Raw genomic sequence first — 56153 nt, 5'->3', positions numbered from 1 at the left:
GGTGGAGGAAGCGCACGATGAAGGCGAGCGCGACGACGCCGATCGGCAGCGTCGCGAAGAACAGCCACCGCCAGCCCCACGCGTCGGTGATCGAGCCACCCACGAGCGGCCCGGCGATCGAGGTGAGCCCGAAGACGGCACCCATGTAGCCCTGGTACTTGCCGCGCTGGCGCGGCGGGATGATGTCGCCGATCACGGTCTGCGACAGCGTCATCAGGGCGCCCATGCCGAGGCCCTGGACCGCGCGGGCACCGACGAGCCACCAGAAGTCCTGGGCGAGCCCGGAGAGCAGCGATCCGACCATGAAGACCGCCAGGCCGCCGAGGTAGAAGCCGCGGCGACCGTACAGGTCGGAGAGCTTGCCGACGATCGGGACGACGACGGCGGAGACGAGCATGGCGGCCGTGGCCAGCCAGCTGTAGTGCTCCATGCCGCCGAGCTCGGCGACGATGATGGGCATCGCCGGCGAGACGATGGTCTGGCTGATCGACGCGACGAGCATGCCCAGCATGAGGCCGATGAAGACCTTCCGCGTGGCCGGGTCGAGCTTCGTCGTCAGTGGTGCTGTCGTGCGGTGGGGCATCGCGTCGGCGCGCGTGTCGGGCATGGATCTCCTCGGGGTGAGCCGCCACGGTACGCGCGTTTTTGCGGTTGCTGCAACTTCGCAACTGATGCAGTTTTGCAGAAGATGCACCACGAGTACCCTGGTGGGCATGGAGACCGCCGTGGCGCCGCCCGAGCCCACCCTGCGCGAGCGCAAGAAGCGCAGCACGCGCCGGGCGCTGCGGCTGGCAGCCCTCACGCTCGTCGCGGAGCGTGGCCTCGACCACGTCACGACGGACGACATCGCCGCGGCGGTCGACGTCTCCCCCCGCACCTTCTTCAACTACTTCGCGGGCAAGGAGGACGCCCTCGTCGGCAACGACCCGGAGCTCGGCGAGCAGCTCGCGGCCCAGCTCCTGGCACGCCCGGCCGACGAGGAGCCGCTCGAGTCGCTGCGGGCGGTGCTCTGCGACTACGCCCTCACGGTGTCGATCGACGAGCGCTTCTGGTCGCTGCGGCTGCGGGTGCTGGAGGCGCACCCGCACCTGCGCGCGGCGCTGGCCGGGGCCTCGGCCGACCTCGACCGCACGCTCACCGCGGCGGTCAGGGCCAGGCTCGGCGCCAGCGAGAACGACCTCTACCCCGCGCTCCTCGTCGCCGTCACCTCGAGCGCGGTGCGCACCGCCCTGTGGCACTCGCGCACCATGGGCAGGCCCTTCCCCGACGTCGTCGAGGAGGTCCTCGACACGCTCGCGGCGGGCCTCCCGGCGCCCCGGGGCTGAGCCGCCCGGACCTACCCCTCGCGGACCTCGCCCGAGCCCTCGACGTCGGCGCTGACCTGGGCGCCGCCGGTGTACGTCAGGTCGCCGCTGCCCCGGATCGTCGCGCTGAGCGCGTCGGAGACGTCGACCTCGGCGTCTCCCGACCCCTCCAGCACCACCACGGCGTCCTCGCTCTCGAGCGAGGACCCGTCGAAGCCGCCGGAGCCGCGGATGGTGGTGACCTGGCGCAGCGCGACGCCGCTCAGCTCGACGTTCCCCGAACCCTCGATCTCGACCTCCAGCGCCTCCACGTCGACGTCGTGGACGGTGACGTCCCCGGAACCCCGCACCTCGACGGTCAGGCTCTCGGCCGTGGCGGCGCCCGCCTCGACGTCGCCGGACCCGAGCACGCGGATCGCGTCGAGCGCGCTCAGCACGAGCTGGTAGTCGATGTCACCCGTCACGTTCACGCCGTCGTTCGAGCCCAGGACCAGGACGCCGTCGCGGACCTCGCTCGTGAGCCGGTCCATGACCCGGTCCCCGGCGGTCACGGTGAGGGACGTCTCCTCGCCGAGCTCGATCACGAGGTCGCCCGAGGTCTCGAGCGAGACGGCCGTCACCTCCGCGAGCCCGTCGACGTCCCTGTCCTCGGTCGTCCGGTCGCCGCCGAAGCCGATCCCGCACGCCCCCAGGAGCAGGCCTGCCGTGATGACGCCGGTCGTGATGCTGAAGGTCCTGCACGCTGTCATGTCGTCCTCTGTCTGTCGGCCCGGCCCGCCGTCGGGGCCCGGTCGCCCGTCCCGGGCAGGTCGAGCCTGGCAGCGCGGCACCACCCGCGGCATCGGGTTCTCCCCCCACTGACCCCTGAGATGACCCTGAGCCGGCTCGCCGGGCGGGTGCGCGGACCCCGTGTGAACCTGGACGGCACACGCCGACGGAGGGAGCCCCATGCGCGCGATGGTGTACCGCGGTCCGTACAAGCTGCGGGTCGAGGAGAAGGACATCCCCCGGATCGAGCACCCGAACGACGCCATCGTCCGCGTGACGCTGGCGGCGATCTGCGGCTCGGACCTGCACCTGTACCACGGCCTCATGCCGGACACCCGGGTGGGCCACACCTTCGGCCACGAGTTCGTCGGGGTCGTCGACCAGGTCGGCCCGTCCGTGCAGAACCTCAGGGTCGGCGACCGCGTCATGGTGCCGTTCAACATCTACTGCGGCTCGTGCTTCTTCTGCGCGCGCGGCCTGTTCTCCAACTGCCACAACGTCAACCCGAACGCGACGGCCGTCGGCGGCATCTACGGCTACTCGCACACCACGGGCGGCTACGACGGCGGGCAGGCCGAGTACGTCCGCGTGCCCTTCGCCGACGTCGGGCCGGCCGTGATCCCCGACTGGATGGCCGACGAGGACGCCGTGCTCATGACGGACGCCCTCGCCACGGGGTACTTCGGCGCCCAGCTGGGCGACATCCACGAGGGCGACGTCGTCACGGTGTTCGGCGCCGGTCCCGTCGGGCTCTACGCGGCGAAGTCCGCGTGGCTCATGGGCGCCGGGCGCGTCATCGTCGTCGACCACCTCGACTACCGCCTGGAGAAGGCCCGCACGTTCGCGCACGCCGAGACGTACAACTTCGCGGAGTACGACGACATCGTCGTCGAGATGAAGCGGGCCACCGACCACCTCGGCGCCGACGTCTGCATCGACGCGGTGGGGGCCGAGGCCGACGGGAACCTGATCCAGCACGTCACCGGCGCGAAGCTCAAGCTCCAGGGCGGCTCCCCCGTCGCCCTCAACTGGGCGATCGACTCCGTCCGCAAGGGCGGGACCGTCTCGGTCATGGGCGCCTACGGACCCATCTTCAGCGCCGTGAAGTTCGGCGACGCCGTCAACAAGGGCCTCACGCTGCGCATGAACCAGTGCCCCGTGAAGCGCCAGTGGCCGCGGCTGTTCGAGCACGTGCGCAACGGCTACCTGACCCCGAGCGACATCGTCACCCACCGGTTCCCGCTCGAGGAGATCGGCGAGGCCTACCACCTGTTCTCCGCCAAGCTCGACGGCTGCATCAAGCCGCTCATCGTCCCCACCGCCGCCTGACCCCACCGGCCGACCCGAAGGAGCGCACCATGGCCTACACCGCCGCCAAGCCGCCGCTGCCCGAGACGCCCGAGCAGCTGCGCGCCCGCATCCCGGGCTGGGGCGCGGACCTCGACCCCCGCGACCGGCCCTCGGTCCCCCGGGAGGTGCCGGGCATCGAGACCGGGGCCCACTGGGAGTTCCCCGAGCGCCAGCCTGGCGCCGAGGGACGCGAGCGCTCGATCGAGCACGCGTTCGTGACGCCCGTCTTCGGGACGGTCCAGCCGCTCAAGGGGCTCTCGGGCGTGATCCGGCGCAGGGCGTACGCGCAGTACAGCGAGGCCCGCGCCGCCCACTGGCTGCTGCTCATCGCGGCCGACCGGGTCGACGCCGTCGAGAGCCACCTCACCTCGCTGGTCCGGCTACGCCCGGACAACCCGATCACCGAGACGGGGATGAAGGCCGAGCTCGCGCACGGGAAGGACCGGTTCACGGATCGCACGCGCGTCGACACGGTGCACCACGCCCTCGACCCGGTGATCGTCGCCGGGCCGTGGATCATCGCGGCCGGCCTGGCGTTGATGGGCGTGAAGGCGCTGCAGCGGCGCATCGGCTGACGTCGGTCGCCGCGCGGTCCGCCGGCACCTCGCGCATGCTGGGACGACACCCGAGGTGGCGTGCGACCCACGCCTCCCCCGCCGACGAGGGAGATGCCATGACGACGAAGGTCGAGAAGACTGTCCTGGTCAACGTGCCGCTGAGCGTCGCGTACAACCAGTGGACGCAGTTCGAGGACTTCCCGCACTTCATGAGCGGCGTCAAGAAGGTCACCCAGACCTCCGACGACACGCTGCACTGGGTGGTCGAGATCGCCGGCGTCAAGCGCCAGTGGGACGCTCGCATCCTCGAGCAGGTGCCGGACCGCAAGATCGCGTGGGCCGCGACCGAGGGCGTGACCAACGCCGGCGCGGTGACCTTCGAGGACGTCGGTGGCGGGCAGACGCAGATCCACCTGTCGCTCGAGTACGAGCCCACGGGTCTGGTCGAGAAGGTCGGCGACAAGCTGCACGTGGTGGAGAACCGCGCCGAGCACGACCTCGAGCGCTTCAAGACGTTCATCGAGGCGGAGGGCTACGCGACCGGCGCGTGGCGCGGCTCGGTGAACGAGGGCGCGACGATCGGGTCGCCGGGCGTCGAGGCGGCCGTGCCGTCCGAGGGCGACTCCGGCAAGGCCGGCCTCTCCGGCAAGGCCGTGGCGGCGGGCATCGGCCTCGCGGCCGGTGCCGCGGCGGCCGCCGTCGCGAGCGCGACCCCGCGCAGCGAGCGCGATGCGGAGGTCGAGGTCGAGGTCGAGGCCGTGGAGGTCGACGTCGTCGTACCGGTCGAGCCCGTGACCACCGCGGCCCCGGCGGCCCCGGCGGCCACCGACCCGCTGGCGACCGACCCGCTGGTGAGCCTGACCGACGAGCACCCGGCCCAGGGCGACACCCGCCTCTGACACGTCGCGACGTCCCGAGGGGAGCGGCCACCCGGCCGCTCCCCTCGGTCGTGCCGGGGCCGAGCGCGGTGCGATGCTCGGGGGATGACCGGCCCGGACCTGGACGCGCTCGCGGCGACGCTGCGCGCGGCGGGCTGCGTCTTCGCGGAGGAGGAGGCAGCCCTCCTCGCGGACGCCGCCACCGACGGCGGGGCGCTCGCCGACCTCGTCGCGCGACGCGTCGCCGGCGAGCCGCTGGAGCAGGTGCTCGGGTGGGTGGCGTTCGCGGGGCTCCGGATCGCGGTCGAGCCGGGCGTCTTCGTCCCGCGGCGGCGCAGCGAGCTGGTCGTGCGCGAGGCGCTGCGCCTGCTGGGCGAGGGCGAGGCCCGGGACGGCGCCCGCCGGCCCGTCGTGGTCGACCTGTGCTGCGGGGCCGGGGCGCTCGGTGCCGCGGTGGCGGCGTCCGCCGAGGTCGAGCTCCACGCCGCCGACGTCGACCCGGCCGCCGTGCGCTGCGCGCGCCGGAACCTGCCCGCCCGCACCGTGCACGCGGGCGACCTGTGGGACGCGCTGCCCCGCGACCTGCGCGGCCGCGTCGACGTCGTCGTCGCGAACGCCCCGTACGTCCCCACCGCCGCCATCGCGCTCATGCCTCCCGAGGCCCGCGACCACGAGCCGGCGACCGCGCTCGACGGCGGACCCGACGGGACGGACGTCCACGCACGCCTCGCTGCGCAGGCCGCCGAGTGGCTCGCGCCGGGCGGGTACCTCGTCGTCGAGACCGGCCGGACCCAGGCCGCCCGCACCGTCGCCCTCCTGGCGGCCGGCGCCCTGTCGACGCGGGTCGTGACGGACGAGGACCTCGACGCGACGGTCGTCGTCGGGCGGCGCCGGGTCTGAGGCGGCCGCGCGACCCGGCCCGGGTGCGCCTAGGGTCGGGTCTCGGACAGCGACCGTCGGGAGCCGCCGGTGGACACCCTCGTCATCCTCGTCGTCATCGCGCTCGTCTCGATCCTCATGGTCGGGATCGCCGAGCGCCTGGACGTCGCCTGGCCGGCCCTGATGGTCGTGATCGCGGCCGGCACCGGGCTGGTCCCCGCGTGGCGGGACGTGCACGTCGAGCCGGACCTCATCCTGCCGCTGTTCCTGCCGCCGCTGCTCTTCGCGACCGCCCAGCGCACGTCCTGGGGACTGTTCCGGCGCCGGTGGCGCACCCTGGTGGGGCTCGCCCTGCTGCTGACCACGGCCAGCATCGCGGTGGTCGCGGGAACGGTCTGGGCGCTCGTGCCCGGCCTCACGTTCGCCGTGGCGGTCGCGATCGGCGCGGCCGTGTCCCCGCCCGACCCGGTCGCGGTGGAGGCGGTCGCGGCGCCGCTCGGCATCCCGCGCCGCCTGGTCGCGGTCCTGCAGAGCGAGGGCCTGTTCAACGACGCCGTCGCCCTGGTCGTCTTCCAGACCGCTGTCGCCGCGGCGGTGCAGCAACAGCCCTTCGGGCCCGGGGTGCTCCTGCGCTTCGGCTACGGCCTCGTCGCGGCGACCGCCCTCGGGATGGCGCTCGGTGCCGCCGCGGTCTGGCTGCGCGGACGGCTCGGCGCGGTGGCGGCGCGCAACGCCGTCACCCTCGTGCTCCCGTTCGCCGTCTACCTGGCTGCCGAGGAGCTCCAGGCGTCGGGCGTGGTCGCCGTGGTCGTCGCGGCCCTGCACATCGGCAGCCGCCAGGAGCCCGAGCAGGTCGAGGACCGCCTCAGCGGCGCCGCGCTCTGGGACGTCATCGAGCTGCTGGTGACCGGGCTCGCGTTCGGGCTCATCGGCATCGAGCTCGGCTGGGCCGTGCGCGAGGCCGGGGACCAGCTGCCCGCGATGCTCGGCACGGGCGTCGTCGTCGGGCTCGCGCTCCTGGGGCTGCGCCTCGCGTGGCTCTGCGGGTGGACAGGGGTCGTCCGCGCCACCGGTGACCCCACGGCCGCACCGCGCACCCTGCGCGAGGCGGTCGTCCTGACGTGGTGCGGGATGCGCGGCCTCGCGACGCTGGCCCTCGCGCTGGCGATCCCCACGACCCTCGAGGACGGTGGGCCGCTGCCCGGCCGGACCGAGATGGTCGTCGTGGCGTCCACCGTCATCGCCATGACGCTCCTGCTGCCCGCCTTCACGCTGCCGCTCGTGGTGCGCGGGCTCGGCGTGGACCGCGAGGCGGAGCGCGAGCAGGCCGCCGAGGACCGCGTCGCGGCCCGGGCGCGCGACGCCGTGGTGGCGCACCTGCGCGCCCTGCCCGGGCTCCCGGAGCTCCCGGAGGACCGCGCGGCACAGGTGCGGGCCGCCCTGGCCGAGCTCGAGGCGATGCTCGGCGGCCCTGCCACGGCCGAGCGTCGCGAGCGCGTGCTCGAGCTCCGGCGCCGCCGGGAGCTGCAGCGGTGGCTCCAGGACGAGGCGCTCGCGGCCGCCCGCCGCGAGGTGGTGGCCGCGCGCGGCGAGCGCGGCATCGACCCGGCGGCCGCCGACCGCGTGCTGCGCCGCCTCGACCTGGTGAGCAGGGGGGCGGCGACGTCGCGCACCTGGTGGCGGCGCCGCGACGAGGACGTCAGGACGTCACGTCCGCCGTCGTGAACCTGCTCCACGCGAGGGAGCCGAAGATCGCCACCCACACGGCCTGCACCGCCATGCCCTGCCCCAGCACGCCCCAGTCGACCTGGACGCGCAGGAACTCGGCGAAGTCCAGCCAGTGGTGGGTGAGCAGCCCCGGGTGGATGGCCGCGAGCTGCGGCAGCGTGTCCAGGACGGCCGAGACGATCGCGACGACGACGGTCGCGGCCATCGCGCCGACCGGCACCTCCGTCAGCGTCGACAGGAACAGGCCGACGGCGACGAGCCCCGTCAGCGAGAGCGCCACGTAGAGCGCGACACCGGTGATGCGCGCGATCCCGTCGGCCACCGGCACCGTCGTGCCCGAGAGCAGCGTGACGTCGGTGACGCCGAACAGCGCGGCGCCGACCACGAACGCCACCAGCGCGATCGCGAGCACCGCGGCCGTGACGAAGGCGAGGGTCGCGAGCGCCTTGACGCCGAGCAGGCGCGCGCGCGAGACGGGCACCGCGAGCAGGTAGCGCAGCGTGCCGGCCTGCGCCTCGCCGGCGATCGCGTCGCCGGACGCGATGCCCGCGGTCAGGGGCAGCAGGAAGGGCAGGCACATGAACAGCGCCGCCACGACCAGGAAGAGGCCGTTGCCCGTCACCCGGTCGAGGAAGCCGGGGCCCTGGCCGCCGATCGCGGAGTCGCGCGTGACGTACAGGACGAGCCCGAGGAGCAGCGGCACGAGCGAGAGGCCGACGAGCAGGGCGATGTTGCGGCGCCGCCCGAAGACGAGCCGCAGCTCGCTGCGGAGCAGCCGGCCGAAGGCGCCGCGCACCGGGCGTCCGGGCGCGCCCGCGCCCGCGACCACGGGCGCCGGGCCCACCGACGCCTCGACCACCGGCACCTCAGCGGGCGACATCGAAGCCCTCCCCGGTCAGCGTGACGAACAGCTGCTCGAGGCTGGCCCGCCGTACCTCGAGCCCGATCAGCGGCACGTCGGCGGCCACGAGCGCCGCGGCGACCCGCTCGGGCGCGACGCCGAGCGCCGCGTCGAGCACGGCCTCGCGCCGCTGCCCGGCGTCGAGCCCTGTGTCCCGCACGACGTCGGTCGTCCCGAGGCCGGCGAGCACCGCCGCCGCGCGCTCGGCCGCGGCCGACGTCGTCGTCACCACGACCCGGGCGGGCCGCGCGTCCGTCAGCGCGCTGCGCTCGCCCTGGGCGAGCAGGCGCCCGCGGCTCATGATCCCGATGTGCGAGCAGACCTGCTCGATCTCGGCGAGCAGGTGCGAGGAGACCAGCACCGTCGTGCCCGCGTCGGCGAGCTCGCGCACGAGGTGGCGGACCTCGCGCGTGCCCTGCGGGTCCAGCCCGTTCGTCGGCTCGTCGAGCACGAGCAGGTCACGCGGCCGCAGCAGCGCCGCCGCGAGACCGAGGCGCTGCTTCATGCCGAGCGAGTACTGGCGGTACGGCTTGCGCGCGGCGGCCGAGAGCCCCACCCGCTCGAGCGCCGCGCCCACCCGCGCCCGCGACGTGCGCGGGTCGGCCGTCGCGTCGCTCGCGTCCAGGCGCGCGAGGTTGGCCGCGCCACCCAGGTAGGGCTGGAACGCGGGCCCCTCGACGAGCACCCCCACGCGCGGCAGGACCGCCGCGGCGCCGTCCGGCATCGGCGCGCCCAGCAACCAGGCCCGGCCGCCCGTCGGCCGCACCAGGCCGAGCAGCATCCGGATGGTCGTCGTCTTGCCCGACCCGTTGGGCCCGAGGAAGCCGTAGACCGAGCCCCGCGGGACCTCCAGGTCGATGCCGTCGACCGCGACCTGACCCGAGCGGAAGCGCTTGGTCAGGCCGACGGTGCGCACGGCGTGGTCCACGTCCGCCAGCATGACGGACCCGGTCGCCGGCGCGGTGGCCGGCGCGAGCGTGGTCGCCATCAGGCGAGGGCGCGCAGGGTGTCGGCCGGGACCGCGCCGACGAGCACGCGGCCGTCGTGGGTGACGAGCACGCTCAGCAGCGCCGAGGACAGCAGCCGCCCCTCGGGCACCTCGGTCGTGAGCTGGTCGTAGAGCGCCTGGGGGTCGAGCTCGAAGCCGCCGCCCGAGCCGTCGCCGGGCTCGAACTCCTGGAGCAGCTCCTGCGCCTCCGGCGAGCCGATCGTGCGCTCCCCCTCGGGCAGCGTCGCGAGCGCGGCGGGGTCGCCCGCCACGAGCGACGCGACGTCGACGCCGGCGACCTCGGCCACGCTCGCCCAGCCGCTGCCGTGCACGGTCACGTCCGGGTGCTCCGTCGCCACGTCCGCGTGCTCCGGCGCGTCGGCACCGGGCAGGGCCGCCTCGTCCGGCACCGGCAGCGGCACGACGACGTCGCGCTGCTGGGCCCCCGCGGGCGGCGAGAACGCGAGCACGGCGTCGTCCGGCGCGCCGAGGTCGAGGTCGGTGAAGCCGACCTCGAGGGCCGGGGCCGCGTCGTCCTGGGTGCTCCACGCCTGCACGCGCAGCGGCGTGGACGTCTCGGCGTCCACGCCGACGACCACGCGGGCGACGAGCGTGTCCTGCGTGCGCGGCGTCACGACCAGCTGGTAGGCGCCGCGGCCGGCGATCGTCGTGGTGCCGTCGACCGACACCGTCGAGGACTCCTCGGCGTACGCGAGCACCTGGGCCGCCGCCTCCTGCGGCGTCGGGAGGTCGCCGGCGACCTCGGGCGACGGTCCCGCCTCGACCTGCTGCGCCAGGGCCTCGTAGCGGGCTGCGTCCGCCTCGCTGAGGCCGTAGTGCACGACCTCGTCGTCCTCGCTCGAGTAGGTCCACGCCTCGGGTCCGTCACGGACGACCGAGTACTCCGACGTCGCACCGAGCAGGGCGACGCGCGAGCGGTCGTCGCCGTCGGTCCACACCCGCAGCGTCGAGCTGCCGCCCAGCAGCGCGATCGGGTCCGCGCCGCCCGCCTCGGCGAACGGGATCTCCGGCAGCCCCAGGCGCGCGGTGTAGACCACGGTGCCGGACAGCGCCTGCGGCTCGGCCGAGGCGACCGCTGCCAGGAGCTCCTCGGCGGTGACCTCGGGCAGGCCCTCCTCGCCCGCGGACGCGAGCAGGGGCGGCGCGGCGAAGGCGAGGGCGGCGCCGGCGGCGACCACGGCCGGGACGGCCCAGCGGCGCCGGGCGCTGCGGGGGGTGTCGGCGACGTCGGGTGCGGGAACGGTCGGCTGGCTCATGTGACCATCGTGCGCCCCGCGGCCTGAGAGGACGCTGAGAGCGCCGGCCCCGGGCCCCGGGGCCGGTGGCATGCTGCCCCCATGCGCGTGCTGGTGGTCGACGACGAGGTCGCGCTCACGCGTGCCGTGCGCCGCGGCCTCGAGGCGGAGGGCTTCGCGGTCGACGTCGCGCACGACGGCGACGCCGGGCTGGAGCTCGCGTCCGGCACCGAGTACGACGCGATCGTCCTGGACGTCATGCTGCCGCGGCGCAACGGCTACGACGTCGTGACGGCGCTGCGCGGGCTCGGCGTCTGGACACCCGTCCTCATGCTGTCGGCCAAGGACGGCGAGCACGACGTCGCCGACGGCCTGGACGTCGGCGCCGACGACTACCTCACCAAGCCGTTCTCCTTCGTCGTGCTGGTCGCTCGGCTGCGCGCCCTCGTGCGCCGCCCGGCCGGCGCCCGTCCCGCGGTGCTGACGGCGGGCCGCCTGGAGCTCGACCCCGCCGCCCGCACGGTGACGCTCGCGGGCCGGCCGGTCGCGCTCACCACCAGGGAGCTGGCCCTGCTCGAGTACCTGATGCGCCACGCCGACCGCGTCGTCGGCAAGGTCGAGCTGCGCGACCACGTCTGGGACGGCTCGGGCGAGGACCTCAACGTCGTCGAGGTCTACGTGGGCTACCTGCGGCGCAAGCTCGGCCGGTCGGCGGTGACGACCGTGCGGGGCGCGGGCTACCGGGTCGCCGGGTGAGCCCCGGCCCTCCCGGGGTGGGCGCGCCCGCCCCCCGCGGGCAGCGGCGCGGCCTGTCGCTGCGGCTGCGCCTGACGCTGCTGACGTCCGGCCTGCTGTGCGTGACCCTCGTCGTCGGCGCCGTCCTGCTGACGACCGTGCTGTCGCGCGAGCGCGTCGCCGAGCTCGACGCGGCGGTCCGCGCGCGCGCCGCGACGCTCCTGGTCCTCGTCGCCGACGACCGCCTGCCCGACCCCCTGCCGGTCGCCGAGCCGGGCGAGATCGCGCAGGTCCTCGACGCCGAGGGGCGCGTGGTGGCCACGTCGTCCACCGCCAGCCGAACGCTGCCGGTCCTGCCGCGCGACGAGCTGGACCGCCTGCGCGCCGCGTCGGCTCGCTCCGGCGCGGAGGGCGACGCGGAGGGCGACGCCGCCGAGGACGTCGGCGCCGGCGTGCGCGTCGTGGTGACCGATGCGAGCGCGTACGACGCGGCCGCGCGCGTCGCCGTCGTGCCCGCCGAGCTGGGCGGCGCGCCCGTGAGCGTGGTGGTCAGCGTGCCGCTGGCCGAGGTGCAGGGCCTCCTGCGCGCGCTCGCCGTCGCGCTGGGCGGGGTCGTCCCGCTCCTCACGCTGCTGCTCGGGGGCGTCATCTGGGTGGTGCTGGGCCGGGTCCTGGCACCGGTCGAGGCGCTGCGCCGCGCCGCCGAGCAGGTCGCGCGCACCGGCGGCCCCGGGTCCCTGCCGGTCGTGCGGGCGGACGACGAGATCGGTGCGCTCGCGCGGACGCTCAACGACATGCTCGACCGGCTGGAGGGCGCCGCCGCGCGCCAGCGGACGTTCGTCGCCGACGCGGCGCACGAGCTCAGGTCGCCGATCGCCGCGCTGCGCGCGGCCGTCGACGTCGCGCGCGAGCACCCGGGGTCCTACGCTCCGGGCGAGCTCGCCGACGAGCTCGCGGGAGAGGTCCTGCGGCTGCAGCACCTGGTCGACGACCTCCTGCTCCTCGCCCGGGTCGGCTCGACGAGCCCCGCCCGGGGCGTCGTCGACCTGCGCGGCGCGGTGGCGGACGGCCTCGCGGTGGCCCGCGCGGCGGCGCGGGACGCGGACCGGGTCGAGGTGGTCGTCGAGGGCGAGGGCCGGGCCCTCGGCGACGGGCCAGCCGTCGCGCGCGTGGTGCGCAACCTCCTCGACAACGCGCTGCGCCACGCGGCGTCGCAGGTGACGGTCACCGTCGCGGCCGGCGAGGTCGTGGTCGACGACGACGGGCCGGGCGTGCCGCAGGAGGCGCGCGAGCGGGTGTTCGAGCGCTTCGTGCGCCTCGCGGCCGCGCGCGAGCGGGACGCGGGTGGCAGCGGGCTCGGGCTGCCGATCGCGCGCGAGGTCGCGCGCGACCACGGCGGGGACGTCGTCCTGGGCGAGGCCGCGGCAGGCGGCCTGCGGGCCGTGCTCACGCTCCCGGCGCCCTGACCGGCCGCCGGGCTCAGGGCGTGGGCGCCGACTCGGTCGAGATCCGCAACGCGGCCACGAGCTCCGCGTACATGTCGTCGGAGGCCAGGAGCTCGGCGTGGGTGCCGGTCGCGCGCACCCGACCGTGGTCCATGAGGACGATGCGGTCGGCGTCGACGACGGTGGAGAGCCGGTGGGCGATCGTCACGACCGCGCCGTGGGCCGCCACGCGCGCGATGACGTCCTGGATCGCTGCCTCGGTCAGCCCGTCGAGCTGGGCGGTCGCCTCGTCGAGCAGCAGCACCTCGGGCTCACGCACGACGGCCCGTGCGAGGGCGACGCGCTGGCGCTCGCCCCCCGACAGGCTGGTGGCGGTCAGCGGGGTGTCGAGGCCCTGCGGCAGGGCGCGGACCGTCGCGTCCAGGCGCACCGCCTCGAGGGCCGCCCAGAGCTCCGCCTCGCTCGCCCCCGGGTGACGGAACAGCACGTTGTCCCGCACGGTGCCCGAGACGAGCGGGGTCTCCTGCTCCACGTAGCCCAGGCGCTCGCGGACGGTGTCGATGCTGAGCTCGTCGAACGGCACGCCGTCGAGGAGCAGCGTGCCCTCGTCGGGCTCGACGAACCGGAGCACGAGCGAGAACGTCGACGTCTTGCCCGCCCCGGACGGGCCGACCAGCGCGACGTGGCCCCGCCGCGGGACGACGAGGTCGAGCCCGTCGACCGCGGGCGCTCGGGCGCCCTCGTACGTCAGGCGCACGCCGCGCAGCTCGAGGACCGGGGCGTCCGGCGCCGTGTCGGCGCGCACGTACGCGAGCGTGCGCCCAGCGTGGACGTCCTCGACCGGGACGTCCTGCGTCTCCCGGATCCGCGCCGCCGCCGCCACCCCGGACTGGAGCTGCGTGAAGGTCTGCGTGAGCGTCGTGATCGGGTCGACGATGTTGAACGCGTAGAGCAGGAAGGCGACGAGGGTCGAGACCGCGAGCGCCCCCTGGTCGACCCGCCAGGCGCCGATCCCGAGGATCGCGATGATCGCGAGCTGGATTCCGCCGCCCGCGATCGTCCACGCACCCGCCGAGACCCACACCGCGCGGATGCTGTGCCGGGCCGACTCCCGCGCGCGGGCCACCACCGCGTCCACCTGTCGCTCCTCGGCGCGGCTCGCCTTCACGGTCCGCAGCGCGCGCAGGCTCCCCTCGAGCGAGGACCCGAGCTCGCCGACCGCGCGCTGCGCCTCGCGCTGCGCCTCGCCGATGCGCGGCAGCAGGACGGCCATGAGCAGCCCGACCACGACGATCGCCACGAGCGTCGTCAGCAGCAGCTGGAGGTCGAGCACGGCCATGAGCACGACCGTGCCGACGAGCGAGACGGTGCCGTTGACCAGCTGCACGGCGCTGGAGGAGGCCGCCTCGCGCAGCAGGAGCGTGTCCGACGTGACGCGCGTGACGAGCTCACCCGGGGACCGTCGCTGCACGTCCCCGAGCCGTCCGCGCAGGAACCGCTGCACGAGCGACGTCCGCGCGTCCAGCACGATGTGCTCCGCGAGCCGTCCCAGGAGCACCCACTGCGCGACTCCCGTGAGCATGCCCAGCAGCACGAGCCCGATGAGGAGGGCGACAGGGCCGGTCACCGACCCCGACGTGCCCACCGTGTCCAGGACGCGTTTGACCGCGAGCGGCATCGCGAGCGCGGCCGCGGTGGCCCCCAGGCCGAGCACGATGCCGACCGCGACCACGGCGCGGTGCGGCCGCACGAAGTCCCACAGCAGCCGCAGGTTCTCCCAGCGCAACGGGACGCGTGCCGCCTCCTGCGTCGCCGCGTCCCCGCTGGCGACCGTGCCCGCCTCCCGCGTGCCCGGCTCCCGCGTGCCCGCCTCCGGCGTGTCCGGCTCGCCCATGTGCCCTCCGTGGTCAGTGCGCCACCGACGGCACCGGGCCGACGGCGTCGTCCTGGTCAACGGGCGCGCCGCCCTCCTCGTTCCCGCTCGCGGGCGGGCCCGCGGGCGTGCGGAGGGCGAAGGCCGCGGGCACGGCCAGCAGCGTCAGGACGCCACCGACGAGGAACGCGGCGTGCACGCCGCCCGCGGTGGCGGCCACGACGTCCGCCCCCCGGGCCGCCAGGACCGCCCCGTGCGCGGTCATGACGGTGACGAACAGGGCCGTGCCGGCCGCGCCGGCGACCTGCTGGACCGTGCCCACCACGGCGCTACCGTGCGCGTAGAGCCGGGGCCGCAGCGACCCGAGGGACGCGGTGGACAGCGGCGTGAACATGAAGGCCAGGCCGCCGCTCAGCAGGACGTGCGCCGCGGTGAGCCGCCACGGTGCGCTCCCCTCGCCGAGCGTGGCGAACCCCCACGCCGCCGCGCTCACCACGAGGGTCCCGGGCACGAGGAGCCGCCGCGCCCCGACCCTGTCGTACAGCCGCCCGACGAGCGGCGCGAGAAGGCCCATGAGCAGCCCGCCGGGGAGCAGGAGCAGGCCCGTCTGCAGGGCCTGCAGGCCGAGGACGTCCTGCGCGTAGATGGGCAGCAGGATGATCGTGCCGAAGAGCGACATCATGCTGATCGCCATGAGCCCGACGGCGACCGAGAACGTGCCGGAGCGGAACGTGCGCAGGTCGAGCAGCGCGGCGTCGCTGCGCTGGAGCCAGACCTGGCGGGCCACGAACAGCGACAGCGCCGCGGCGCCCACGACGACGGGCGCCCAGGCGGCCAGGAGGGCTCCGCTGTCGCCCGCGGCCTCGCCGAACCGGCTCAGGCCGTAGACGATCCCGCCGAAGCCGACGGCGGACAGCAGCACGGAGGCGAGGTCGACGCGCGCCTGGCGCGGCTCGGTGAGGTTCTGCAGCAGCGCGGCCCCGAGCGCCAGCGCACCAAGGGCGATCGGCAGCACCAGCCCGAACAGCCATCGCCAGTCCAGGACCGTCAGGACGAGCCCGGAGATCGTCGGGCCGAGCGCGGGCGCGACCGAGATGACCACGCTGATGTTGCCCATCGTCCGGCCGCGCGAGGCCGAGGGCGTCACGGTCATCACCGTGGTCATGAGCAGCGGCAGCATGATCGCCGTCCCGCTCGCCTGGACGACGCGCCCCAGGAGGAGGACGCCGAAGCCGGGCGCCAGGGCGCACACCAGGGTGCCCAGGCTGAACAGGCCCATCGCGGCGAGGAACGCCTGGCGCGTCGTCACGCGCTGGATCACGAAGCCGGTGACGGGGATGACCACGGCCATCGTCAGCAGGAAGGCGGCGGTGACCCACTGGGCGGTGCCCGCCGTGATGTCGAGGTCCCGCATGAGGTGCGGCAGCGCGACGCCCATGATCGTCTCGTTGAGGATCACGACGAAGGTCGAGACGAGCAGCAGCACGACGGCGCGGCGGTCGCGCGCGCTCATGACGGTCGGCGCGTCGGTCATGGCTGCCTCCCGGTCGGCTGGGCGGTCCCGTCCGGCCAGTGTTGCTCCGGGCTCCGACACGGGTCGAGCGGTTTGCCCGGTTTCGCCGTCCGCCCTGAGCGGACGCGCCGCGGCCGTCCGGTCCTCGCTCGCGCCGCCCCTGCCCTCGCGCGTCCGCCACGGGTCGGCGATCATGGCTGCCAGGAACAGCCCACGATTTCGGGGGGATCATGGTCAGGCTCGTGACGGCCGCACGCTCGATCACCGGACCGCACCGCGCGGACAACCAGGACTCCGTCGGGTGTGGCCCGTGCTTCGCGTTCGTCGCCGACGGGGTCGGGGGCCACGCGGGCGGGGACGTCGCCTCGTGGACGGTCACGCACCGGCTCATGGCGATGCTGGCGACGACGGACCTCGCCCGGCTCGAGCTCGAGGACCTGCGCGAGATGGTCGCGCAGGCCAACGCCGACCTCGCGCTGCGAGCCGACCGCGAGCCGCGGCTGAACGGCATGGCCACGACCTTCACCGGGCTCTTCTGCGCCCACGACGAGGTGAGCGTGGCCCACATCGGCGACTCGCGGGCCTACCTCGTGCGCGACGGCGAAGGCCGTCGCGTGACGCGCGACGACTCGCTGGTGCAGGCGCTCGTGGACCAGGGCCTGGTGGACGCCCGCGACGCCCAGCACCACCCCAACCGCAACGTGATCCTGCGCTCGCTCTCCGGCGACGTCGAGGACACCGCCGGCCTGTCCCTCATGCACGTCGAGGCCCGGCCGGGCGACCGCTGGCTCCTGACGAGCGACGGCCTGACGGACTACGTCGCCGAGGCCCAGCTGCTGCGTCGGCTCGCGGACGCCGACGGTCCCGAGGAGGCGAGCGACGCCCTGGTCGAGGCCGCCGTGGCGGCGGACGCGCACGACAACGTCAGCGTCGCCGTCTGCGACGTCAGCGACGGCACACCCGGACCCGAGGACCGGCCCCGCTACCTCGGCGCGGCGGCCGACCCCGCGCAGGGGTTCCAGGGCGCCCTGGGCTGAGCGCCCGGCGCGCCGGCGACCGTCACGCCAGCCTCACGCCCGCGGCGCGGCGGCGGCGAGGCGGTCGAGCAGCTCCGCCTGCGCCGCGACGACGACGTCGCGCGCCTGCGCGAGCGGCCACCACCGCACCCGGTCGAGCTCGGGGACGGTGACCCGCCGGCCCGAGCGCGGTGGCCACTCGAGCTCGACGGTGCTCCGAGCGGGGCCCAGCCGCTCGGGGTCGAGGTCGGCGAACCGCGCCCACGCGCGCACGGTCTTGCCCGCGCGCTGCGTGACGGTGCCCAGGTCGACGTCCTCCAGCGGCGAGGTGGGCGGCGGCACGCCGAGCTCCTCCGTGAACTCGCGCAGCGCCGTGGCCCGCGGGTCCTCGCCGTCGAGCGGCTCGCCCTTCGGCACGGTCCACGCACCGGCCTCCTTGCGCGCCCAGAAGGGACCGCCCATGTGGCCGAGCAGGACCTCGAGGCCGTCGGCGCCGTGGCGGTAGAGCAGCAGCCCCGCGCTGCTCCGGCCGGCCGTCACGCGCTCAGGCGCCCGGACGGGATCCGTCCGACCCGTCGACCGGGCGGTCCTGCGCCACGTGGTCGCCGTGCGACGCGGGCGTCGGGTCGGTCGCGCCCGTCGTGCCCGGGGTCGGCGCGGCCGTGGTGGCCGTGCCCGTCGTGGGGCGTCGCCCGTCACCGGGCACGTCGGGGTCGAGCGCGTCCGCTCGGCGCAGCCGCTCGTCGACCTCGGCGCGGGCGCTCGAGACCTGCTCGGAGCGCTGGTGCGCCTCGGCCTGCAGGCGAGCCGCCTCGGCCGCGCGCACGTCCGCGTCGGCCTGCGCCATGCGCGCCTCGGCGTCGACCTTGGCGGCGGCGGCCTCGCGCTGCTGCACCTCGATGCGGTCGGCCTCGGCCTTGCGTCGCAGCTCGTGGGCCTCCACCCGCTTGGCCTCCTGCGCCTTGCCGCGGCGGCCGCGCAGGGCGAGGAAGAGCACGAGCAGGAGTGCGACCACCACCACCGCGACGATGACCCAGGTCCGTGTGCTGTCGTCCATGTCGTCTCCTCGATCCGCACCACTGGTCCTCGGCGGCCGGGCGGCGCCCGACCCGCCTCGTGCAGCCCCGATCCCACTCCCCCGGCGTCAGCCCCGCAACCGGAGGCGGCCTCTCGCCGCGGACCGACCGGCGCGCGCGCGGGTCGTCAGGAGCCGAGCCTCACCGCCGCGAGCGCGACGTCGTCGCCCGGCTGCTCCGGCAGGACGCGGTCCAGGACCGCGTCGCACACCGCCTCGAGGTCGTCCGCCGCCGTCTCGCGCAGCACGGTGACGAGCCGCGCGAGACCGACGCCGTAGCGCTCGCCGCGACGTTCGACGAGGCCGTCGGTGAACAGCAGGAGCGTGGAGCCGGGCGGCAGCACGGCGACGTGCTGGCTCCGCGTGCGCAGGGGGTCGACGCCCAGCAGCAGGTCGGGCCGCACGCCGTCCGCGGCCCCGAGCTCGCGCACCTCGCCGCCGGGCAGGACCACCAGCGGCGTGGGGTGCCCGGCGCTGGACCAGCGGAGCACGACGCCGTCGGGCGTCGCGCCGTGGTCCTCGACCTCGGCGACTAGCGCCGTGGCCATGAGGTCGAGCTCGAGCGTCCGGAAGGCGGTGTCGAGCCGGCTCAGCAGGTCCGCCGGACCGCCGCCCGTGGTCGCCGCGATGCCGCGCAGGAGCGAGCGCGCCTGGCCCATCGCGGCCGCCGCCTCGATGTCGTGCCCGACGACGTCGCCGATGACCAGGCCGAGGACGCCGGGACGGACCCGGAACGCGTCGTACCAGTCGCCGCCCACCCGGGCGGCGCGCGCGGCGGGCTGGTACCGCACGGCGATCTGCAGCCCGTCGACCTGCGGCGGCTCGGTCAGCAACGAGCGCTGGAGCCCTTCGGCGACGCGGCGTTGCTGGGCGTACAGGCGCGCGCTGTCCAGCGCCAGGCCGGCGCGGGCGGCGACGTCGGTGGCGGTCCGCAGGTCCTCCTCGAGCGAGGACGCGTCACCGGCGCGGCGCCCCGTCACGTCGTAGAGGCTCAGGAGCCCCAGGACCCGGCCCTTGGCCACGAGCGGCAGCACCACGACGTCGGTGGGGGCGAGGCGCGCGAGCGCCTCCCGCGCCTCGGCCGAGCCGAGGAGCGCCGTGATCTTCTCGGTGGCGTCACCGCGGACGACCACCGGATGCGCGCTCTCGAGCGCGCGCGCCACGGGCGACGACGCGTCGATGGTGCCGAGCCGCAGGGCGGCGTACCGCTCGACGGAGGCGCGCTGCTCCGGGTCCTCGTGCCACGAGCCGACGTCGCGCAGGCGCCGCCAGGCGGGCCCGCTGGCCTCGCGGTCCACGAGCGTGACGATGCACCACTGCGCGAGCGTGGGCACCACGACGCGGGCCAGCCGCCCCACCGCCTCCACGGGGTCGAGCGTGCTGGCCAGCTCCGAGGCGACGTCGGCGAGGAGCGCGCTGCGCGCCATCGCCTGCCGCAGGCGCTCCTCCGTCTCGCGGCGCGCCGTGATGTCGTGGAAGTACACCGACAGCCCGTCGGGGTCGGGCCACGCGCGCACGTCGTACCAGCGGTCGAGCGGCGCCGGGTAGAACTCCTCGAACGACGTCGGCACGCCCGACGCCATCGCGCCGCGGTACCGCTCCTCGAACGCGGAGCCGACGGCGTGCGGGAAGAGCTCCCACAGGACGCCCCCGAGGAGCCGGTCACGCGGCGCGCCGAGCACGCGCTCGGCCTCGGCGTTGACGTAGGTGAAGCGGAAGCCCCGGTCGAGCGAGAAGAAGGCCGTCGACATCGACTCCAGGACGCGGCCCACGCGCGCCTCGCCCTGGCGCCTGCCGGTGCTGTCGTACGCGGCGCCGATGACGCGCGCGGCGGCTCCTGACGGGCCGGCGAGCGCCCGGCCGCGCGCCTGGACCCACCGCAGGTCGCCGTTCGGGCGCACCACGCGGTACTCGGCCGCGTACTCACCACACCGCTCGACCGCCTCGGCGAGCGCTCCCGTCACGCGCGCGAGGTCGTCCGGGTGCACGCGACGGTGGAAGCCCTCGATCGTGCCGTCGAAGCCCCCGTCCCCGACGCCGAACACCTCGCGGAGCTGCGCGTCCCACGCGAGCTCGCCCGTCGCGAGGTCCCAGTCGAACGTGCCGATCCCGGCGGCGACGACGGCGAGGTCCGAGCGGATCCGGGTCGCGGCGAGGTCGACGAGCGCCGCGTCCACCGTGGCGTCGGCCGCCTCGTCGTCGTTCACCAGCACCCAGGCCTCCGGACGGCTCGCGCGAGCCCGTCGCGGACCCCGAGGTCATCGTGCCACCCGCGGGCGGGGTCCACGCGGGCGACGGCCGGGGTCACAGGTGCCGCTCGGCCGGGCCCGTGTACGCGCTGAGCGGGCGGATGAGCGAGTTGGCGGCGCGCTGCTCACCCACGTGCGCCGTCCACCCCAGGACGCGGCTGGCCACGAACAGGGGCGTGAACGTCGCGGTGTCGAAGCCCATGAGGTGGTAGGCGGGGCCGGACGGGTAGTCCAGGTTCGGCAGGATCGCCTTGCGGCTCGCCATCGCCTGCTCGAGCGCGTCGTAGAGCGCCGCGACGTCGGGCCGGTCGGTGTGCGCGACGAGGCGGTCCAGCGCGGCCTTCATGGTCGGCACCCGCGAGTCGCCGTTCTTGTACACGCGGTGCCCGAAGCCCATGATCTTGCGCTTCCCGGCGAGCGCCTCGTCCAGCCACGCCTGCGCCCGGCTCGCGTCGCCGATCTCGCTCAGCATGGCCATGACGGCCTCGTTCGCGCCGCCGTGCAGCGGGCCCTTGAGCGCCCCGATCGCGCCGACCACCGCGGAGTGCACGTCGGCGAGGGTCGAGGTGATGACGCGCGCGGTGAACGTCGAGGCGTTGAACGAGTGCTCGGCGTAGAGCACCAGCGAGACCCGGAAGGCGTCGAGCACGACGTCGTCGGGCACGTCGCCGAAGGTCATGTGCAGGAAGTTCGCGGCGTAGCCCAGGTCCTCGCGCGGCTCGACGAGGTCCTGGCCGCGGCGGCGGCGCTGGTCGTAGGCGATGACCGCGGGCAGGCCCGCGAAGAGCGCCACGGAGGACTCCAGCAGCGCGTCCGGGTCCCCCACGTCCTCGACCGGCGCGTACGCGCCCATGACGCTCACGGCGGTGCGCAGCACGTCCATGGGGTGCGCGCTCGCCGGGAGCGCGTCGACGACCTCGCGCACGTGCGGCGCCAGGGCCCGGTTCTCGCGCTCGACGTCCTCCAGGCGGGCGAGCTCGTCCGGCGTCGGCAGCTCGCCGTGCCACAGGAGCCAGGCCACCTGCTCCACCGAGCACGCGGCGGCGAGCTCGGTGACCGGGTAGCCCCGGTACAGCAGCGAGCTGCTCGCGGGGTCGACCGCCGAGACCTGCGTCGTGTCGGCGACGACGCCCGCGAGGCCCCGGTGCACCTGGGGTGCAGGGGGCGCGTCGGGCGCGGGCGTGCCGGGCCGGGCCCCGTCGTGCGGCCGGCCGTTGCGTGGCTGGGTCATGATCGCTCCCTTGCGGTCATGGGCCCGCGGGTCTCACCCCGCGTGGCCGGTCGAGGTGAAGACGGTCTCGTCGAACCGGCCGTAGCCGGCGTAGTCGAGCAGCTCGTACAGGCGGGTCCGGGTCTGCATCTGCGGGACGACCGGCTCGAGCGTGCCCTGCGCCGCGAGCGTGTCGAGGCCTCGCTCCGCGGCGCCCATCGCCAGGCGCAGCAGGGACACGGGGTAGATGACGATGCGGACGCCGGCGTCGGCGAGCTCGCGCGTGGCCAGCAGCGGCGAGCGACCGAACTCGGTCATGTTGGCCAGGACGGGCACGTCGACGGCGCGGCACACGGCCTCGAGCTCGCGCGCGTCGGCCATGGCCTCGGGGAAGACCGCGTCGGCGCCCGCGTCGACGAGCCGCTTGACCCGGTCGACGGCGGCCCCCAGTCCCTCGACGGCGCGGACGTCGGTGCGGGCCATCACCAGGAGGTCGGGGTCGCGGCGCGCGTCCACGGCGGCGCGGATGCGGCGCTCGGCGGTGGGCAGGTCGACGACCTGCTTGCCGTCGAGGTGCCCGCAGCGCTTGGGGTTGACCTGGTCCTCGATGTGCAGGCCGGCGACGCCCGCGTCCTCGAGCGTCTGCACCGTCCGCGCGACGTTCATCGGCTCGCCGAAGCCCGTGTCCGCGTCGACCAGCGCCGGCAGGTCGGTCATCCGCGCGATCTGCGCGCTGCGGCCCGCGACCTCGCTGAGCGTGGTGAGGCCGATGTCCGGCAGCCCGAGGTCCGCCGCGATGACGGCGCCCGAGATGTAGACGCCCTCCATGCCCTTGTCCTGGATCAGGCGCGCGGACAGCGGGTTGAACGCCCCCGGGAACCGCAGCAGCTCGCCGTCGGCCAGGCGCCGGCGCAGGGTCGCGCGCTTGGCCGCTGCCGTGGTCGTCGAGTACAGCATCAGAAGATCCCCTCCGGGACGGCGGTGCGTGCCAGGACCTCGGGCGGCGCCGTGAGCGTGAGCCCGGCGAGCTCGGCCGCCGACAGCTCGGGCAGGCGCTCGACGAGCCCGACGAAGCGGTCGACCTCCGCCGGCTCGACGACGCCGTCGGCCAGCGTGCGGAGCTTGGCGAGGTACTGCGCCCGGCCGAAGGGCCGCGCGCCCAGGGGGTGGGCGTCGGCGACGGCGATCTCCTCCACGACCCGGGTGCCGTCGCTCAGGACGGCCTCCAGGCGCGCGCCGAACGCCTTCTCGGCCGGGTCGCTCGAGTGGTAGCGCCGCGTCCACTCGGGGTCCTCGCGCGTGGTGATCTTGTGCCACAGCGCGACGGTGTCGGGGCGCGACGCGCGCTCGGGCGCGTAGGAGTCGACGTGGTGCCACCGGCCGTCCTGCAGCGCGACCGCGACGATGTACGGGATCGAGTGGTCGAGCGTCTCGCGCGTCGCGCCCGGGTCGTACTTCTGCGGGTCGCCCGAGCCCGACCCGATGACGTGGTGGGTGTGGTGGCTCGTGTGGAGCACGATCTCGACCACGCGCTCGGGATCGGCCAGCTCCGGACGGTCCCGGTGCAGCCGCCGCGCGAGGTCGATGAGGGCCTGGGACTGGTACTCGGCCGAGTGCTCCTTGGTGTAGGTCTCCAGGATCGCGCGGCACGGCTCCCCCGCGTCCGGCAGCAGGACGTCGTACGCCGCGTCCGGGCCGTCGAGCAGCCACGCCACGACGCCGTCCTCGCCCTCGTAGATCGGCGCGGGCGCGGTCTGCCCGCGCATGGCGCGGTCGACCGCCTCGACCGCCAGCTTGCCCGCGAGCGCCGGGGCGTACGCCTTCCAGGTCGAGATCTCGCCCTTGCGCGACTGCCGCGTCGCGGTGGTCGTGTGGAGCGCCTGCCCCACGGCGTGGAAGACGACGTCGGGGTCCAGGCCGAGCAGCGAGCCCAGCGCCGTCGCCGCCGACGGGCCGAGGTGGGCCACGTGGTCGATCTTGTGGGCGTGCAGGCTGATGGCCCGCACGAGCGCGACCTGAACCTCGTAGCCGGTCGCGATCGCGCGGACGACGTCGGCGCCCGTGACCCCGCGACGCTCGGCCAGGTGCTGGGCGACGGCGAGCACCGGCGGGATGTTGTCGCCCGGGTGCGAGTAGTCGGCGGCGAGATAGGTGTCGTGGTAGTCGAGCTCGCGGACGGCGACCCCGTTGGCCCACGCGGCCCACTCCGGGCTCACGCGCACGTCCGGCGCCGCACCGACGACGGTGGCGCCCGGCCGGTAGGGGTGGGCGAGCGCCTGGGCGCGGGCCGCGGCGACCGGCGCGCGGGTGAGCGAGGCGACCGCGACGGCCGCGTTGTCGATGACGCGGTTGACCACCATCTCCGCGACGTCGTCCGGCACCGGGACCCGGGCGGAGGCCAGACCGGCGAAGGCCCACGCGAGCTGCCCCTCGCGCGGGAGCCGCGCGGCGCTCGGGTGGACGCGCACGTGGTGGACGGTCATGCGGCTGCCTCCAGGGTCTGCAGGACGGTGGTCAGGGCGAGGCGCAGGTGCACGGCCGTGGCGTGGACGGCCAGCACCTCGTCGCGCTGCGCGATGGCCTCGGCGATGAGGCGGTGCTCGGCGGCGGCCTGCCGCAGCCGGGCCGGGTTGTCGGCGGCGAGCCGGCGCACCCGCGCGACGTGCGTGCGCAGGCCCGCGAGCGCGCTGCGCAGGTAGGGGCTCTCCGCGGCCTCGTCGACGGCCGCGTCGAGCTCGGCGACCAGCGCGTAGTAGTCGTGGCCGGTCGGGTCCTCGGGGTCGCTGGGGTCCGGGGGCGTCGTGGCGGCGAACCGCTGCGCCAGCCCCGCGAACACCTCCGGTCGGCACCGCCGGGCGGCCAGGCGGGCGGCCTGCGTCTCCAGCGCCTCGCGCAGCTCGAAGAGCCGCACGACGTCGTCGGCGCTGATCCCGGGCACGACCAGGGTGCGGCCGCGACCGACGACGGCGAGACCGTCCGCGCGCAGGCGCGAGAGCGCCTCCCGGACGGGCGTGCGCGAGACGCCCCAGCGCTCGGCCTGCTCGACCTCGCTGAGCTCGGCGCCCGCGCGCAGCCGTCCCGCGACGATCTCCTCGCGGAGGGCCGCGTACACCCGGTCACCGGCTCGCACGGCGTCAGCGTACGTCCGGAGACCCTCCTTGTATACACATGATGCCCGGAAGGGCGTCCTGGGCGGGCGGCACGGCCCCGGTGCATACAACACGGGAGGAGGTAGCACGGCGTGGGCGCGGTCTGGGATGGTTCGGCCGAGCCGAGGGGCGGCGGGCGGGAGCGCACGTGGGACGGGGCAGTCGGGTGGAGCAGGGCCGGGCGGACCACGGTCGGGGGCGGTCCCGTGGCACGGGTCGCGCGGAGCGATGGCGTGCGTGGCCGGCCGCGCTGGCCGCGACCGTGACGGTCGTCGCCGGCCTGGCCGCGTGCACGCCGGCGGACCCCACACCCGATGCCGCGGTGGAGGCGCTGGCGCACGCCCTCGCCTCCGGCGACCTCGGCGACGTGCCCTTCGCCGACGGCGCCGGCGAGGAGGCGGCGGCACAGCTCGCGTCGGCGACGCAGGGCATGGCGCCGGTGCGGCCGGTCGTCGAGGTGGGCACGATCGCCGTCGACGAGGAGGCGGGCACGGCGACCGCGGTCCTCGAGCACACGTGGTCCCTCGACGAGGGGGTCACCGCCGCCGCCGAGGCGGACCCGGACGAGGACGCGGAGGGCGCTGCCGAGGACGCGGAGGGCACTGCCGACGGCGAGGACGCCGCGACGGGCGGCGCACCGGCCGCCGGCGTCGAGGGGGCGGCGTGGACCTACACCACCACGGCCCACCTCCGGCTGGTCGAGCGCGAGTGGCTCGTCGAGTGGTCCCCGTTCGTGGTGGCGCCCGACCTGCGGGAGACGGAGACGCTCGCGGTGCGACGCGACGCACCGTCGGCGCGGGCGAACGTCCTCGGCGCGGGCGGCGCGGAGGTCCTCGTCGAGCCGCGGGAGGTGCTCCGGCTGGGCTTCGACAAGACCCGGCTCGACGCCGCCGAGCACGCGGCCGCCGCGGAGGCGATGGGCGCCTTCCTCGGCCTCGACCCCGCGGAGTTCGCCGCGCGGGTCGCGGCGGCCGGCGAGAAGGCCTTCGTCGAGGGCCTCGTCGTCCGCACCGGCTCCTCCCCCGTGTCGATCGACGAGTTCGGGCTCCTCGCCGGCGCCAACAGCGTGCCGGACGAGCTGCCCCTCGCGCCGAGCCGACGGTTCGCGCGCGAGGTCCTCGGCACCGCCGGGCCCGCCACCGCAGAGGTCATCGAGGCCTCGGACGGCGCCATCGTCGCGGGCGACACGGTCGGCCTCTCGGGCCTGCAGCGGCAGTACGACGCGCAGCTGCGCGGCCTGCCGGGCCTGTCGGTGGTGGCGACCGCGTCGGACAACGGCCAGGAGCGCGTGCTCTTCCAGCGGGAGCCGGTGCCCGGCGAGCCGCTCGTCACCACGATCTCGACCCCGTTCCAGGAGGCGGCCGACGGCGTCCTGGCCGACGTCGCGGCGCCCAGCGCCCTCGTGGCGATCCGCCCGTCCACGGGCGCGGTCCTCGCCGTCGCCAACGGTCCGGGCAACGGCGGGCTGTCCCGCGCGACGCTCGGCACCTACGCGCCCGGGTCGGTGTTCAAGGTCGTCACGGCGCTGACCCTGCTGCGCGCCGGGATCACCCCCGACACCTCGGTCGAGTGCAGCGACGGCATCGACGTCGAGGGCCGCCGGTTCGACAACGTCCCCGGGTACCCGTCGTCGGCCCTGGGGCCCGTGAGCCTCCGGACGGCCTTCGCGCACTCCTGCAACTCCGCGTTCATCGGCCTGCGCGACCGCGCGCCCGCCGACGCCCTCGCCGCTGCGGCCGCGTCGCTCGGGCTCGGCGGCGCGCGGGACCTGGGCTTCCCCGCGTTCCTCGGCTCGGTGCCCACCGACGCGACCGGCACGGACCACGCCGCGTCGCTCATCGGCCAGGGCCGCATCCAGACGTCGCCGCTGGCCATGGCGACGGTGGCGGCGTCCGTGGCCGCCGGCCGCACCGTGACGCCGTGGCTCGTCGGCGCCGAGCCGCCCGCGGCGGCCGCCGACGCGTCACCGCTGACGCCGCAGGAGGCGGCGGCGCTCCAGGCCCTGATGCGGGCAGTGGTGACCGACGGCGGCGGCGCGGCCCTGGAGGACGTGCCGGGGGCCGACGTCCTCGCCAAGACGGGCACCGCGCAGTTCCAGGCCGACGACGGCCTGCGCAACCACGCCTGGATGCTGGGGATCCAGGGTGACCTGGCCGTCGCCGTGTTCGTCGAGGACGGCGAGTCGGGCGCCAGCACCGCAGGCCCGCTGCTCGAGGACTTCCTGCGCGTCGCCCCCGACTGAGCCGAGCGCTCGCCGCCGTTCGAGCCGCCGTCGGCGGTCAGCGGCCCCGCAGTCGGTCGATGTCCCGGCGCTCGCGCTTGGTGGGCCGCCCGGCGCCGCGGTCCCGCACCGGCGCGACCGCGAGCTCGGTCCGCGCGGGCGGCGGCGGGGTGCGGTCCACGAGGCACAGGGGCACCAGGGCGGCGCCGACGCGCTTCTCGACCGCCAGGCGCACCTCGACGATGCGCTCGGTGCCCTCGACGCGCACCCGCACCTCGTCGCCGGGACGCACGGTCGTCGCGGGCTTGGCCCGGTCCCCGTTGACGCGCACGTGGCCCGCGCGGCACGCGGCGGCGGCGAGGGAGCGTGTGCGGAACAGCCGGACCGCCCACGACCACCGGTCGATGCGCGTGCTGTCCGGCGCCGGCGGCGGCCGCACCGCGGGGGCAGCGGGTGGCGCCTGCCCCGGTGCGGGCGCTCCGGCGGCGCCGACCTGCTCCTCGCTCACGGTGCGCTCCTCGGCCTGCGACGGCCCGGGCGGCCGCCGGTCCACGCTAGTCACACCAGCGCGCGGGCGCAGTCGTGGCGTCTCCTGCGCGAGCGGGAGTGGTGAGATATAGGTGAAGCAACAAGTTCACGCGCGCCATCCCCCTCGTGGTGTCGCCCCGATCATTGGAGTCCCATGGCAGAGCCGCACTGGCTGAGCAAGGACGAGCTCGTGGCGTGGCTGCGGCTCCAGGCCGTGATCGAGCTGCTGCCCGGCGCGCTGGACGCACAGCTGCGCCGCGACGCGGACCTCACGCACTACGAGTACCTGCTGCTCGCGATGCTGTCGGAGGCCCGGGACCGCACGCTGCGGATGTCCCACCTCGCCTCGGCGACCAACGCGACGCTCCCCCGCCTGTCCCACGTCGTCACGCGGCTCGAACGCGACGGCTTCGTCCGCCGCGAGCCCGACCCGTCCGACAAGCGCGCCACGCTCGCGGTGCTCACCGACGCCGGCTGGGACAAGGTCGTGGCGAGCGCCCCCGGTCACGTCACCGAGGTGCGGCGCCTCGTCATCGACGCGCTCACCCCCGAGCAGGTCGCGCAGCTGTCCGAGATCTCCCTGACGCTCATCCGCGTCCTGGACCCCCACAAGCGCCTGTACCACCTCGAGAGCTGACGCCGCCCCGGTCAGCGCCGGCGGTGCTCCTGGTAGTACTCGATGAGCGCACGGGTGGAGGGGTCCTGCGCCGCGAGCGCGGCGGCGTCCCCACCGACCGCCGGCGCGATCTGGTTCGCGAGGACCTTGCCCAGCTCGACCCCCCACTGGTCGAACGAGTCGATGCCCCACACGACGCCCTGCACGAAGGTGATGTGCTCGTAGAGCGCGATGAGCTGGCCGAGCACCGACGGCGTGAGCGCCGGCGCCATGATCGACGTCGTGGGCCGGTTCCCGCTGAACACGCGCGCCGGCACGATCTCCTCCGCCGTGCCCTCCGCGCGGACCTCGTCGGCCGTCTTGCCGAACGCGAGCGCCTTGGTCTGGGCGAAGAAGTTCGCGAGGAACAGCTCGTGGACGTCGACGTCGCCCGCGGCGGCGTCGCGCAGCGGGTGCGCGGGCGTCGCGACGGCGATGAAGTCCGCCGGGACCAGGCGCGTGCCCTGGTGGATCAGCTGGTAGAAGGCGTGCTGGCCGTTGGTGCCCGGCTCGCCCCAGAACACCTCACCGGTGTCCGTCGTGACGGGCGAGCCGTCCCACCGCACGCTCTTGCCGTTGGACTCCATCGTGAGCTGCTGCAGGTACGCCGGGAAGCGGTGCAGGTACTGGGCGTAGGGCAGCACCGCGTGCGTGTGCGCGTCCAGGAAGTTCACGTACCAGACGTTGAGCAGGCCCATGAGGACCGGGACGTTGCGCTCGAAGGGCTGCGTGCGCAGGTGCTCGTCCACGGCGTGGAACCCGGCGAGGAAGTCGCGGAAGGCGTCGGGACCGATCGCGACGGCCAGCGACGTGCCGATCGCCGAGTCGACCGAGTAGCGGCCGCCCACCCAGTCCCAGAACCCGAAGGCGTTGGCCGGGTCGATGCCGAAGGCCGCGACCTTCTCGAGCGCGGTCGAGACCGCGACGAAGTGCTGCGCGACGGCACCCGTGCGCGCCTCCTCGGTGTCGTCGATCGCGCCCGCGGCGACGAGCTCGCGCCACAGCCAGGCCCGCGCCAGGCGCGCATTGGTCAGGGTCTCCAAGGTGCCGAACGTCTTGGAGGCGACGATGAACAGCGTCGTCGTGGGGTCCAGGCCCGCGAGCGTCTCCGCGACGTCGGTGGGGTCGATGTTCGAGACGAACCGCAGCTCGATGCCCTCGGCGACGTAGGGGCGCAGCGCCTCGTAGGCCATGACCGGGCCGAGGTCCGAGCCGCCGATGCCGATGTTGACGACCGTGCGGATGCGCTCGCCCGTCACGCCGGTCCACTGCCCGGACCGCACGCGGTCGGCGAAGGCGAAGACCTTGTCGAGCTCGCGCTGCACGTCGGCGTCGACGTCCTGCCCGTCGACCACGAGGCGCGGCTCGGCGCCCGGCGGGCGACGCAGCGCGGTGTGCAGCACGGCGCGGTCCTCGGTCACGTTGATGTGCTCGCCCGAGAGCATCGCCTCGAGCCGGCCGCGCAGCCCGACCTCCTCGGCGAGCCGCACGAGCAGGGCGAGGGTCTCGTCCGTGACGAGGTTCTTGGACAGGTCCACGTGCAGGTCGCCCACGCCGAACGACAGGCGCGACGCCCGCTCCGGGTCGGCGTCGAACCAGGCGCGCAGGTCGGGCGTCGTCGCGTCGCGGTGCGCGAGCAGCCCCGCCCACGCGCTCGTCGTCGTCGGGTCGATCGGTGCCGTGGTCACGCGGGTCCTCCTGCGGGCTGGGGTGTCGCCTCCACCGTACTGACGTGGACGCGGTCCTGACACCGGACCCCCGGGCCTGCCACGATGCTCGTCCGCGGGCGGGCTGCTCGCCACGCCCGGTGAGCACGGACGGCTCGGGAGGACGCATGGCGGCGACGCACGACCGCACGACGGTGCGCGCCATGGCGGCCGACGACTGGCCCGCGGTGGCGGCGGTCTACGCCGACGGCATCGCGACCGGCGAGGCCACCTTCGAGACCACGGTGCCCTCGTGGGAGGCGTGGGACGCCGCGCACGTCGGGCAGCACCGCCTCGTCGCGACGGGTCCCCTCGACGGTCGCGACCACGTCGTGCTCGGGTGGGCCGCGTGCTCACCCACCAGCAGCCGCTGCGTGTACGCGGGCGTGCTCGAGATCAGCGTGTACGTCGCCGCGGCGGCCCGGGGACGCGGCGTCGGCTCCGCGCTGCTCGACGCCCTGGTGCGCTCGACGGAGGCCGCCGGGGTCTGGACGCTCACCGCCGGCGTCTTCCCCGAGAACGCGGCAAGCCTCGCGCTCCACGCCCGGCACGGCTTCCGCACGGTGGGCGTGAACGAGCGCCTCGGGCGCACGGCCGCGGGCGTCTGGCGCGACGTGGTCCGCCTGGAGCGCCGCAGCGCCGTCGTCGGCGTGTGACCCGGACGCCGTCGGCGGGCGGAGGACGGACCGGTTGCCTACCGTGGCTCCGGTGAGCGGGGACGTCCGGATCGGGATCTCGGGGTGGCGGTACGCGCCCTGGCGCGGCGTGTTCTACCCGCCCGGGCTCCCGCAGCGCCTCGAGCTGACGCACGCGTCGAGCCTGCTGAGCACCGTCGAGCTCAACGGGTCCTTCTACTCGCTCCAGCGTCCCGAGAGCTACCGCCGGTGGTACGAGGCGACGCCGCCGGACTTCCGGTTCGCGGTCAAGGGCGGCCGCTTCATCACCCACATGATCAAGCTGCGCGAACCCGCGCAGCCCCTGGCCAACTTCTTCGCGTCGGGGGTGCTGGCGCTCGGCGACAAGCTCGGCCCGGTGCTGTGGCAGCTGCCGCCGATGCTCGGTTACGACCCCGGCCGGCTCGCTACCTTCTTCGACCTGCTCCCCCGGACGACGTCGGCCGCCGCGGCGCTGGCGACAGGTCACGACGAGCGGCTCGAGGGCCGCGCGCTGACGCAGACCGACGCCGACCGGCCCGTGCGGCACGCGCTCGAGGTGCGGCACCCGACGTTCGTGACGCCGGACTTCGTCGACCTGCTGCGCCGGCACGACATCGGCCTCGTGGTCGCGGACACCGCCGGGAAGTGGCCGTTCCTGCTGGACGTCACGAGCGACCTGGTCTACGTCCGCCTGCACGGCGGCGAGGAGCTGTACGTCAGCGGGTACGACGACGCCTCGCTCGCCCGGTGGGCCGAGCGGATCGCCGCGTGGGCCGCGGACGGGCGCGACGTCGTCGTCTACTTCGACAACGACGTCAAGGTGCACGCCCCGTTCGACGCGCTGCGCCTCGCCCAGCTGCTCGGCGTCGGACCAGGCCGCACACAGGTGGACCTGGACCTGGGCCGCCTCGCGCTGCCGCGCCCCGGGACGCCGGAGCGGGTGGCCGGCTGAGGACGGCGGGGCACCGGGCTCCCGGTCAGCGCGCCGTCCAGCCACCGTCCACGAGCAGCGTGTGGCCGGTCACGAGGGACGCCGCGGGCGAGACCAGGTAGAGCACCGCGCCGGCGACGTCCATCGGCTCGCCGATGCGGTGCAGCGCCGCGATGCGCTCGACGACGTCGGCCTCGAACGCCGGGTCCGACAGCGCGTCCGCCGTGCCGTCCGTGCGGATGAACGTGGGCGCGACGTTGTTGACGGTGATCCCGTACTGCCCCCACTCGACCGCGAGGCAGCGCGTGAGGTGGGCGACGGCGGCCTTGGTCATGCAGTAGACCGTCTCGCCCGGCAGCGCGACCTCGCCCGCCTGCGACCCGACCATGACGATGCGACCGCCGCCGCGCTCACGCATCACCCGCGCCGCCTCCTGCGACGCGAAGAACGTGCCCCGCACGTTGAGCCCCACGGTGGCGTCGAAGACGTCCTCGGTGACGTCGATCGCCATCGACCCGGGCGCGATGCCCGCGTTGTTGACGAGGATGTCGAGGCCGCCGAGCTCGTCAGCGGCCCGCCGGACCGCGGCGCGCACCTGCGTCAGGTCCGCGACGTCCATCGGCAGGGGCAGCGCGCGTCGGCCGAGCGCCTCGATCTCGGCGACGACCCCGCCGTCCGCGGCCGGGTCGCGCAGGCCGACGGCGACGTCGGCGCCCGCGTGCGCGAGGGCGAGCGCGATCGCGCGGCCCAGACCGCGGGCGGCGCCCGTCACGAGGGCGACCTGGCCCTGGACGTCGAAGCGGGGGAAGTCCATGGCGGCTCCTGTCGGCGAGCGGGTGTCGCGTCATCCTGGCACCCGGCCCCCTGGCCCGGCCGCTCACAGCCACGCCCGGACGGCCGATGGGACCGGCGGCCGCGACGGGGCTCGCCGAGCCGGCCGAGACGCGCAGCGCGAGGGGGGACGGACCATGGACGCGATCACCGCGATGAGCCAGCGCATGGTCGCCATCCAGCAGACGCTGTCGCAGCTCGGTCCCCGCACGACGGCGTCCCCGGCCGGCGCGACCGCCTTCGCGGCCGCGCTGGCCACCGAGCTGGCCGCGGTCCGCGGGTCGACGGCCGCGCAGGGCGTCGCCCCGGCCACCCCGACCACCCCGCCCCCGCAGGTGGCCGGCTTCAGCGCCGAGCAGGTGACCAACGCCGCCGCCGTGGTGCAGGCGGGCCGGGGCATGGGTCTCTCCCCGCGCGACCAGGCGATCGGCGTCATGACGGCGCTCGGCGAGTCCTCCCTGCGCGTCCTGGACCGCGGGGACACGGCCGGGCCCGACAGCCGCGGCCTGTTCCAGCAGCGCGACAACGGTGCGTGGGGCACGCTCGCCGAGCGCATGGACCCGACGGCGAGCGCGCAGAGCTTCTTCCGGGCCCTCCAGCGCGTCGAGGACCGCGACGCCATGACGCCGACCGCCGTGGCGCACGCGGTCCAGCGGAACGCGGACCCGCACCACTACACGCGCTCGTGGGACGACGCCGTCCGCCTGGTCAGCGCGCTCACCGGCGCCGACCCGGCGCGGGTCACCGGCGCGTAGGGGCGTCCCGCCTCACGCGCCCAGCCGCCGGACGGCGTCGACGAGCACCTCCTCGCGCTTGACGAAGGTGAAGCGGACGCGGGGGCGCAGCGCGTCGGCGGTGGCCGACCCGGCGCGGCAGAACGCGGAGACCGGCACGCCGACGACCCCGACCTCGTGCGCCAGGCGCCGACACGTCTCCACGCCGTCGTCGCCCCACCGGCCGGACCCGTCCGCGACGACGAAGTACGTGCCCCGTGGCACGACGACGTCGAACCCCGCCGCCGTGAGCCCGTCGCAGAGCAGGTCGCGCCGACGGGCGAGGCTCGCGGCCAGGTCGGCGACGTACGCGGCGGTGCGCCCGTCGGGGTCCGCGAGCGCGTGCGCGATCGCGGGCTGGAACGGGGCGCCCGAGACGTAGGTCAGGTACTGCTTCACCGCGCGGACCGCGGCGACGAGCGGCGCGGGCCCGGTCACCCAGCCGATCTTCCAGCCCGTGAACGAGAGCGTCTTGCCCGCCGAGGAGACGGTGAGCGTCCGCCCCGCCATGCCCGGCAGCGTCGCGATCGGGACGTGGCGGGCGCCGTCGTAGGTGAGGTGCTCGTACACCTCGTCGGTGAGGACGACGACGTCGTGCTCCGTCGCCAGCCGCGCGACCGCCTCGAGCTCGGCGCGCTCGAGGACCGTGCCGGTCGGGTTGTGCGGCGAGTTGAGCAGCACCAGGCGCGTGCGCGGCCCGAACGCCGCGCCGAGCGCGTCGAGGTCCAGGCGGAACCGCCCCGCCTCCTCGCGCAGGCCGACCGTGACGTGCGTGGCGCCGGCCATGGCGATGACGGCGGCGTAGGAGTCGTAGTAGGGCTCGATCGTCAGGACCTCGTCGCCCGGGCCGGCGAGCGCGAGCACCGCGGCCGCGAGCGCCTCCGTGGCGCCGGTGGTCACGAGCACCTCGGACGACGGGTCCGGCCGCAGGCCGTAGTGCCGCTCCTGGTGCGCCGCGACGGCGTCGAGCAGCTCCGGCGCGCCCGCGCCGGGCGGGTACTGGTTGCGCCCGGCGAGGATGGCGTCGGCCGCGGCCCGTGCGACGTGCGCGGGGCCGTCGACGTCGGGGAAGCCCTGGCCGAGGTTGAGCGCGCCCGTGCTCACGGCGAGCGCCGACATCTCGGCGAACACGGTCGGACGCACGACGCCGTCGGCCCCGACGAGCCCGGCCGCGCGGGCGACGTCGTGCCAGCGGCCGGGCCGCAGGGAGGTCATGCCCCCAGGGTAGGAGGGCGGGGGCGAGCCGCCCCGGGCCGGACGGTCAGTGGGCGACGGCGACCGGCGCACCGGCGGCGCGCTCGGTACCCATCTCGACCCACCCACCCCGGCGGTACGCGGGCGTGCCGACGGCCAGGATGACGAACGCCACGACGATGCTGAGGAGCATCACGCCGGTCATCGCGACGGCGTCCCCGCCGAGGACCCCGACGAGCGGGCTCACGGCGCCGGCGAGGCCCGCCTGCAGGAAGCCGATGGTCGCAGCGGCGGTCCCCGCGCGCTTGCCGTGACGGGACAGCGCGAGCGCCGAGGCGTTCGACATCACGAAGCCCAGGACGGCCGTCGTGAGCCACAGGGCGACCACGAGGCCGACGATCCCGCCGAGGTGGGTGGCGGCGACGCCGACGAGCCCGGCGCTGAACACGACCGTGACCGGGACGGCCGTGCGCAGCAGACGCGCGGGCCCGACGCGGTGCACGAGCGCGGCGTTGATCTGCGACCCCGTGACCATCGACGTCCCGCCGATGGCGAAGACCAGCGCGAACTGCGACTGCGACAGGCCGTACTCCTGCTGCAGGACGAACGGGGAGCCGGCGACGTAGCTCATGATCATGGCCATGCCGAGCCCGGGGAGCGCGGCGAGGGCGAGGAAGCGGCGGTCCCGGAGCAGGCCCACGTAGCCGTGCAGCGAGGCGCGCATGCCGTGGGCCGTGCGCCGCTCGACCGGCAGCGTCTCGGGCAGGAAGAACGCCACGATCACCACGAGGACCAGCGCGAAGAGGGCGAGCGCCACGAACACCGCGCGCCAGCCCCATACCGAGGCGATCGCGCTGCCGACGGTCGGCGCGAGCAGCGGTGCCACGGCGATGACGAGCATGAGGCGGGACATGAGCTTGGCGGCGTCGGCCCCGGTGTAGCGGTCCCGGATGCATGCCATGGCGACCACGGTGGCGCCCGAGCTGACCAGACCCTGGAGCACGCGCAGCGTCGACAGCTGGCCGATCGTGGTCGCCACGACGCAGAGCAGCGAGATGACCACGTGCAGGCTCACGCCGATGAGCACGGGCTTGCGGCGCCCGACGCGGTCGGAGAACGGGCCGACGATGAGCTGCCCGATCGCGCCGCCGATGAGCATGCCGGTGATCGTGAACTGGGCGGCCGCCTCGGTCGTCATGAGGTCGGCGGCGACGTCGGGCAGCGACGGGAGGTACATGTCCGTCGTCACCGCAGGCAGCAGCGTGAGGAGGCCGACGAGCAGGACGAAGCCGGCGGCGCGGTCCGTGCCCGCCCGCGGGGCGGGCGTCGTGGGAGTCGGTGTCGTCACTCCAGGAGTTTATGCCGAATCGTTTCGACAGGACAGGTGAATCGACGGACCCGGGACGTGAGTCCCATCACGGCCGCCGAGGGATGTGCACCCGGCCGGAGCACGCGACGCGCGGGGCGCGCGTGTCGCAGGGCCGCGGCATGCTGGGGGCCATGTGCGGACGCTATGCCTCGTTCCGGGACGCGGAGGACCTCGCGGACGCGTTCGCCGTGAGCCCGGAGGGCATCGCGGCCGACGCCGCCCTGCTGCCGCCGTCCTGGAACGTCGCGCCGACGGACCCCGTGCGCGTCGTCGTCGAGCGCGCGCCCCGGGCCGTCGAGGGCGAGGAGCCGCCGGAGGAGGTCCAGCGCTCGCTGCGGCTCGCGCGCTGGGGCCTGGTGCCGGGGTGGGCCAAGGACCCGTCCGTGGGCTCGCGCATGATCAACGCCCGCGTGGAGTCGCTCGTCGACAAGCCCGCGTTCCGCAAGGCGGCCGCCGCGCGCCGGTGCCTGGTGCCCGCCGAGGGCTACTTCGAGTGGCGCAAGCCGCCCGCGGGCTCGCCGGCCAAGGCCCCCAAGCAGCCGTTCTGGATCCACGCGGGCGACGGCTCCCCGCTCGCCTTCGCGGGTCTCTACGAGTTCTGGCGCGACCGCTCGCTGCCCGACGACGACCCGCACCGCTGGCTCGTCACGATGACGATCATCACGGGCGGCGCCCCCACCGACGACCCCGTGCTGGCGGAGATCCACGACCGGCGGCCGGTGGTGCTGACGCCGGACCGGTGGGCGCAGTGGCTCGACCCGCACCGCACGGACGCCGCCGAGGCGGTCGGGCTGCTGCACGACCCGGCGCCGCGGCTCGTCGCGACGCCCGTCTCCACCGCGGTGAACTCCGTGCGGACGAACGGGCCCGAGCTGATCGAGCGGCTGCCCGACGGCGACGACGAGGACCAGCCGGGCTGAGGCGGCCAGTGCGGCGCTCGGGTCACGACGGCGATCGCGTCGCGCGGCGCCACGTCGGGCGGCGTCGCGTCAGGCGGCGTCGGCGCGCAGCAGGCGCACGGGACGCAGGACGCCGAGGCCGGGGACCTCCCGCTCGTCCTGCGGGACGAGCGTCACGCCGGGTGCGCCACGGACGGCGTCGGCCGTGGCCTCGTCGAGGAGCACCGCACCGGGCACGGCCTGCTCCGTGAGCCGGGCCGCCAGGTTGACCGACGGGCCGAACACGTCACCGAACCGCGACAGCAGGCGCCCCCAGACGAGCGAGACGCGCACGGGGGTGGCGCTGTCGACGCCGAACGCGTCGGCGAGGCCGAGCGCCACCTCGGCGCCGAGGTGCGGGTTGTCGGCCACGAAGAGCACGGCGTCCCCCACGGTCTTGACCACGCGGCCCCCGGCGGTCGTGACGACGTCCCGGGCGCGCGTCTCGAAGGTCTGCACGAACTCGGCGAGCTCGTGCGCCCCGAGCGCGGCGGACCGGGTGGTGAACGAGACCATGTCGGCGAACCCGACGGCCCGAGCGAGGGGCAGCTCGTCCTTCGCGCCCGGCTCCGGGGCGCCGCCGAACTCCTCCGCGAACCTGCCGGCGGTCGCCAGGAGCTGGCGGCGCCAGGCGTGGGAGAGCTGGTGCTCGAGCAGGCCGGCGATCTCGCCCAGGCGCCCGATGACCGCCAGGCGCGCGCTGCGGTCGTCGAGGCCGTCACGCTCGGTGAGGTGCTCGACCAGCGCCTCGACCTGCCACATCACCAGCCGGTCCGTGGTGTGGCCGATGGACCGGACGAGCGAGACGGTCGCGCGCGGGCTGAGGTTGTAGCGGTCCCGCGCGTCCAGCAGGAGGCTGAGCACCTCGACGTCGGACTCCGCGTACGCGACGGCGTCCTCGTCGCCCGTCGGCAGGCCGAGCGTGTGCCAGAAGAGCCTCAGGTCGTCGACGTCGGCGCCGAGGCGCTCGGCGACCTGCGCGAGCGTCAGGGTGCGGGGACCGCCCAGCAGCTGCGCCTCGAGCCGGTCGAGCATCGGGGACGTCGTGGGGTGGTCGGGCGTTGCCTCGGACGTCTCGGGTGACACCGCCTCAGGCTAGCCCGGGTGACGAGGGTCACCGTGACGGGGGCCGACCGGTGGCCGCGGCCATCGTCGTCGTGACCCGCAGCGGGGTCGCCCGCGGCGTGCCTACCGTGCCCGCAGGTGCTGGACGTCGCCGGCGTGGACGTCCCGGGACCGGCCGGCCGCGTCCTCGACGACCAGCGCGCCGTCGGGCCCGAGCGCCGTGGCGGTCCCCTCGACCGTGCCGCCTCCCGGGAGCTCGACGCGGACGGGGGTGCCCAGGGTCACGCAGGCGCGGGCCACCTCGTCGGGGAGCCCCGGGTCGCCGGCCCGCCACCGCTCGTCGAGCTCGGTGAGGTGCCGGACGAGCGAGGCGAGCAGGTCCGTCCGGTCCACCTGCGCACCCAGGGTCCGGAGCGAGGCGGCGGTCGGGACGGGCAGCTCCGCCGTCGACTGCGCCACGTTGATCCCCACGCCGACCACGACGTCGTAGCGGGGCGCGGCACCGGGTGGCGGCCCCGCATCCGGGACGACCTCGCACAGGACGCCCGCGAGCTTGCGCCACCCGCGCCACCCGGGCTGCTCCGTGCCGTCGGGCGCGGGGACGATGACGTCGTTGGGCCACTTGAGCGCGGCGCGGGTCCCGGCGGCCTCGCCGACCGCCCGGACGACGGCCAGCCCGGCGAGGAGCGGCAGCCAGCCGAGGCGGTCCGCCGGCACGTCGGCGCGCAGCAGCACCGACACCGTGAGCGCCGCGCGCGGCGGCGTGGTCCACGTCCGCCCGGCGCGACCGCGGCCGCCGGCCTGGTGGTCGGCGACGAGCACGGACCGGTCGGGCCACGCGGCGGGCTCGGCGCGCGCGGCAGCCACGAGGTCCGTCGACGTCGAGCCCGTGCGCGCCACCACGACGACGCGGCCGGCTGCGGGCAGGGCGCGGGCGACGGCGTCCGGGTCGAGGACCGGCGGGGGCGTCGTCATGCGGCCACGGTACGTGGGCCGGAGCCCGTTCGGTTCCCACCCGTCTGCGCACGCCCATCCCCGCGCGTTGTCGGGTCCGGCACATGCGGGGGGCGCCACGCCGTCGGGACCCGCACCGAGGATGTGCACACCCGACAACTACCCTCGGGGACGTGACCGACACGACAGCCGCCAAGCTCGAGGACCTCGCCGATCGTGCGGGGCGCGCCGCCGACGACACCGCTGCGGCCACCAAGCAGCACGCGCGGGGCAAGAAGACGGCCCGCGAGCGCATCGCCGCCCTGCTCGACGAGGGCAGCTTCGTCGAGCTCGACGCGTTCGTGCGGCACCGCTCCACCGCCTTCGGCCTGGACGCGAAGCGGATCCCGGGCGACGGCGTCGTCACCGGCTACGGGACGGTCGACGGGCGCCAGGTGGCCGTCTACTCCCAGGACTTCACCGTCTTCGGCGGCTCGCTCGGCGAGGCGCACGGCCAGAAGATCACCAAGGTCATGGACCTCGCGCTGCGCACCGGCGTCCCCCTCATCGGCATCCTCGACGGCGGCGGCGCGCGCATCCAGGAGGGCGTCGCGGCCCTGACGCAGTTCGCCGAGATCTTCCGCCGCAACGTCGCCGCGTCGGGCGTCATCCCGCAGATCTCGCTGATCCTCGGGCCGAGCGCGGGCGGCGCGGTCTACTCCCCCGCCCTGACCGACTTCATCGTCATGGCGGACCAGACCTCGCACATGTTCATCACCGGCCCCGACGTCATCCGGGCCGTGACGGGCGAGGACGTCGGCTTCGAGGAGCTGGGCGGCGGGCACACGCACAACGCCCGCTCGGGCGTCGCGCACTACCTCGGCAGCGACGAGGACGACGCGATCGACTACGTCAAGGCACTGCTGGGCTACCTGCCCTCGAACAACCTCACCGACCCGGTCGTCTGGCCGGACGAGGAGGCCGACCTCGCGATCACGGACGAGGACCTCGAGCTCGACGCGCTCGTGCCGGACTCGGACAGCCAGCCCTACGACATGCGCACGGTCGTCGAGCACGTCCTCGACCACGGCGACCTCCTCGAGGTCCAGGCGCTCTACGCGCCCAACGTGCTCATCGGGTTCGGGCACGTCGAGGGCCGCCCGGTCGGGATCGTCGCCAACCAGCCCCTGCAGATGGCGGGCACGCTCGACATCAGCGCCGCCGAGAAGGCCGCGCGCTTCGTGCGGACCTGCGACGCGTTCAACATCCCGGTCCTGACGTTCGTCGACGTCCCGGGCTTCCTTCCCGGCACGGACCAGGAGTGGAACGGCATCATCCGCCGGGGCGCCAAGCTCATCTACGCCTACGCCGAGGCCACCGTCCCTCTCGTCACCGTCATCACGCGCAAGGCCTACGGCGGCGCGTACATCGTCATGGGCTCCAAGCAGCTCGGGGCCGACGTCAACCTCGCCTGGCCGACGGCGCAGGTCGCGGTCATGGGCGCCGGCGGCGCCGTCAACATCCTCCAGCGCGGCGCGCTCAAGACGGTCGCCGACGCGGGCGGCGACGTCGAGGCCGAGCGCGCCCGGCTCACCGGCGAGTACGAGGACGCGCTCATCAACCCCTACGAAGCCGCGGACCGCGGCTACGTCGACGGCGTGATCGCCCCGTCCCAGACGCGCACGCAGATCGTCCGGGCGCTGCGGGCCCTGCGCACCAAGAGGGCTGGCCTCCCGGCCAAGAAGCACGGGAACATCCCCCTGTGAGCGCCGAGGTGCGGGTGGTACGCGGCGAGCCCGACGACGCCGAGCTCGCCGCCCTGGTCGCGGGCCTGGCGGCCACCGCCGGCACCCCGGTCGCACCCGCGGTGACGGCGCCCGCGGCAGCCGGCGAGGCCGACGCAGTGCGCCGGTGGCGCGCGGCGGCCGCCTTCGGCGCGCCCCGCATCCCGCTCGCCCCCGGCACGGACGCCTGGCGGTGGAGCGGTCGCTCATGACGCGACCGACGGCCCCCTGCCCGTGCGGGTCCGGCGTCCGCGACGACCTGTGCTGCGGACGTCTGCACCGGGGCGACGGCCTCGCCGCGACGCCCGAGGAGCTCATGCGCTCGCGCTACACCGCCTTCGTGCGCGGCGAGGCCGCCTACCTGCTGGCGACCTGGCACCCGCGCACCCGCCCGCACGACCTGTCGCTCGCCCCCGACCCGGGCTGGCGGGGCCTGGAGGTGCTCGGCACCCGGGGCGGCGACGACGACGCGACGGGTGTCGTCGAGTTCGTCGCCCGCCACGTCGACGGCGACCTGCGCGAACGCAGCCGGTTCGAGCGGCGCGCCGGCCGCTGGCTCTACGTCGACGGCGACGTCGACGCCGGCTGACGAGCCCGCGTCACGGAACGACGTTCCCCGCGCACGCGAGCCTCGTTAGGGTCCGTACATGACGACCGACCACAGCACCACCGGGGCCCCGGCCCACCGGGAGCCCACCCCGATCGACGCGATCGCCGACGCCTACGTCGAGACGACCGCCCGCCTGAACCCGCTCGCCGCGACCGCGATGGGGCTCGCCGGGTACGACCACCTCATGACCGACTTCTCGCCCGCCGGCTGGCGGGCGCAGGCCGACGCCGCGCGCGCCGTGCTGGGCGAGCTCGACCGCGTCGACCCGCAGGACGACGTCGACCGCGTCACGCTCGACGCCATGCGCGAGCGCATCGGCCTGGAGCTCGAGCTGCACGACGCGAACGAGCTCCTCGGCTCGCTGAACAACATCGCGTCCCCGGTCCAGGAGCTGCGGGACATCTTCGACGTCATGCCGACGTCGACCCCCGAGCACTGGGAGAACATCGCGGCACGCCTGAACGCGCTGCCCGGTGCCGCCGACGGCGTCATCGAGTCGCTGCGGCTCGCCGCGTCGCGGGGGCGCGTGGCCGCCGTGCGCCAGGTCCTGGAGTGCATCACGCAGGCCGACGAGCTCTCGGGCGACGGGTCGTTCTTCGACTCCTTCGTCACGGGCACGACGGTCGACGCCGCGCTCGACGACTCCGCCGCGTGCCAGGCGATCCGGCGTGACCTGTCCGAGGGCGCCGCGGCCGCGAAGCAGGCGTACGCCCGCATCGCCGAGTTCCTGCGCGAGGAGCTCATCGCGCAGGCGCCGCAGGCCGACGCGTTCGGCCGCGAGCGCTACGCCCTGTGGTCGCGATACTTCCTCGGCGCCCGCGTCGACCTCGACGAGACGTACCGGTGGGGCCTGGAGGAGCTGGACCGCGTCATCGCCGAGCAGGAGGCGGTCGCCGCGCAGATCGCCGGCGACGGCGCCTCGGTCGCCGACGCGGTGGCGGTGCTGGACCAGGACCCGGCCCGCGTCCTGCACGGCAACGACGCCCTCCAGGCGTGGATGCAGGAGACGTCGGACGCCGCGGTCGCCGCCCTGAACGGCGTGCACTTCGACATCCCCGAGCCGATCCTGCGCCTCGCGTGCCGCATCGCGCCCACCCAGAACGGCGGCATCTACTACACCGGCCCCTCGGACGACTTCTCCCGCCCGGGCACCATGTGGTGGTCCGTGCCGCCGGAGGTCACCACGCACACGACGTGGCGCGAGAAGACGACCGTCTACCACGAGGGCGTCCCCGGCCATCACCTCCAGGTGGGCCAGGCCGTCTACGAGCGGGCGACGCTCAACAGCTGGCGCCGCCTCGCCTGCTGGGTCAGCGGCCACGGCGAGGGCTGGGCCCTGTACGCCGAGCGCCTCATGGCCGACCTCGGCTTCCTCGACGACCCGGGCGACCGCCTCGGGATGCTCGACGGGCAGCGCATGCGCGCCGCTCGCGTCGTCCTCGACCTCGGTGTGCACCTCGGGCTGCCGTGCCCGGAGCGCTGGGGCGGCGGGACGTGGGACGCCGACAAGGCGTGGGACTTCCTGTCCGCGAACGTCAACATGCCCGAGGCGTTCCTGCGCTTCGAGCTGAACCGCTACCTGGGCTGGGGCGGCCAGGCGCCGGCGTACAAGATCGGCCAGCGCCTCTGGGAGACGGCGCGCGACGAGGCGGCGGCCGCCGCGGCCACGCGCGGCGAGGAGTTCGACCTGCGCGCGTTCCACGCCCGTTCGCTGGCTCTCGGCTCGGTGGGCCTGGACGTGCTGCGCGAGGCGCTCGCGCGCTGACCGGACGCACCCGAGGGCGCCCGCGCCCGACGACGCGACGGGAGGTCGCCGCGGCTACCCTGCCGCGGTGACCTCCCTCGTGCTCGCCTCCGCCTCCCCCGCCCGCCGCGCCCTGCTCCGCTCGGCCGGCATCGACGCCGTCGTGCAGGTGTCCCGGGTCGACGAGGACGCCGTCCTGGCGGCCTCGTCGACGGACGGGCCCCTGGACCCCGCCGACGCGGTGCTGCTCCTCGCCCACGCCAAGGCCCAGGACGTCGCCGGCCGCCTCGACGAGGACGCGCTGGGTGAGGCCGGCGTCGAGGACGCGGACGACGTCGTCGTCGTGGGGTGCGACTCGATGCTGGAGCTCGACGGGCGTGCGTTCGGCAAGCCGGCCGACGCCGCGCAGGCGGTCGAGCGGTGGCGCACGATGCGCGGCCGGAGCGGCGTCCTCCACACCGGGCACTGGCTCGTGGACCTGCGGCCCGTCGGCCCGGGCGCCGGCAGCGGCGGCACCGTGGGCGGCGTGTCCTCCACGGTGGTGCACTTCGCGGACCTGTCCGACGAGGAGATCGACGCCTACGTCGCGACGGGCGAGCCCCTCAAGGTCGCGGGTGCCTTCACCGTCGACGGCCTGGGAGGCCCGTTCGTCACGGGGATCGAGGGTGACCACCACGGCGTCGTGGGGCTGAGCCTGCCCCTGCTGCGCGAGCTGCTCGCCGAGCTCGGGCTGCCGCTGCACCGCCTCTGGCGTGGCTGATCCCGACAAAGCCCGGCCGACGCCGGTTGTGGATCCGTACAAGGTGCGACGACGCCGCGTCCGGTGCGTGAACGGGCGGGGCGCGTGACGTTACGGTGAGCCGTGCCCGGAATCCACAAGGTCCTGATCGCCAACCGTGGTGAGATCGCCGTCCGCATCGCCCGGGCCTGCGCCGACGCCGGCATCGCGAGCGTCGCGGTCTACGCCGACCAGGACCGCGAGGCCCTGCACGTCGCGCTCGCGGGCGAGGCGTTCGCGCTCGGCGGCACCCGCGCGGCCGAGACGTACCTCGACGTCGCCAAGCTGCTCGACGTCGCCCGCCGCTCGGGCGCCGACGCCGTCCACCCCGGGTACGGCTTCCTCGCCGAGAACGCGGGCTTCGCGCAGGCGGTGATCGACGCCGGGCTGACCTGGATCGGCCCGCCGCCCGCCGCCATCGAGGCGCTCGGCGACAAGGTCAGCGCGCGCCACATCGCACACCGCGCCGGCGCGCCGCTCGTCGCGGGCACGCCCGACCCCGTCACGGGGGCCGAGGAGGTGCAGGCGTTCGCCGAGGAGCACGGCCTGCCCATCGCGATCAAGGCGGCGTTCGGCGGCGGCGGCCGTGGCCTGAAGGTCGCGCGCGAGGCCGCCGAGATCGCGGAGCTCTACGACTCCGCCGTCCGGGAGGCGACGGCGGCGTTCGGGCGGGGCGAGTGCTTCGTCGAGCGCTACCTCGACGCGCCGCGCCACGTCGAGACGCAGTGCCTCGCGGACCAGCACGGCACGGTCGTCGTCGTCTCGACCCGGGACTGCTCGCTCCAGCGCCGCCACCAGAAGCTCGTCGAGGAGGCGCCCGCGCCGTTCCTCACCCCGGCGCAGGAGACGCTCCTGCGCGACGCGTCGATCGCGATCCTGCGCGAGGCCGGCTACGTCGGCGCCGGGACCTGCGAGTTCCTCGTCGCGCGCGACGGCACCGTCTCCTTCCTCGAGGTCAACACCCGCCTGCAGGTCGAGCACCCGGTGACGGAGGAGGTCACGGGCATCGACCTCGTGCGCGAGCAGCTGCGCATCGCCGCCGGCGAGCCCCTCGGCTACGACCAGGTCGCCGTGCGCGGCCACTCGATCGAGTTCCGGATCAACGGCGAGGACCCGGCCCGCGGCTTCCTGCCCTCCCCCGGCCGGATCACGCGCCTGCGCCTTCCCGCCGGCCCCGGTGTCCGCGTGGACAGCGGCGTCGTCGAGGGCGACACGGTCTCTGGCGCCTTCGACTCGATGATCGCCAAGCTCGTCGTCACGGGCGCGACGCGCCGGCAGGCGGTCGAGCGCGCCCGCCGGGCGCTGGCCGAGCTCGAGGTGGTCGGCATCCCCACGGTCGTCCCCTTCCACCGGGCCGTCCTCGATTCCCCCGCCTTCGTCCCCGCGGACCCGCAGGAGCCGTTCACCATCCACACGCGGTGGATCGAGACCGAGTTCGCGGACACGGTCGCCGCGCTCGGCGCCACGCCCGACAGGACGGGCGACGACGAGCCGCAGGAGCGGCGCACCGAGCGCGTGGTCGTCGAGGTCGGCGGCAAGCGCATCGAGGTCGTCCTGCCCGCCGGGCTCGGCCTCGGCGGCGGGCGCGGGCGGCCCGGGACCGCGCGACCGCGCCGGGCCGCGGGCGCCCGCGGCGCCGTGCGCGCCGTCGGGGGCAACGGCACGACCCTCGCGTCGCCGATGCAGGGGACGATCGTCAAGGTCGCGGTGGCGGACGGCGCGGAGGTGGCCGAGGGCGACCTCGTCGTGGTCCTCGAGGCCATGAAGATGGAGCAGCCGCTGGTGGCGCACCGCGCCGGGACCGTGCAGCGCCTGACGGCCGGCGTCGGGTCGAGCGTGAGCGCCGGCACCGCGATCTGCGAGATCGTCGGCTGACCGGCGCACCGGCGGCCCACCACCGCCACTCCGGCGACGCCTGGGTGCAGTGCGCCTGCGGGCGGCGGCACTGGGGCACCCACGGGGCCGCGGGCCTGCTGCTGCACCGGTCCGCGGGCGGGCGCACGCAGGTGGTGCTCCAGCACCGGGCCCTGTGGTCCGACCACGGCGGCACGTGGGCCCTGCCGGGCGGCGCGCTCGCCCCTGGCGAGACGCCCGAGCAGGGCGCGGTCCGGGAGGCCGCCGAGGAGGCCGGCATCGACCCCGCGGCCCTCGAGATCCACGACGCGGTGGTGCTCGACCACGGCCCGTGGCGCTACACCACCGTCGTCGCGCGGGCGACGGGCCCCCACGACGTGCGCCCGACCGACGCGGAGAGCCTCGAGGTCGCCTGGGTCGACGTCGACGCGGTGGCCGACCGGCCGCTGCTCCCCGCGTTCGCCGGCGCGTGGCCCGGCCTGCGCGCCCTGCTGGGCTGAGGCGCGCCGGAGCCCTCGGCTGCTCGGCCCGGCTACTCCGCGCGTGTGTGCAGCACGCGGGCCACCTCGGCGATGGTTCCCGACAGCGACGGGTACACGGTGAACGAGTCGGCGATCTGGTCCACCGTGAGGCGGTGGTTGACGGCGAGGGTCAGGGGGAAGATCAGCTCGCCGGCGCGCGGCGCCACCACGACCCCGCCGATGACGATGCCCGTTGTGCTGTGCGCGAAGATCTTCACGAACCCGTCGCGGATGCCCAGCATCTTCGCGCGCGGGTTGCGGGCCAGCGGCAGCGTGCTGACGACGAACCGCGCGCCCATCTCCTCGAGCTGGCGCTGCGAGCGGCCCACGGTGGCGATCTCCGGCGCCGTGAAGATGTTGGCCGCGACCTCACTGACGTCGAGCGGCGTCACGGCGTCGCCGAGCGCGTGCGCCATGGCGATCCGCCCCTGCATCGCGGCGACCGACGCCAGGGGCAGGACGCCGGTGCAGTCCCCGGCGGCGTAGACGCCGCGCGCGCTCGTGCGCGAGACCTTGTCGACCTCGATGTAGCCGCCCTTGCCGAGCACGACGCCGGCCTCCTCGAGCCCGAGGCCCTCGGTGCTCGGGACGGCGCCGACCGCCATGAGGCAGTGCGACCCCTCGACCACCCGCCCGTCCGCGAGCGTGACCTCCACGCCGTCGCCCCGGCGGGTCACCCCCGCGGCGCGGGAACGGCTCATCACCGTCATGCCGCGGGACGTGAAGACGCCCTCGATGAGCTCGGCGGCGTCGGCGTCCTCCCCCGGCAGCACCCGGTCACGCGAGGAGACCAGGACGACGTCGGCGCCCAGCGCGTTGTAGGCGCCGGCGAACTCGGCGCCCGTGACGCCGGACCCGACCACGATCAGGCGCTCGGGCAGGTCGGTCAGGGTGTAGAGCTGCGTCCAGGTGAGGATGCGCTCGCCGTCGGGCATCGCCTCGGGCAGGCAGCGGGGCGTCGCCCCGGTCGCCAGCAGCACGACGTCGGCGTCGAACGACCCGCCCCCGTCGGTGACCACGCGCTCGGGCCCGTCCAGCCTGGCGGTGCCCTCGACCAGGGTGACGCCCTCGGCCTCCAGGCGGGTGCGGATGTCCGCGGACTGCGCGGCCGCCAGCTCGACGACCCGGGCGTTGACCAGGCCGAGGTCCACCTCGTGCCCCCGCAGCGGGGTGTCGGTCGGCAGGCCCACCGTGCGGATGCCGAGGTCCGACGCGCGGTCGGCGATGGTCATCCACTCCGCCGTCGCGATGAGCGTCTTGGAGGGCACGACGTCGGTGAGCACCGCCGCACCGCCGAGGCCCTGCCGCTCGACCAGCGTGACGTCGGCACCCGACCGGCACGCCACCAGGGCCGCCTCGTAGCCGCCGGGACCACCGCCGACGACGACGACCTTCGGGGCCGGCCGTCCGGGCGGCCGCTCGGGGGCGGGGACGGGCGTGGCGAGGCCGGGTGTCGTTGCGGTCACGGCCCCATTGTGCCGTCGGGCGCCGCGGACGCGTCCCGACCGCGTGGCCCCACGTCCGGGCCGGGTCACCGATAGCCTCGCTGCATGACAGCACCACACGGCACCGGGCCGCTCACCACCCTCGACGACCCCGCCACCGACCCGTTCGAGGTGGCCCGCGAGGCCGCCGCCGTCCTCGCCGAGCGGACGGGGATCGCGTCGCACGACGTCGCCCTCGTGCTCGGCTCCGGCTGGGGCGGCGCGGCCGACCTGCTGGGCGAGACGGTCGCCGAGATCCCGAGCCACGAGCTCCCCGGCTTCAGCGCCCCCGCGGTCCCCGGGCACGTCGCGACCACCCGCTCGATCCGGCTCGCGGACGGCCGGCACGCGCTCGTGCTCGGGTCGCGCACCCACCTGTACGAGGGCCGCGGCGTGCGGCGCGTCGTGCACGGCGTGCGCACCGCGGCCGCGGCCGGCGCGGGCGTCGTCGTGCTCACCAACGGCTGCGGCGGCCTCGACCCGGCGTGGGCGCCGGGTACCCCCGTGCTCATCCGCGACCACCTCAACCTCACGGCGACGTCGCCGCTGGAAGGCGCCACGTTCGTCGACCTCACCGACCTGTACAGCCAGCGGCTGCGGGACGTGGCGCACGAGGTCGACGCCTCGCTGCCGGAGGGCGTCTACGCCCAGTTCCGCGGGCCCCACTACGAGACCCCCGCGGAGGTCCGCATGGCGGGCGTCATGGGCGCCGACCTCGTGGGCATGTCCACCACGCTCGAGGCCATCGCCGCACGGCACGCCGGGCTCGAGGTCCTGGGGCTCTCGCTCGTGACCAACCTGGCCGCCGGCATCGGGGCCGAGGCGCTCTCGCACGCCGAGGTGATCGAGGCCGGCCAGGCGGCCGCGCCGCGCATCAGCCGCCTGCTCGCCGACGTCGTGGGGCGGATCTGATGGCGCCCCCCACCGCCGACCGGCCGGACCAGCCGCTCGACCCCGCGCTCGTCGCACAGGTCGAGGCCTGGGTGGCCGACGACCCCGACCCGCAGACCGCCGCGCACCTGCGCACGCTGCTGACGACCGCGCAGGACGACGCCGACGAGGAGCTGCGCTCCGTCGCACGCGCCGAGCTCGCCGACCGCTTCCGCGGACCGCTCGAGTTCGGCACCGCGGGCCTGCGCGGCGCGATGGGCGGCGGCCCGAACCGCATGAACCGCGCCGTCGTCATCCGGGCGGCCGCGGGCCTCGTGCGGTACCTGCGTGACGCGCTCGAGGCGCGCCGGGGCGAGGGCGGCGGCGTCGTCGTCGAAGGGCCCCGGGTGGTCATCGGCTACGACGCGCGCTACGGCTCCGAGCGGTTCGCGCGGGACACCGCCGGGGTCGTCACGGCCGCGGGGGGCCACGCCCTCCTGCTCCCCGAGCCCCTGCCCACCCCCGTGCTCGCGTACGCCGTGCGGCTGCTGGACGCCGACGCCGGCGTCATGGTCACGGCCAGCCACAACCCGCCGCAGGACAACGGCTACAAGGTCTACCTCGGCGGACGGGTCGTCACCGACAGCGGCCAGGGCGCGCAGATCATCCCGCCGTACGACGCCGAGATCGCCCGGTGCATCGCGGCCGTCGAGTCCGTCGCCTCGGTACCGCGGACCGAGTCCGGCTGGGCCGTTCTCGGTGAGGAGATCGTCGAGGGCTACCTCACCGCCGTCGGCGCGCTCGCCGACCCCGACGGCCCGCGGGACCTGCGGATCGTCCTGACGCCGCTGCACGGCGTCGGCGGGCACACGGCCGAGCGGCTGCTGCGCGGCGCCGGCTTCACGGACCTGCACATCGTCCCGGAGCAGGCGCTGCCGGACCCGCGCTTCCCGACCGTCGCGTTCCCGAACCCCGAGGAGCCGGGCGCGATCGACCTCGCGCTCGCGCTCGCGGAGGAGCTCGACGCCGACCTGGTGCTCGCCAACGACCCCGACGCCGACCGGTGCGCGGTCGCGGTGCGCGACCCCCGGCTCGCGCACGCGACGTCGGCCACCGCGGGCACGGCGGCCGCACGGGGCTGGCGCATGCTGCACGGTGACGAGGTCGGCGCGCTCCTCGGCCAGGACCGCGCCGCGCGGTTCGCCGCGGCGCACCCCGACGGCCGGCACCCCGACGGCACGCCGGGCGTGCTGGCGAACTCGATCGTGTCCTCGCGCCTGCTCGGCCGCATCGCGGCGTCGCACGGCCTCGCGCACCGCGCGACGCTCACGGGGTTCAAGTGGATCTCGCGCGTGGAGGGCCTCGTCTTCGGCTACGAGGAGGCGCTCGGCTACTGCGTCGACCCGGCGCGCGTGCGGGACAAGGACGGCCTCAGCGCCGCCCTCCTGATCGCCCAGCTCGCGGCCGGGACGAGGGTGCGTGGACGCACCCTCGTCGACCTGCTCGACGACCTCGCCGTCGAGCACGGGCTGCACCTCACCGACCAGCTGTCCGCCAGGTTCACGGACCTCGCCCAGATCCCGGCGACCATGGCCCGCGTCCGCGAGGCCCCGCCGGCCACGCTGGCCGGCTCGCCCGTGGTCGAGGTCGTCGACCTCGCCGACGGCGGCGAGGGCCCGGATGCGCTGCCGCCGACGGACGGGCTCCGGCTCGTGGCCCAGGACGGCACACGCGTCATCGTGCGCCCGAGCGGCACCGAGCCCAAGGTCAAGTGCTACCTCGAGGTCATCGTCCCGGTGACCGACGACGGCGACGCGTCCGACCCCGTCGGCGCCGCGCGCACGCGCGCCCGCCAGCGGCTCGACGCGGTCCGGGCGGACGTCGCGGCGGCCCTCGGGCTCTGACCGGACGCCCCGGGAGCCCGGACACCCGGGCTCCCGGGCGCGCGGCGCCGACGCCTCGGGCTGCGCGCCGCGCCGGTTGATGCTGTGCTGTCGCACGGCATCCCCGACCACGGAGGTAGGACGTGACCGACGAGCCGCGCGTGTGCGTGCTGGCCCTGACCTCGCTGCTGACCGTGACGGTCGAGGACTCCGCCCACGGCTCGGGACCGGAGATCCACGTGCACCCCGGGGGCCAGGGGCTGTGGCTCGCCCGCATGGCGTCCGTGCTCGGCGCCCGCGTCGTGGCGTGCGGACCGTTCGCGGGCGAGACGGGCGCCGCCGCGCAGCACCTCGCGGCCCGGGAGGGCGTGGACCTGCGGGCGACGCGCTACGACGGCAGCAACGGCGCCTACGTGCACGACCGCCGCTCCCGGGACGACGCCGGCGAGCCGGGCGAGCGCGAGGAGCTCGCGGCGGCGGACCCGACGCCGCTCGGCCGCCACGAGCTCGACGACCTCTTCGGCACGCTCCTGGTCGAGGCTCTCGAGGCCGACGTCGTCGCGCTCACCGGCGCGGACCCGCCCGACACCGTGCCCGCCGACTTCCTCGCCCGGGTGGCCCGCGACCTGCGCCGCAACGGGAGCACGGTCGTGGCCGACCTCTCGGGCGACGCCGCGCTCGCCGTGGTGGCCGAGGGCCTCGACGTCCTCAAGATGAGCCACAGCGAGATGGTGGACGCCGGCCTGGCCGAGGGACCGGAGCTCGCGCAGCTGCTCGCGGGCGCCCGGGCCGTGCTGGCGGGCGAGCACGCGGACGACGCCCGCTCCGACGACGCCGAGGACGAGGGCCGCGGACGCGTGGGCGCGATGGTCGTCTCCCGCGCCGCGGAGGGCACCCTCGTCGTCACGCGCGAGGGCGCCTGGCAGGTCACGGCTCCCCCGGTCTCGACCGTCGACCACCGCGGCGCCGGCGACTCGCTGACGGCGGCCGTCACGGTCGGGCTGGGACGCGGCCTCGAGCTGCTCGAGGCGGTCCGCCTCGGGGCGGCGGCGGGCGCGCTCAACGTGACCCGGCGCGGCCTGGCGACCGGCCACCGGGACCAGATCGAGCGCTTCGTGGAGCGCGTCACCGTCGAGCCGCTCGAGGAGGGAGCAGCATGAGGGCGCTGGTCACCAACGACGACGGCATCGACTCCCCCGGGCTGGCCGTCCTGGCGCAGGTCGCCGCGGCGGCCGGGTACGAGGTCGTCGTCGCGGCGCCCGCCACCGAGTACTCCGGCGCCTCCGCGTCGCTCTTCGGGATCGAGCGCGACGGCCGCGTCGTCGTCGAGCCGCGGCGGGCGCCCGGGCTCGCCGACGACGTCGAGTCCTACGCCGTCGCGGCGGCGCCCGCGCTCATCACCTTCCTGGCGGCGTACGAGGGGTTCGGCCCGCGGCCCGACCTGGTCCTGTCCGGTGTGAACCGCGGGCCCAACACGGGCAACGCCGTCATCCACTCCGGGACCGTGGGCGCGGCGACGTCGGCCGTGACGCACGGGATCCGCGCGATGGCCGTCTCGATCATCACCGCCCACCCGGAGCACTGGGCCACGGCCGGCGTCGTCGCGTCGCACGCCCTGGGCTGGCTCGAGGCGCGCGAGCCCCGCGCGGGCGTGCTCAACCTCAACGTCCCGGACCTGCCGGCGCACCGGCTGCGCGGCATCCGCGTGGCGCCCCTCGCGGACTTCGGCGCGGTCGAGGCGCGCATCGACCGGCCCGGCGCCGACGGGGCGGTGCGGGTGCGCTACGCCGAGCTCGACCCGACCGCCGACGCCGGCTCGGACGCCGGGCTCGCGGCCGCGGGCTGGGCGACCGCGACGGTGCTGCGGGCGCCGTGGGCGGTCCCCGCCCCGGGGTTCCCGGAGGTCGAGGGCCCGCTGGGCTGAGCCGCCGTCAGGGCCGGACCCACTGCCCCCGCGCGACGAGCACATCCCGCAGCAGGTCGGCGCGGTCCGTCACGAGGCCGTCCACGCCGAGGTCGAGCAGGCGGTGCATGTCGGCCGGGTCGTCCACGGTCCACACGTGGACCTGCGCGCCCGCGCGGTGGGCGGCGGCGACGGTCGCGGCCGTGACCACCCGGAGGCGGCCGTAGCGCTCGGGGACCTGGAGGCAGTCGACGTCGCGCAGCGCGCGCCGGACCGCCGCCGCGGAGCGGGCCGCCACCGCGGCCCGGAACGCCGCCGTCGCGCGCGTGCCGGCCGACGTCGCGACCGGGCGGGACAGGCGTCGCACGACGGCCCGGCGGCGCGCGTCGGAGAACGACGCCACGCACACGCGGTCGTGCGCGCGCGTGCGCTCGACCGCCTCCGCCAGCGGCGCCACGGCGCCCTCGCTCTTGACGTCGACGTTGACCCGCAGGTCCGGCCACGTCCCCAGCAGGTCCTCGAACCTCGGTACCGGCTCGACACCGCCGATGCGGGCCCGCAGCACCGTCGAGGAGGGCAGCCGGTCGACCCGGCCCGACCCGTCCGTCACCCGGTCGAGCGTCTCGTCGTGGAACGCCACCAGCACGCCGTCGGCCGTGGCGTGGACATCGGTCTCGACGTAGCGGAACCCGAGGTCGACGGCCGCGGCGAACGCCGCCATCGAGTTCTCGAGCCCCGCGGGCGAGAACCCGCGGTGCGCGAGCGGGAGCGGCCCCGGGTGGTCGAGGTAGGGCCGCTCCTGCGCGCGCGTCACGTCCCCGGGCTCAGTACCCGGTGCCGGCGGCCGCGTCGGCGTCGGCGTCCGTCCCCGGGGCGTCCAGGCCGTCGAGCACCGCCGCCGTCCCGGACAGGCCGAGGCGCGTGGCGCCGGCCGCGATCAGCGCGCGGGCCGCCGCGGCCGTGCGGATGCCGCCCGACGCCTTCACGCCGAGGCGACCGCCCACGGTCGCCGCCATGAGCTCGACGGCGTGCACGCTCGCCCCGCCCGCCGGGTGGAAGCCCGTGGAGGTCTTGACGAAGTCGGCGCCCGCCGCCTCGGCCGCGCGGCACGCGGCCACGACGCCGTCGTCCGGCAGCGCGGCCGACTCGATGATGACCTTGAGCACGCGCGGCGCCGGCACGGCCGCACGCACGGCGGCGATGTCGGCCTGCACGCGGTCCCAGTCGCCCGCGAGCGCGGCGCCCAGGTCGATGACCATGTCGACCTCGTCCGCGCCGTCCGCGACGGCCCGGGCGGCCTCGGCCGCCTTGATCTCGCTGTGGTGCTTGCCGGACGGGAACCCGCACACCGTCGCGACGAGGACGCCCGGGGGCGGCTCGAGCGGCAGCATCGAGGGCGACACGCAGACGGCGTACACGCCGAGCCGGTGCGCCTCGCGCAGGAGGGCCTCGACGTCGGCCGGGGTCGCCTCCGGCTTCAGCAGCGTGTGGTCGACCAGCCTGGCGACGGTCTGACGGTCCTGGGCAGTGCTCATGCGCGGTGCCGGCCCTTCCCCGCGGTCCACGCGGGATCGATGACGTCCTCGACGAGCGCCTGCCGCTCGTCGTGGTGGAGGAAGGCGTTCCACGCCGCGGTGAGGGTCGCGTCGTGCAGGTCGGCGAGCGTCCAGCCGGCCTCGTCGACGAGGCGCTGCATCTCGCGCGTCATGGACGTGCCGGACATCAGCCGGTTGTCGGTGTTCACGGTGACGGCGGAGCCCAGGGCCGCGAGCGCGGTGATCGGGTGACTCGCGACGGACGCCGCCGCACCCGTCTGGACGTTCGACGTCGGGCACAGCTCGAGCGGCACCTGCTGGTCCCGCACCCAGTGGGCGAGCGGGCCGAGCGTGGCCTTCTCGAGGCCGAGCGGGTCCTGCTCCGTGGGCTCGCCGAAGGTGATGTCGTCGGCGATCCGGACCCCGTGCCCCAGACGCAGGGCGCCACCGACGTGGAGCGCCTCGGCGATCGAGTCGAGGCCCGCGGCCTCGCCCGCGTGGATGGTCACCGGGAAGTGCGCGTACCGCAGCGTGCGGAACGCCGACGCGTGGCGCGACGGCGGGAAGCCGTCCTCGGCGCCGGCGATGTCGAAGCCGACCACGCCCCGGTCGCGGTTGGCGAGCGCGAGCTCGGCGATCTCCTGGCCGCGGTCGGCGTGGCGCATCGCGGTGAGCAGCTGGCCCACACGGATGGTCCGCCCGGCGGCGGCCGCCTCGGCGACGCCCTCCGCGAGGCCCTGGCCCACGGCATCGACGACGTCCTGCAGGCTCAGCCCGGCGCGCAGGTGCTGCTCGGGCGCGTAGCGCTGCTCGGCGTACACGACGCCGTCGGCGGCGAGGTCCACGACCGCCTCGCGCGCGACGCGGCGCAGGTCCTCGGGCCGCTGCATGACCGCGATGGTGTGGTCGAACGTCTCGAGGTAGCGCGGGAGCGAGCCGGAGCTCGCGGCCTCGACGAACCACCGCCCGAGGTCCTCGACGTCGGTGGTGGGCAGCGCGTGACCCACCTGCGCCGCGATGTCGACGATCGTGGCCGGGCGCAGGCCGCCGTCCAGGTGGTCGTGCAGGAGGACCTTCGGCAGCGCCGTGATCTCCTCGGTGGTGAGCGGTGTGCTCGAACGGCTTGCGGAACGACTCATGGGCGCCACGTTATCGGGCCGCGGGGCCCTCCTTCACCGCGCGGGGTACTCGTCCGAGCCGTCGTCGGGGACCTCCTGCGCCTGCTCGACGACGTCGCCCTCGGCGGCCTCGTCCCGCAGGTCGGGCCGCGGCGCGGCCGGCTGGTGCTCGGGGTCGACCGGGACGGTCGTGCTCTCCGAGCCGGGGACCTGCGCGTTGTCCGGCGGGACCAGGCCCGCGTCCGCCCACGAGCTGTCACCAGGGATCGTGCTCATCGCGTCCTCCTCGTCCGTCGTCAGGCGCGGGCGGCGGGGTACCGGCCCGCTCCCATCGTGTCGAACGCCACACCGGGCCGCCACCCGCGGCCCCTCACCGCAGGCGCGGGGCGAGCACCCAGGCGAGGTGGTCCCAGTGGCCGAGCGCGGCGTGCGGGCGCCCGGACGTCAGCGCCCGGCGGTCCGCGACCACCACGGCCCCCGCCCCCGGCTCCCACACGTGCCACCCGGCGTCGTCCCGGGCGAACGCGAGCACCACGTGGCGCGGCAGCGCGGTGTCCCACCCCCGGGCGGTGTCGCCGCCGCTGTAGAGCGGCACGGGGACGCCCGCGTCCAGGGCGGTCCCGACCTCGGCGAGCGCCCCGGCGAGGTGGGCCGCGTCCGTGTCGTCGAGCGGGCGGTGGTCGTACGTCACGCCGAGGAAGCGGGCCGTCCGCGCGGCGGTCCACGGCGGGGTCCCGTACCGGGGCGGCCACGCCAGCCCGAGCACGGCGCGCGCGCTCGTGCGCCGGCGCAGCACGCGCTGCACCGCCGCGAAGCGGGCCTCGCGCGGGGCCTCGGCGAGCCGGTCGAGCGCGGCGTCGGGCGCGCCCGAGAGCTCGGGCGGCCGCGCGGACGCGAGCACGGTCCCCGTCGCGAGCCAGAGCGCGAGCGTGGGGTCGCCGTGGGCGGCGAGCATCGCCAGGACCGACGAGCCGCAGGTCGTCCCGTCGCTCTGGCGCCCCTGGCGCGCCATCGAGGGCACGGGGTCGCGCACGGCGCGCCGGTCCCCCGGCGTCGACCGTGCCAGCGCCCCGGCGAGCTCCGCCACGGCGTCCACCGAGGCGGTCGCCGCCAGCGCCCGCCGCAGCACGACGGCGTCGTCGGACCCGGCCACGAGCGCGTCGAACCGGACGCGGTCGGCGTCGGCCACCAGCGCCCGCACGCGCGCCGCGGTGACGTCGCGCAGGTCCGCGACGCCCACCGGCGGCCCGTCCGCCCGCGGTGGGCCCGCCGCGACGACCTCCCGACCGCGCACGGCGCGGTGCAGGAGGGTCGTCAGCTGCAGGCCCACGGCGGGGCTCAGTCCGCCGCCACCCGGTCGAGCACGAGGCGGCGCGCGGGCCGGTCGCCCTCGGG

Annotated in this window: 54 protein-coding genes (2 of these 54 cut by a window edge); 26 read left to right on the top strand and 28 right to left on the bottom strand. The window is 75.8% G+C overall.

The features are described from left to right. Positions 1–607: the 5' portion of an MDR family MFS transporter gene (locus H2O74_RS04925; protein ID WP_182113390.1), read on the bottom strand. It extends 1070 nt beyond the left edge of the window; the window shows 607 of its 1677 coding nt (coding positions 1–607); its start codon is at positions 605–607; its stop codon lies beyond the left edge, outside the window. A 106-nt stretch (positions 608–713) separates the two neighbouring features. Here H2O74_RS04925 and H2O74_RS04920 point away from each other — a divergent pair, with 106 nt between their 5' ends. Then, entirely contained in the window at positions 714–1325 is a 612-nt protein-coding gene (locus tag H2O74_RS04920; protein ID WP_182113389.1) for a TetR/AcrR family transcriptional regulator, read from the top strand. Positions 1326–1336: 11 nt separating this feature from the next. Here H2O74_RS04920 and H2O74_RS04915 read toward each other — a convergent pair whose 3' ends face one another. Next, positions 1337–2053: a head GIN domain-containing protein gene (locus H2O74_RS04915; RefSeq protein ID WP_182113388.1), complete on the bottom strand. Its 717-nt coding sequence runs from the start codon at positions 2051–2053 to the stop codon at positions 1337–1339. 199 nt (positions 2054–2252) lie between these two features. On the opposite strand from H2O74_RS04915, the gene H2O74_RS04910 reads away from it, so the two are divergent. The 5 genes from H2O74_RS04910 to H2O74_RS04890 all read left to right on the top strand — a co-directional run bounded on the left by H2O74_RS04910 (position 2253) and on the right by H2O74_RS04890 (position 7461). Then, the gene (locus tag H2O74_RS04910; protein WP_182113387.1) at positions 2253–3401 is read left to right on the top strand and encodes a zinc-dependent alcohol dehydrogenase; all 1149 of its coding nucleotides are present in this window, start codon (positions 2253–2255) and stop codon (positions 3399–3401) included. A gap of 29 nt (positions 3402–3430) precedes the next feature. Further along, on the top strand, positions 3431–3997 hold the full coding sequence (locus tag H2O74_RS04905) for a hypothetical protein (RefSeq protein ID WP_182113386.1): 567 nt from the start codon (positions 3431–3433) through the stop codon (positions 3995–3997). 98 nt (positions 3998–4095) lie between these two features. After that, on the top strand, positions 4096–4878 hold the full coding sequence (locus H2O74_RS04900; RefSeq protein WP_182113385.1) for an SRPBCC family protein: 783 nt from the start codon (positions 4096–4098) through the stop codon (positions 4876–4878). Positions 4879–4962: 84 nt separating this feature from the next. Continuing rightward, positions 4963–5757 carry a putative protein N(5)-glutamine methyltransferase gene (locus H2O74_RS04895; protein ID WP_182113384.1) on the top strand — a complete coding sequence of 265 codons (795 nt, stop codon included), beginning with the start codon at positions 4963–4965 and terminating at the stop codon, positions 5755–5757. Between the two features lie 69 nt (positions 5758–5826). Then, a complete protein-coding gene (locus H2O74_RS04890) occupies positions 5827–7461 on the top strand; it encodes a sodium:proton antiporter (protein ID WP_182113383.1) in 1635 nt (544 codons plus the stop codon). Here the strand turns inward: H2O74_RS04890 and H2O74_RS04885 are convergent. Genes H2O74_RS04885 through H2O74_RS04875 form a run of 3 tightly spaced genes read right to left on the bottom strand, consistent with a single transcriptional unit; the run spans position 7436 to position 10630 of the window. Then, positions 7436–8344: an ABC transporter permease gene (locus tag H2O74_RS04885; protein ID WP_182113382.1), complete on the bottom strand. Its 909-nt coding sequence runs from the start codon at positions 8342–8344 to the stop codon at positions 7436–7438. The genes H2O74_RS04890 and H2O74_RS04885 overlap by 26 nt on opposite strands. Then, the gene (locus tag H2O74_RS04880) at positions 8331–9353 is read right to left on the bottom strand and encodes an ATP-binding cassette domain-containing protein (protein ID WP_182113381.1); all 1023 of its coding nucleotides are present in this window, start codon (positions 9351–9353) and stop codon (positions 8331–8333) included. Before H2O74_RS04880 ends, H2O74_RS04885 begins: the two co-directional genes overlap by 14 nt. Further along, positions 9353–10630 carry a hypothetical protein gene (locus H2O74_RS04875; protein ID WP_182113380.1) on the bottom strand — a complete coding sequence of 426 codons (1278 nt, stop codon included), beginning with the start codon at positions 10628–10630 and terminating at the stop codon, positions 9353–9355. The genes H2O74_RS04880 and H2O74_RS04875 overlap by 1 nt, the downstream gene beginning before the upstream one ends. An 81-nt stretch (positions 10631–10711) precedes the next feature. Between H2O74_RS04875 and H2O74_RS04870 the strand changes: the two genes are divergently transcribed. Together H2O74_RS04870 and H2O74_RS04865 are read left to right on the top strand one after the other, a co-directional pair. Continuing rightward, positions 10712–11365 (top strand): response regulator transcription factor, encoded by a 654-nt coding sequence (locus H2O74_RS04870; RefSeq protein ID WP_182113379.1) that lies wholly within the window; start codon positions 10712–10714, stop codon positions 11363–11365. After that, positions 11362–12810, top strand: coding sequence for an ATP-binding protein (locus tag H2O74_RS04865; protein ID WP_255491789.1), 1449 nt, complete (start codon positions 11362–11364; stop codon positions 12808–12810). Before H2O74_RS04870 ends, H2O74_RS04865 begins: the two co-directional genes overlap by 4 nt. Before the next feature lie 13 nt (positions 12811–12823). Here the strand turns inward: H2O74_RS04865 and H2O74_RS04860 are convergent, their stop codons facing one another. Then, the gene (locus H2O74_RS04860; RefSeq protein ID WP_182113378.1) at positions 12824–14683 is read right to left on the bottom strand and encodes an ABC transporter ATP-binding protein; all 1860 of its coding nucleotides are present in this window, start codon (positions 14681–14683) and stop codon (positions 12824–12826) included. Positions 14684–14696: 13 nt separating this feature from the next. Next, entirely contained in the window at positions 14697–16196 is a 1500-nt protein-coding gene (locus H2O74_RS04855) for an MDR family MFS transporter (RefSeq protein WP_255491788.1), read from the bottom strand. Between the two features lie 221 nt (positions 16197–16417). Here H2O74_RS04855 and H2O74_RS04850 point away from each other — a divergent pair, with 221 nt between their 5' ends. Beyond that, the gene (locus tag H2O74_RS04850; protein ID WP_182113376.1) at positions 16418–17212 is read left to right on the top strand and encodes a PP2C family serine/threonine-protein phosphatase; all 795 of its coding nucleotides are present in this window, start codon (positions 16418–16420) and stop codon (positions 17210–17212) included. Positions 17213–17245: 33 nt separating this feature from the next. On the opposite strand, the gene H2O74_RS04845 is transcribed toward H2O74_RS04850, so the two are convergent. From H2O74_RS04845 to H2O74_RS04815, 7 genes are all read right to left on the bottom strand, one after another. After that, on the bottom strand, positions 17246–17731 hold the full coding sequence (locus H2O74_RS04845; RefSeq protein WP_182113375.1) for an NUDIX domain-containing protein: 486 nt from the start codon (positions 17729–17731) through the stop codon (positions 17246–17248). Between the two features lie 4 nt (positions 17732–17735). After that, on the bottom strand, positions 17736–18248 hold the full coding sequence (locus H2O74_RS04840) for a hypothetical protein (protein ID WP_182113374.1): 513 nt from the start codon (positions 18246–18248) through the stop codon (positions 17736–17738). 146 nt (positions 18249–18394) lie between these two features. Continuing rightward, a complete protein-coding gene (locus tag H2O74_RS04835) occupies positions 18395–20479 on the bottom strand; it encodes a SpoIIE family protein phosphatase (RefSeq protein WP_255491787.1) in 2085 nt (694 codons plus the stop codon). A 91-nt stretch (positions 20480–20570) separates the two neighbouring features. Then, on the bottom strand, positions 20571–21746 hold the full coding sequence (locus H2O74_RS04830; protein WP_182113373.1) for a bifunctional 2-methylcitrate synthase/citrate synthase: 1176 nt from the start codon (positions 21744–21746) through the stop codon (positions 20571–20573). A 33-nt stretch (positions 21747–21779) separates the two neighbouring features. Beyond that, positions 21780–22682, bottom strand: a complete 903-nt coding sequence (gene prpB, locus H2O74_RS04825) for a methylisocitrate lyase (protein ID WP_182113372.1) — start codon at positions 22680–22682, stop codon at positions 21780–21782. Continuing rightward, entirely contained in the window at positions 22682–24208 is a 1527-nt protein-coding gene (locus H2O74_RS04820) for an MmgE/PrpD family protein (protein ID WP_182113371.1), read from the bottom strand. The genes prpB and H2O74_RS04820 overlap by 1 nt, the downstream gene beginning before the upstream one ends. After that, positions 24205–24855 (bottom strand): GntR family transcriptional regulator, encoded by a 651-nt coding sequence (locus H2O74_RS04815; protein ID WP_182113370.1) that lies wholly within the window; start codon positions 24853–24855, stop codon positions 24205–24207. The genes H2O74_RS04820 and H2O74_RS04815 overlap by 4 nt, the downstream gene beginning before the upstream one ends. A gap of 167 nt (positions 24856–25022) precedes the next feature. Here H2O74_RS04815 and H2O74_RS04810 point away from each other — a divergent pair, with 167 nt between their 5' ends. Then, positions 25023–27116 (top strand): penicillin-binding transpeptidase domain-containing protein, encoded by a 2094-nt coding sequence (locus tag H2O74_RS04810; protein ID WP_255491786.1) that lies wholly within the window; start codon positions 25023–25025, stop codon positions 27114–27116. Positions 27117–27153: 37 nt separating this feature from the next. On the opposite strand, the gene H2O74_RS04805 is transcribed toward H2O74_RS04810, so the two are convergent. Continuing rightward, positions 27154–27534, bottom strand: a complete 381-nt coding sequence (locus H2O74_RS04805; protein ID WP_182114058.1) for an RNA-binding S4 domain-containing protein — start codon at positions 27532–27534, stop codon at positions 27154–27156. Positions 27535–27777: 243 nt separating this feature from the next. Between H2O74_RS04805 and H2O74_RS04800 the strand changes: the two genes are divergently transcribed. Further along, entirely contained in the window at positions 27778–28260 is a 483-nt protein-coding gene (locus tag H2O74_RS04800; RefSeq protein ID WP_182113369.1) for a MarR family winged helix-turn-helix transcriptional regulator, read from the top strand. An 11-nt stretch (positions 28261–28271) separates the two neighbouring features. Here H2O74_RS04800 and pgi read toward each other — a convergent pair whose 3' ends face one another. Beyond that, the gene (gene pgi, locus H2O74_RS04795; protein ID WP_182113368.1) at positions 28272–29966 is read right to left on the bottom strand and encodes a glucose-6-phosphate isomerase; all 1695 of its coding nucleotides are present in this window, start codon (positions 29964–29966) and stop codon (positions 28272–28274) included. A gap of 146 nt (positions 29967–30112) precedes the next feature. Between pgi and H2O74_RS04790 the strand changes: the two genes are divergently transcribed. Further along, positions 30113–30640: a GNAT family N-acetyltransferase gene (locus tag H2O74_RS04790; RefSeq protein ID WP_220458020.1), complete on the top strand. Its 528-nt coding sequence runs from the start codon at positions 30113–30115 to the stop codon at positions 30638–30640. A 52-nt stretch (positions 30641–30692) separates the two neighbouring features. Beyond that, a complete protein-coding gene (locus H2O74_RS04785) occupies positions 30693–31592 on the top strand; it encodes a DUF72 domain-containing protein (RefSeq protein ID WP_255491785.1) in 900 nt (299 codons plus the stop codon). Positions 31593–31617: 25 nt separating this feature from the next. Here the strand turns inward: H2O74_RS04785 and H2O74_RS04780 are convergent, their stop codons facing one another. Further along, positions 31618–32385, bottom strand: a complete 768-nt coding sequence (locus H2O74_RS04780; RefSeq protein WP_182113367.1) for an SDR family NAD(P)-dependent oxidoreductase — start codon at positions 32383–32385, stop codon at positions 31618–31620. A 154-nt stretch (positions 32386–32539) separates the two neighbouring features. Between H2O74_RS04780 and H2O74_RS04775 the strand changes: the two genes are divergently transcribed. Beyond that, entirely contained in the window at positions 32540–33157 is a 618-nt protein-coding gene (locus H2O74_RS04775) for a hypothetical protein (protein ID WP_182113366.1), read from the top strand. 12 nt (positions 33158–33169) lie between these two features. Here H2O74_RS04775 and H2O74_RS04770 read toward each other — a convergent pair whose 3' ends face one another. Beyond that, entirely contained in the window at positions 33170–34390 is a 1221-nt protein-coding gene (locus H2O74_RS04770) for a pyridoxal phosphate-dependent aminotransferase (protein ID WP_182113365.1), read from the bottom strand. 46 nt (positions 34391–34436) lie between these two features. Next, entirely contained in the window at positions 34437–35717 is a 1281-nt protein-coding gene (locus H2O74_RS04765; RefSeq protein ID WP_182113364.1) for a multidrug effflux MFS transporter, read from the bottom strand. 152 nt (positions 35718–35869) lie between these two features. Between H2O74_RS04765 and H2O74_RS04760 the strand changes: the two genes are divergently transcribed. Next, positions 35870–36658 (top strand): SOS response-associated peptidase, encoded by a 789-nt coding sequence (locus H2O74_RS04760; protein ID WP_182113363.1) that lies wholly within the window; start codon positions 35870–35872, stop codon positions 36656–36658. 69 nt (positions 36659–36727) lie between these two features. Here the strand turns inward: H2O74_RS04760 and H2O74_RS04755 are convergent, their stop codons facing one another. Together H2O74_RS04755 and H2O74_RS04750 are read right to left on the bottom strand one after the other, a co-directional pair. Further along, complete coding sequence (locus H2O74_RS04755; RefSeq protein ID WP_255491784.1) at positions 36728–37762, bottom strand: adenylate/guanylate cyclase domain-containing protein; 1035 nt, start codon at positions 37760–37762, stop codon at positions 36728–36730. Between the two features lie 102 nt (positions 37763–37864). Then, entirely contained in the window at positions 37865–38716 is an 852-nt protein-coding gene (locus H2O74_RS04750) for a biotin--[acetyl-CoA-carboxylase] ligase (RefSeq protein ID WP_182113362.1), read from the bottom strand. Between the two features lie 152 nt (positions 38717–38868). Here H2O74_RS04750 and H2O74_RS04745 point away from each other — a divergent pair, with 152 nt between their 5' ends. The 7 genes from H2O74_RS04745 (at position 38869) to H2O74_RS04715 (ending at position 45944) form a co-directional block, all read left to right on the top strand. Further along, positions 38869–40440: an acyl-CoA carboxylase subunit beta gene (locus H2O74_RS04745; RefSeq protein WP_255491783.1), complete on the top strand. Its 1572-nt coding sequence runs from the start codon at positions 38869–38871 to the stop codon at positions 40438–40440. Further along, positions 40437–40670 (top strand): acyl-CoA carboxylase epsilon subunit, encoded by a 234-nt coding sequence (locus H2O74_RS04740; RefSeq protein WP_182113360.1) that lies wholly within the window; start codon positions 40437–40439, stop codon positions 40668–40670. Before H2O74_RS04745 ends, H2O74_RS04740 begins: the two co-directional genes overlap by 4 nt. Further along, positions 40667–41047: a YchJ family protein gene (locus tag H2O74_RS04735; RefSeq protein ID WP_182113359.1), complete on the top strand. Its 381-nt coding sequence runs from the start codon at positions 40667–40669 to the stop codon at positions 41045–41047. Before H2O74_RS04740 ends, H2O74_RS04735 begins: the two co-directional genes overlap by 4 nt. Positions 41048–41105: 58 nt before the next feature. Next, positions 41106–42833, top strand: coding sequence for a DUF885 domain-containing protein (locus H2O74_RS04730; RefSeq protein WP_182113358.1), 1728 nt, complete (start codon positions 41106–41108; stop codon positions 42831–42833). A 67-nt stretch (positions 42834–42900) separates the two neighbouring features. Further along, on the top strand, positions 42901–43572 hold the full coding sequence (locus H2O74_RS04725) for a nucleoside triphosphate pyrophosphatase (RefSeq protein WP_182113357.1): 672 nt from the start codon (positions 42901–42903) through the stop codon (positions 43570–43572). A gap of 102 nt (positions 43573–43674) precedes the next feature. Beyond that, positions 43675–45465 carry a biotin carboxylase N-terminal domain-containing protein gene (locus H2O74_RS04720; protein ID WP_182113356.1) on the top strand — a complete coding sequence of 597 codons (1791 nt, stop codon included), beginning with the start codon at positions 43675–43677 and terminating at the stop codon, positions 45463–45465. Positions 45466–45509: 44 nt separating this feature from the next. Next, positions 45510–45944 carry an NUDIX hydrolase gene (locus H2O74_RS04715; RefSeq protein WP_309232736.1) on the top strand — a complete coding sequence of 145 codons (435 nt, stop codon included), beginning with the start codon at positions 45510–45512 and terminating at the stop codon, positions 45942–45944. 32 nt (positions 45945–45976) lie between these two features. Here H2O74_RS04715 and H2O74_RS04710 read toward each other — a convergent pair whose 3' ends face one another. Next, positions 45977–47431: an NAD(P)H-quinone dehydrogenase gene (locus H2O74_RS04710; RefSeq protein WP_255491782.1), complete on the bottom strand. Its 1455-nt coding sequence runs from the start codon at positions 47429–47431 to the stop codon at positions 45977–45979. Between the two features lie 84 nt (positions 47432–47515). On the opposite strand from H2O74_RS04710, the gene H2O74_RS04705 reads away from it, so the two are divergent. From H2O74_RS04705 to surE, 4 genes are all read left to right on the top strand, one after another. After that, entirely contained in the window at positions 47516–48361 is an 846-nt protein-coding gene (locus H2O74_RS04705) for a purine-nucleoside phosphorylase (protein WP_182113354.1), read from the top strand. Continuing rightward, positions 48361–50223, top strand: coding sequence for a phospho-sugar mutase (locus tag H2O74_RS04700; protein ID WP_182113353.1), 1863 nt, complete (start codon positions 48361–48363; stop codon positions 50221–50223). Before H2O74_RS04705 ends, H2O74_RS04700 begins: the two co-directional genes overlap by 1 nt. 122 nt (positions 50224–50345) lie before the next feature. Then, entirely contained in the window at positions 50346–51362 is a 1017-nt protein-coding gene (locus H2O74_RS04695; protein WP_182113352.1) for a 1-phosphofructokinase family hexose kinase, read from the top strand. Further along, on the top strand, positions 51359–52126 hold the full coding sequence (surE, locus tag H2O74_RS04690; protein ID WP_182113351.1) for a 5'/3'-nucleotidase SurE: 768 nt from the start codon (positions 51359–51361) through the stop codon (positions 52124–52126). Before H2O74_RS04695 ends, surE begins: the two co-directional genes overlap by 4 nt. A gap of 7 nt (positions 52127–52133) precedes the next feature. Here surE and H2O74_RS04685 read toward each other — a convergent pair whose 3' ends face one another. The 6 genes from H2O74_RS04685 to H2O74_RS04660 all read right to left on the bottom strand — a co-directional run. Beyond that, on the bottom strand, positions 52134–52919 hold the full coding sequence (locus H2O74_RS04685; protein ID WP_255491781.1) for a glycerophosphodiester phosphodiesterase family protein: 786 nt from the start codon (positions 52917–52919) through the stop codon (positions 52134–52136). Positions 52920–52929: 10 nt separating this feature from the next. Continuing rightward, the gene (gene deoC, locus H2O74_RS04680) at positions 52930–53640 is read right to left on the bottom strand and encodes a deoxyribose-phosphate aldolase (RefSeq protein ID WP_182113350.1); all 711 of its coding nucleotides are present in this window, start codon (positions 53638–53640) and stop codon (positions 52930–52932) included. Then, a complete protein-coding gene (locus H2O74_RS04675; protein ID WP_182113349.1) occupies positions 53637–54779 on the bottom strand; it encodes an adenosine deaminase in 1143 nt (380 codons plus the stop codon). The genes deoC and H2O74_RS04675 overlap by 4 nt, the downstream gene beginning before the upstream one ends. A gap of 33 nt (positions 54780–54812) precedes the next feature. Further along, complete coding sequence (locus H2O74_RS04670) at positions 54813–55034, bottom strand: hypothetical protein (protein ID WP_182113348.1); 222 nt, start codon at positions 55032–55034, stop codon at positions 54813–54815. 94 nt (positions 55035–55128) lie between these two features. Then, positions 55129–56088, bottom strand: coding sequence for a hypothetical protein (locus tag H2O74_RS04665; protein WP_182113347.1), 960 nt, complete (start codon positions 56086–56088; stop codon positions 55129–55131). Positions 56089–56096: 8 nt separating this feature from the next. Beyond that, positions 56097–56153: the final stretch of a thymidine phosphorylase gene (locus H2O74_RS04660; RefSeq protein WP_182113346.1), read on the bottom strand. 1251 nt of this gene lie beyond the right edge of the window; 57 of the gene's 1308 nt are visible here — the last part of the coding sequence; its start codon lies off the right edge, out of view — the gene reads right to left on this strand; it ends in the stop codon at positions 56097–56099.

Source organism: Actinotalea sp. JY-7876 (assembly GCF_014042015.1).
Lineage (GTDB): Bacteria > Actinomycetota > Actinomycetes > Actinomycetales > Cellulomonadaceae > Actinotalea.
Note: the sequence above shows the minus strand (reverse complement) of the source record. Positions and strands in the feature narration are given on the sequence as shown.

What these genes read in the sequence shown, in the direction of transcription:
- H2O74_RS04920 (WP_182113389.1), top strand. Translation starts at nt 714, where the DNA reads ATGGAGACCGCCGTGGCGCCGCCCGAGCCCACCCTGCGCGAGCGCAAG.
- H2O74_RS04915 (WP_182113388.1), bottom strand. Translation starts at nt 2,053, where the DNA reads ATGACAGCGTGCAGGACCTTCAGCATCACGACCGGCGTCATCACGGCA.
- H2O74_RS04910 (WP_182113387.1), top strand. Translation starts at nt 2,253, where the DNA reads ATGCGCGCGATGGTGTACCGCGGTCCGTACAAGCTGCGGGTCGAGGAG.
- H2O74_RS04905 (WP_182113386.1), top strand. Translation starts at nt 3,431, where the DNA reads ATGGCCTACACCGCCGCCAAGCCGCCGCTGCCCGAGACGCCCGAGCAG.
- H2O74_RS04900 (WP_182113385.1), top strand. Translation starts at nt 4,096, where the DNA reads ATGACGACGAAGGTCGAGAAGACTGTCCTGGTCAACGTGCCGCTGAGC.
- H2O74_RS04895 (WP_182113384.1), top strand. Translation starts at nt 4,963, where the DNA reads ATGACCGGCCCGGACCTGGACGCGCTCGCGGCGACGCTGCGCGCGGCG.
- H2O74_RS04885 (WP_182113382.1), bottom strand. Translation starts at nt 8,344, where the DNA reads ATGTCGCCCGCTGAGGTGCCGGTGGTCGAGGCGTCGGTGGGCCCGGCG.
- H2O74_RS04880 (WP_182113381.1), bottom strand. Translation starts at nt 9,353, where the DNA reads ATGGCGACCACGCTCGCGCCGGCCACCGCGCCGGCGACCGGGTCCGTC.
- H2O74_RS04875 (WP_182113380.1), bottom strand. Translation starts at nt 10,630, where the DNA reads ATGAGCCAGCCGACCGTTCCCGCACCCGACGTCGCCGACACCCCCCGC.
- H2O74_RS04870 (WP_182113379.1), top strand. Translation starts at nt 10,712, where the DNA reads ATGCGCGTGCTGGTGGTCGACGACGAGGTCGCGCTCACGCGTGCCGTG.
- H2O74_RS04860 (WP_182113378.1), bottom strand. Translation starts at nt 14,683, where the DNA reads ATGGGCGAGCCGGACACGCCGGAGGCGGGCACGCGGGAGCCGGGCACG.
- H2O74_RS04855 (WP_255491788.1), bottom strand. Translation starts at nt 16,196, where the DNA reads ATGACCGACGCGCCGACCGTCATGAGCGCGCGCGACCGCCGCGCCGTC.
- H2O74_RS04840 (WP_182113374.1), bottom strand. Translation starts at nt 18,248, where the DNA reads ATGGACGACAGCACACGGACCTGGGTCATCGTCGCGGTGGTGGTGGTC.
- H2O74_RS04830 (WP_182113373.1), bottom strand. Translation starts at nt 21,746, where the DNA reads ATGACCCAGCCACGCAACGGCCGGCCGCACGACGGGGCCCGGCCCGGC.
- prpB (WP_182113372.1), bottom strand. Translation starts at nt 22,682, where the DNA reads ATGCTGTACTCGACGACCACGGCAGCGGCCAAGCGCGCGACCCTGCGC.
- H2O74_RS04820 (WP_182113371.1), bottom strand. Translation starts at nt 24,208, where the DNA reads ATGACCGTCCACCACGTGCGCGTCCACCCGAGCGCCGCGCGGCTCCCG.
- H2O74_RS04800 (WP_182113369.1), top strand. Translation starts at nt 27,778, where the DNA reads ATGGCAGAGCCGCACTGGCTGAGCAAGGACGAGCTCGTGGCGTGGCTG.
- H2O74_RS04790 (WP_220458020.1), top strand. Translation starts at nt 30,113, where the DNA reads ATGGCGGCGACGCACGACCGCACGACGGTGCGCGCCATGGCGGCCGAC.
- H2O74_RS04780 (WP_182113367.1), bottom strand. Translation starts at nt 32,385, where the DNA reads ATGGACTTCCCCCGCTTCGACGTCCAGGGCCAGGTCGCCCTCGTGACG.
- H2O74_RS04775 (WP_182113366.1), top strand. Translation starts at nt 32,540, where the DNA reads ATGGACGCGATCACCGCGATGAGCCAGCGCATGGTCGCCATCCAGCAG.
- H2O74_RS04770 (WP_182113365.1), bottom strand. Translation starts at nt 34,390, where the DNA reads ATGACCTCCCTGCGGCCCGGCCGCTGGCACGACGTCGCCCGCGCGGCC.
- H2O74_RS04760 (WP_182113363.1), top strand. Translation starts at nt 35,870, where the DNA reads ATGTGCGGACGCTATGCCTCGTTCCGGGACGCGGAGGACCTCGCGGAC.
- H2O74_RS04750 (WP_182113362.1), bottom strand. Translation starts at nt 38,716, where the DNA reads ATGACGACGCCCCCGCCGGTCCTCGACCCGGACGCCGTCGCCCGCGCC.
- H2O74_RS04735 (WP_182113359.1), top strand. Translation starts at nt 40,667, where the DNA reads ATGACGCGACCGACGGCCCCCTGCCCGTGCGGGTCCGGCGTCCGCGAC.
- H2O74_RS04730 (WP_182113358.1), top strand. Translation starts at nt 41,106, where the DNA reads ATGACGACCGACCACAGCACCACCGGGGCCCCGGCCCACCGGGAGCCC.
- H2O74_RS04705 (WP_182113354.1), top strand. Translation starts at nt 47,516, where the DNA reads ATGACAGCACCACACGGCACCGGGCCGCTCACCACCCTCGACGACCCC.
- H2O74_RS04700 (WP_182113353.1), top strand. Translation starts at nt 48,361, where the DNA reads ATGGCGCCCCCCACCGCCGACCGGCCGGACCAGCCGCTCGACCCCGCG.
- surE (WP_182113351.1), top strand. Translation starts at nt 51,359, where the DNA reads ATGAGGGCGCTGGTCACCAACGACGACGGCATCGACTCCCCCGGGCTG.
- deoC (WP_182113350.1), bottom strand. Translation starts at nt 53,640, where the DNA reads ATGAGCACTGCCCAGGACCGTCAGACCGTCGCCAGGCTGGTCGACCAC.
- H2O74_RS04675 (WP_182113349.1), bottom strand. Translation starts at nt 54,779, where the DNA reads ATGAGTCGTTCCGCAAGCCGTTCGAGCACACCGCTCACCACCGAGGAG.
- H2O74_RS04670 (WP_182113348.1), bottom strand. Translation starts at nt 55,034, where the DNA reads ATGAGCACGATCCCTGGTGACAGCTCGTGGGCGGACGCGGGCCTGGTC.